Origin of the sequence: Solimonas soli DSM 21787 (assembly GCF_000474945.1) — a bacterium.
In the GTDB taxonomy this organism is placed as follows: domain Bacteria; phylum Pseudomonadota; class Gammaproteobacteria; order Nevskiales; family Nevskiaceae; genus Solimonas; species Solimonas soli.
This window is the reverse complement of record NZ_AXDW01000004.1, coordinates 229,484-285,775: the sequence shown is the minus strand read 5'-3', so window position 1 is coordinate 285,775 and position 56,292 is coordinate 229,484. Positions and strand designations below refer to the sequence as shown.

Below are 56,292 nucleotides of genomic sequence, written 5' to 3'. Positions count from 1 at the left end.
GCGGTCGCCACCAATACGCTCATCGCCGGCCGCTGCGCGCGGATGCCGGCGAGCAGTTCCCAGAACTGGCGCCGCGAGAGCGGATCGACGCCGGTGGTCGGCTCGTCGAGGATCAGCAGGTCCGGATCGTGGATCAGCGCGCAGCACAGACCGAGCTTCTGCTTCATGCCGCCGGACAGCTGGCCGACCGGCCGGTCGGCGAACGCGGCGAGCCCCGTCGCCTGCAACAGCGCGGCGCTGCGCGCTTCACGCGTCGCGCGATCGTGGCCGAACAGGCGGCCGAAGAAGTCGAGATTCTCGAACACCGACAGGGTCGCGTAGAGATTGCGGCCGAGGCCCTGCGGCATGTAGGCGATGCGCGGGCACACGCGGCGGCGATGGCGCGCCGACCTCAGATCGCCGCCAAGCACGTCGAGCCGGCCCTGCTGCAGGCGCGTGGCGCCGGCGACCAGACCGAGCAGCGTCGACTTGCCGACGCCGTCGGGGCCGATCAGGCCGAGCAGTTCGCCGCCGCGCAGTTCGAGGTCGACGCGATCGAGCGCCTGCACCGTGCCATAGCGCTGCGTGACGCCCGACAGCCTCGCCGCCGGCGGCAAGGCGTTCACCGCGCGCCGGTCTGCAGCTGCGCCGGCCATTCGCGCTGCGTCACGCGCACGTAGGCGATGCCCGGCGCGCCGCTGCGCAGACGATCGGCGCCGCGCGCCAGCGCCGCGGCGTCGACGCGAACCTTGACGCGGAACATCAGCTTGGCGCGCTCATCGGCGGTTTCCACCGACTTCGGCGTGAATTGCGCGACGTCGGAAATGAAGGCGATGTGCGCGGCGATCGGTGCGTCGGGCGCGACATCGAGCACGATGCGCCCCTCGTCGCCGACGGCGAGGCGGTCGGCGTCGCGCTGCTGCAGGAAGATGTTCATGTACAGGTCGCTGGTGTCGACCAGGCTCAGCACCTTGCCGCCGGCGGCGACCACTTCGCCGGCCTGCGCGACGCGATACTGGATGCGGCCGGCGCGCGGCGCGCGCAGCGTGCCGTCGTCGATCTGCACCTGCAGGCGTTCGACCTGCGCCGCCGCCGCCTCGACTGCGGCATCGGCTTCGAGCCGCTGCGCCTCGGCCGCGCGCACGCCGGCCTGCGCCTCGGCGCGCTGCGCCTGCGCCGCGTCGAGCGCCGCCCGTGCCGTATCGAGGCGCGACCGGTCTTCCTCGGCGCGCTGCACCGACACCGCGCCGGATGCCGCGAGCGCCGTCGAGCGGCGCGCGTTGCGCTCGGCGAGATCGAGTTCGCTGCGCCGTTGCGCGAGCAGCGCTTCGCTGCTCGCCGCGGCGCTGTGCCGCTGCGCGACCGCGGCCTCCATCGACTCGCGCGCGCGCAGCGCCTGCCGGCCCTGCGCCTCGGCCTCGCGCTGCTGCGCACGTTCGGCGCGCACATCCATGCGCGCCAGGATCTGGCCGGCGGCCACCGCATCGCCTTCGTCGACCAGCAGTTCGGCGATGCGGCCGCCGTTCTTGGCGGTGACATCGACCGGCTGCGCTTCGAGACGGCCGTTGCTGCCGACCACGCCATCGGCCTGCGCCGGCGCGAAGGCGCGCGGCACCAGCACGACGGCGATGATCAGGATCGCGACGCAGGCGGCGAGCAGCGGGCACCAGCGCGTCCGCAGCAGCTCGCGCAGGCGGCCGCGCCGGTCCGGGGTCTGGCTCGCCGCCGATGCGCCGTCGGTGGAATCCGCCACGGCGCGCAGCGCCACGATTGTCTGATCCATGCTCGTTGCCTGGGTTCGATACCGGACGCACGAAGAGCGCCGCACGCCGTCAAGCATGGCGATCCGGGGCGACGCCTCGCCATGACCTGCGTCAAGGCGTGATGCGCGGTCGCCCAGCATCCTGCATGGGTCGGCATGCGCACGTGCGGCGCGCTCACCAAAGGCAAGGAAGGCTCGTATGCAGGATCCCATCGAAAGTGCGCCACCGAGCCGGCTGCCGTGCCCGGAATGCGCCGAAGAAGTGCCGATCGAAGCGGCGCACGCTGTCGATGGTGCGGCAGCGCACTGTCCGTACTGCGGCGCCGACCTCATCCTGCAGTGCGAACGGGTCGACCATGGTCGGCATGTGCGCTGGGAACTGATCGAAGACGGCGACGACGAACCGTGAGTCGACGCATCGCTCGCGCGCCGTCGCGGAGGTAGCCATGTCCATGCCCGCCGAATTCAATCCTCGCCACCTGCGCCTCGAGCAGCTCGCCTCGACGCTCAACCGCAGCCTCGCCTGCACGAGCGGCGAGGCGCCGTGCGTGACGCCGGCCTGCGACGGCCTGCTGGGCCGTCTGGTGCATGAGGACGCCGGCGAGCTGCGGGCGCGGCTGCAGTCGATCTACCACGCGCTCGCCCGGCTCAACTGCGGCGTCGGCGACGAGTGCGAGATCTGCGGGCGCCCCATCGAAGCGGAGCGTCTGCAGGAAGCGCCGCAGTCGACGCGATGTCGTTCCTGCGGCTGAACAGAAACGCCGCGCGTCCTGGTGCACGCCCGGCGGCGGACAAGGGCGTGCCGGCCGCCTGGTGGTCGCTGCCGGCGGCGCGCCTGTTCACCCTGCTCGACAGCACGCCCGAGGGCCTCGGCGGCGAGGCGGCGACGCGCCGCCGGGCGGACCCGTCGCGGCAGGCCCGCCACGCACCGGGCTACGCCGGCGCGCTCGTCGCGCAATTCCGCAGTCCGCTGCAACTGATCCTCGTGCTCGGCGCCGCCTCGGCGCTGCTCGGCCGCGACTGGCTCAACGCCGCGATCGTGCTCGCCATCGTCGTGCTCAGCAGCGCGCTGAGCGCCGCCGACGAACTGCGCGCCTCGCGCGCCGTCGAACGCCTGCGCGCACGCGTCGCGGCGCGCGCCACGGTACTGCGCGACGGCGTCGCCCGCGAAATGGCCGCTGACGCCGTGGTCGCCGGCGACGTCGTGCTGCTGTCGGCCGGCAGTCTCGTGCCCGGCGACGGCATCGTGCTCGAGGCCCGCGACTTCTTCGTCAGCCAGGCCCTGCTCACCGGCGAGACCTTTCCGGTCGAGAAGCGGCCCGGCCCCTGCGCGGCGACGGCGACGCTCGCGCAGCGGCTCAACTGCGTGTTTCGCGGCACCTCGGTGCGCAGCGGCACGGCGCGCGTGCTGATCGTGGCCAGCGGCGAGCACACGGCGATCGGCGAGATCGCGCAGCGGCTCACGCTGCGGCCGCCGGAGACCAGTTTCGAGCGCGGCCTGCGCCAGCTCGGGCGGCTCCTGCTGCAGATCATGGTCGTGGTGCTGGTCGCGGTGATCGCCGCCAACCTGCTGATGCACCGGCATGGCACCGAGACCCTGCTGTTCGCGGTGGCGCTCGCGGTCGGCATCTCGCCGGAGCTGCTGCCGGCCATCGTCGCCATCACGCTGTCGCGCGGCGCGCAGCGCATGGCCAGGCGCGGCGTCATCGTGCGCCATCCCAACGCGATCGAGAATCTCGGCGCCATGGACGTGCTGTGCGTCGACAAGACCGGCACGCTGACGCGCGGCGTGATCGAACTCGACGGCGCCCTCGACACGCAGGGCCGCGCGGATCCCGAGGTGCTGCGGCTCGCGCACCTCAATGCCGCGCTGCAGACCGGCCTGCGCAATCCGATTGACGAGGCGCTGGTGAACAGCGCGCGCCAGGCCGGCCAGACGGTCGACGCCCAGCTCAAGCTCGACGAGATTCCCTACGACTTCGTGCGCAAGCGCCTCGGCGTCGTGGTGCGCGACGGCGCCCAGGCGCTGCTCGTCGTCAAAGGCGCGGTCGCCGAGGTCCTCGAGGTCTGCACGCAGTATGCGGCGGCGGGCGGCGATGGCGTGGCGCTCGATGCCGCGGCGCGCGCCGCGCTCGATGCGCGCTTCACCGACTGGAGCGCGCAGGGCTACCGCGTGCTGGCGCTGGCGCGCCGCGCGCTGCCGCTGCGCGAGCACTACGGCCACGACGACGAAGCGGCGCTGACGCTGTGCGGCTTCCTGCTGTTCTTCGATCCGCCCGATCCCGCCGTGGTGGCGACGCTGGCGCGCCTGCGCGCGCTCGGCGTGCGGACCAAGATCATCAGCGGCGACAACCGCCACGTCGCCGCGCACGTCGCGCGCGAAGTCGGCATCGGTGGCGACGCGCTCGTCACCGGCGCCGAGCTGGCGGCGATGACCGACGAGGCGCTGTGGCAGCGCGCGCCCGCGACGACGCTGTTCGCCGAGGTCGATCCCAACCAGAAGGAACGCATCATCCGCGCCCTGCAGAAGCGCGGCCACACCGTCGGCTTCCTCGGCGACGGCATCAACGACGCACCCGCGCTCTACGCCGCCGACGCCGGCATCTCGGTCGATTCGGCGACCGACGTCGCCAAGGAGGCCGCCGACTTCGTGATGCTCGAACACGGCCTCGACGCGGTCTGCGAGGGCATCGAGGAAGGGCGCCACACCTTCGCCAACACACTCAAGTACGTGTTCGTCACCACCAGCGCCAACTTCGGCAACATGGTGAGCATGGCGCTGGCGAGCCTGTACCTGCCGTTCCTGCCGCTGCTCGCCAAGCAGATCCTGCTCAACAATCTGCTGTCCGACATTCCCTCGATGAGCATCGCCCGCGACCGCGTCGACCGCGCCTGGGAGGACACGCCGCACCGCTGGAACATCGCCCTGGTGCGCCGCGTGATGGTCGTGCTCGGCCTGGTCAGCACCGCCTTCGACATGCTGACCTTCGCCGTGCTGCTGCATTTCAGCGAGACCCCGGAACGCTTCCGCAGCGCCTGGTTCGTCGAGTCGCTGCTGACCGAGTTGCTGGTGATCTTCGTGGTGCGCAGCTACCGGCCGTTCTGGCGCGGCCGGCCGTCGCGCGCGGTACTCGGCAGCGCGCTGGCGGTCGCCGCGATCGCGCTGCTGCTGCCCTACGCCGTGCCGGGCCGCTGGTTCGGCCTGGTCCCGCTGCCCTGGCCGCTGCTCGCCACGGTGCTCGCCATCTCCGTCCTCTACGCGCTGGTTTCCGAACTGGTGAAGCGGCCGCTGTATGCGCACCACGGCCTCGGCGCGCCGGGCGCGGCGGCGATGCCTGCGCTCGCCGACGCGCGGCACGCCGTCCAGTCCTGAACCCGCATCGACGCCGACACGAGGAGCGAACATGGACATCCTGCAGGCGATCCAGCAGCGGCGCGCCGTACGTGCCTACACCGGCGAGGCGCTCGATCGCGAATGCATCGCACGCCTCGTCGCCGCCGCCGTGCGCGCACCGAGCGCCCACAACGCGCAGCCCTGGGCCTTCAGCGCCACCATCGACCGGCCGCTGCTCAAACACATCGCGCACGAGACGCGCGATCACCTCTTGCGCCACCTGCCGCCGGATTCGCCGCTGCCGCGCCTGATGCCGAGCCTGCTCGACGAGCAGTGCGACATCTTCTACGGCGCGCCGGCGCTGGTCGTGATCAGCGCGACCTCGGACGAGCCCTGGGCCCGCGAAGCCTGCGGCATGGCGGCGCAGAACCTGATGCTCGCCGCCTGCGCCGAAGGCCTCGGCAGCTGCTGCATCGGCCTCGCCGTCCCCTGGTTCGATCTGCCCGAAAGCAAGGCCCTGCTCGGCATCGCGCGCACGCACCGGCCGCTGCTGCCGATCGTGCTCGGACATGCGGCGGCGGCGGCCGCGCCTTCGTCGCGGCGCGCCGCCGACATCCACTGGATGGAGGACCGGCTCGTCGCGCTCGAATAGCGCCGGCGGCGCGGCACAGGCCGCGCCGATACCCCTCGACGGCCGCGCCGCGCGCCGGCGGCCATGACCTGCGTCAAGGCCGATCGCGCGGACCGCGTCCTAGGATCGACCATCACCGGAACACCGTTCATGTCCGTCAGCAGCCTCGCCGCCGCCCGTCACAGCCGTGCACTCCCGGAGCGCGAGCCGATCCGCCTGTTGTTCGTCGCGGCCGAGATCCAGCCGCTGGCCAAGACCGGCGGTCTCGCCGACGTCTGCGGCGCGCTGCCGCAGGCGCTGCACGAAGCCGGCGAAGACGTGCGCCTGCTCATGCCGGCCTACCCGGGCGCGCTCGCCCAGCTCGCCGACGCGCAGACGGACATCGCGCTTCCCGGACTGCTGCCCGGCGTCGATGCGCGCCTGCTGCGCGGCCGCCTGCCGGGCACGGCAATCCCGGTCTGGCTGCTCGACTGCCCGGCGCTGTACGCGCGCGACGGCTCCCTCTACGCGGATGCCGGCGGCACGGAATGGTCCGACAACGCCCAGCGCTTCGCGGCGCTGTCGCATGCCGCGGTGCGCCTGGCGATGGGCGACAACGCCGAGCAATGGCGTCCGCAGGTCGTGCACGCACACGACTGGCATACCGGCCTCGTGCCGCTGCTCCTGCACTTCGCGCCGGAACCCCGTCCGGCGACCATCTTCACCATTCACAACGCCGCCTTTCACGGCTGCATCGCCTTGCCGACCGCGCGCGAACTCGGCGTGCCGGAGGCCGCGCTCGGCTGCGACGGCGCGGAATTCTACGGACGCTGCTCGCTGCTCAAGGCCGGCGCCCGCTACGCCGATCGCCTGACCACGGTGAGCCCGACCTACGCGCGCGAAATCCAGACGCCGGCGTTCGGCGCCGGACTGCACGGCCTCTACGCGGCACGCGGCGCGGCGCTGGTCGGCATCATGAACGGCATCGACGAACGCGTCTGGAATCCGGCCGTCGATCCGCATCTGGCGGCGCCGTACTCGGCGGCGGACCGCGAGGGCAAGCGCGCCTGCAAGCGCCAGCTGCAGGCGGAGCTGGGCCTGCGCCAGGACGCCGACGCGCCGCTCGCCGCCTTCGCCAGCCGGCTGACGACGCAGAAGATGGCCGACACCCTGCTGCACGAGCTGCCGGCGCTGCTCGAACGCCATCCGCGTCTGCAGTTCGCTCTGCTCGGGCGCGGCGACGCCGAGCTCGAACGCGGCTTCCGCGCGCTGGCCGCCGAACATCCGCGGCGTCTCGCCGTCTGCATCGGCTACCGCGAGGCGCAGGCCCATCGCCTGCACGCCGGTGCCGATCTGCTGCTGCACGGTTCGCGCTTCGAACCCTGCGGCCTCGTGCAGCTCTATGCGATGCGCTACGGCGCGATCCCCGTCGTCAGCCGCGTCGGCGGGCTCGCCGACAGCGTCGTCGATCATCACGGCGCCAGCGCCGCGCAGGGCACCGGCTTCGTGTTCGACCGGGCGCACGGCGCCGATTTCGCCGCCGCCGTGCATCGCGGGCTCGGCGTCTACGCGGCGCGCTGCGGCGCCTGGGACGCGCTGCAGGAGCGCGCCATGCGCCGCGATTCCGGCTGGCGCAATTCCGCACGGCAGTACCAGACCCTGTACCGCGAGGCCCGCGCGCCGGTGCGCGTGGCCTGAACCCATGGAGACGTCATGAATACCACCCCCGTGCCGGTCTACGCGGTCGCGCTCGAAGAAGCGACCGACGTCCGCCATTTCGGCGGCAAGAATGCCGCGCTCGGCGAGTTGCTGCGCACGCTCGCCGCGCAAGGCGTGCGCGTGCCGGGCGGCTTCGCGACGACCGCCGACGCCTATCGCCTGTTCGTGCGCGCCAACGCGCTCGAGCCGCTGATCCGGCGCAGCCTCGACGCCTGGACGGCCGGCGCCGCGACGCTGGCGGCGACCGGCGAAACCGTACGCGCCGCCTTCCTCGCCGCGCGCTGGCCGGCGGAGCTGGAAGCGGCGATCCGCTCCGCCTACCAGCGGCTCGGCGACGCGAGCGGCGGCGAGCCGGCCGTGGCGGTGCGCTCCAGCGCCACCGCCGAGGATCTGCCCGACGCGAGCTTCGCCGGGCAGCAGGAGACCTTCCTCAACGTGCGCGGCGCCGACGCCGTGCTCGACGCCTGCCGCCGCTGTTACGCCTCGCTGTTCACCGACCGCGCGATCGCCTACCGGCGGCAAGGCGGCTTCGACGATCTGCAGCTCGCCCTGTCGATCGGGGTGCAGCGCATGGTGCGCGCCGACGTCGGCAGCTCCGGCGTGATGTTCACCCTCGACACCGAGACCGGCTTCGATCGCGTGGTGCGCATCAACGCCGCCTGGGGGCTCGGCGAGCCGGTCGTGCAGGGCCAGGTCGATCCGGACGAATACATGGTGTTCAAGCCGCTGCTCGACGAGCCCGGCTGCCTGCCCATCCTCGAACGCCGGCGCGGCGCCAAGGCGATCAAGATGGTGCTGGCCGAAGGCAGCGGCGGCGCGACGCGGACCGAGCCGACCAGTGCCGAGGAGCGCAGCCGCTTCGCGCTCGACGAAGCGGAGATCCTGCAGCTGGCGCGCTGGGCCTGCGCCATCGAGCGGCACTACGGCCGGCCGATGGACATCGAATGGGCCAAGGACGGCATCAGCAGCGCGCTCTACATCGTGCAGGCGCGTCCCGAGACGGTGCAGTCGCGGCACAGCGGGCGCACGCAGAAGTCGTATCGCGTCGAGAAGAAGGGTGCGCTGCTCGCGCAGGGCGTCGCCGTCGGCGAGTCGGCGGTGAACGGCACGATCTGCATCGTGCGCGATCCGCACGCCGTCGAGAAATTTCCGGACGGCGCGATTCTCGTCGCCGAGAACACCGATCCGGACTGGGTGCCGATCATGCGCAAGGCGGCGGCCATCGTCACCAATCACGGCGGGCGCACCTCGCACGCGGCCATCGTCAGCCGCGAGCTGGGCGTGCCGGCGGTGATCGGCACCGGCGACGCGACGCTACGCCTGCGCGGCGACCAGCGGGTGACGGTGTCCTGCGCCGAAGGCGACATCGGCCACGTCTACGAGGGCAGCGCGCAGATCGTCGCCGAGGAAGTGCCGCTGCAGCGCCTGCCGGCGACCCGCACGCACGTGATGTTCAATCTCGCCGATCCGGCCGCAGCCTTTCGCTGGTGGCGGCTGCCGGCCGACGGCGTCGGCCTCGCGCGCATGGAATTCGTCATCAGCAACGCGATCAAGATCCACCCGATGGCGCTGCTGCATCCCGAGCGCGTCGGCGACGAGGCGGCGCGCCGCGAGATCGACGCGCTGACGCAGGGCTACGCGGACCGCGCGGAGTATTTCGTCGAACGCCTGGCGAGCGGCCTCGCGCGGCTCGCCGCGGTCTACCATCCGCAGCCGGCCATCGTGCGGCTGTCCGACTTCAAGACCAACGAGTACGCCAATCTCATCGGCGGCGCGAGCTTCGAGCCGCGCGAGGAGAATCCGATGATCGGCTTTCGCGGCGCCTCGCGCTACTACTCGCCGCGCTATCGCGAAGCCTTCGCGCTCGAATGCCGCGCGCTGAAACGGCTGCGCGACACGATCGGCCTGCGCAACGTGATGGTGATGGTGCCGTTCTGCCGGACGCCCGAGGAGGCCGACCGCGTGCTCGCCGAAATGGCCAAGTACGGCCTGCAGCGCGGCGTCGACGGGCTGAAGATCTACGTGATGTGCGAGATTCCGGCGAACGTCATCCTTGCCGAGGACTTCGCGCGGCGCTTCGACGGCTTTTCCATCGGCAGCAACGATCTCACGCAGCTGACGCTCGGCATCGACCGCGATTCGGCGGAATTGGCGCCGCTGTTCGACGAGAGCAACCCCGCCGTCCTCGAGCTCATCCGCAGCGTGGTCACGCGCGCCCATGCCGCCGGCGTCACGGTCGGCTTCTGCGGCGAGGCGCCGAGCGCGCATCCGACTTTCGCGCAGTTTCTCGTGCAGGCCGGCATCGATTCGATCTCGATCAACCCGTCGAGCTTCCTCGCCGTGAAGTGCAACATCGCCGCCACCGAGGTGCAGACGCCGCGCGAGCGCGGTGCGCCGGGCGTCCGTCTCGCCGTCGCCGCCGGCGGCGGCGGCTGAGACGGCGCCGGCCTCAGGCCGCCGGCGATGCGGCGCCGCGCGGAACGGCCAGCGAGATACCGAGGCGGTGCGCCTGATCGATGCGCGGATCGTCGGACGCCAGGGCGCGCGGGCCGGATGCGGCGAGCGAGATCGGCACGTCGCTCAGGCGGCCGTCCTGCCAGGCGGCCATGCGGCCGTAACGTCCCTCCTCCACCAGCCTGACGGCGTGTGCCGCCAGCGCCGTGGCGACCAGGCGATCCTGCGCGCAGGGCGCACCGCCGCGCTGCAGATGCCCGAGCACCGTGGCGCGCGCCGTGCAGTCGCAGGCGCCTTCGATCATGCGCGCCAGCCAGGCGCCGGTGCCCTCGCCTTCGCGGCGCGCGGCGCGCACCGTTGCCGCCAGGCCCTCGGCGACCACCACCAGTGCGTAGCGGCGCGGACTGGCAAGGCAGCGGCGCAGATCGGCGGCGACGCATTGGAGATCGAGGCCCAGCTCCGGCACGGCAATGAGATCCGCGCCGCCGGCGATGCCGCCATGCAGGGCGAGATGGCCGGCCTCGCGGCCCATGACCTCGAGCACGAGCACGCGATGATGGCTGGCGGCCGTCGACTGCAGGCGGTCCAGCGCGTCGCTGACGCACTGCACGGCGGTGGCGAAGCCGATCGTGGTCTCGGTGCCGCGCACGTCGTTGTCGATGGTCTTCGGCACGCCGACCATGGGCAGCGCCGCGCGCTCGCACAGTGCCGAGACGATGCGCATCGAGCCGTCGCCGCCGATGGCGATGAGGACATCGAGCCGCAGCGCGCGCACGCCGGCGATGAATTCCTCGCTGCGGTCGCGCCAGCTGCCGTCGGCGAGCGGGAAATGCAGGGGATCGCCCGTGCTCACCGTGCCCAGGCAGCTGCCGCCGCGGCGCAGCATCTGCGTATCCAGCGCCGCGCCGTCGAGCTCGACGCACCGCGGCGGTTGGGCGAGCAGGCCCAGCGTGCCGTCCTCGATGCCGAACAGCCGCCAGCCGCGTGCGCCGGCGCCGCGCGCGACGGTGAGCAGCGCGGCATCGAGACCGGCGCAATCGCCGCCGCTGGTCAACACACCCACCCGCAAGCCGGCGCCGTTTGCCATCGCATCGCTCCCTGTTTCGGCCAAGAGGCAGGCCGCTCTGGCGGCACCGTAGCATCACCGATCGGCGGCGTGCGCACCTTGATGCGCGTCAGGCGGACGCCGGCGTGCGGGCCACGCGCGCCTGCCGATCCGCGCCGCCGGCCCGGCGGTTCACACCCGCTTCAGCGATCGCTGGGCATTGTCGTCGCGCGCGGCAGTGATGCCGGACGTGTCGCCGCCACACGGAACGTGGCGGCCCTGCGATGGTGATTGCGAAGATGCGAGAGATTCTGACGCTGCCGCACGGCCGCCGCCGTGCGGCCGCCTGCGAGGCGGTCGAGGCGCCGCCCGCGGTGCAGGATGAGCAGGCCGCCCGGCCGCGCCACCACCGCCTCGCCGCCGACGCCTGCGCCGATTGCTGCGATCTCGCCTGGACCACGACCGCGGCCTTCCGGCACCCGGCCCTGCGCAAGCTCGGCGTGCGCAATGCGGAGGCGCGCTCGGGCGACGATTCGATTCATGAGTTCAGTTGCGAGCACTGCGGCCAGTGCTGGGCGTGGAGCGCGCGGACGCAGTGGAGCGTCGCCGAGCCACGGCCGCGCGGCGCGGCGCGGTGGGATTGAGCGCAGCGGCAATGCCTCGAATCCCGCCGCAATCGCCACGTGGAGATCGCCCGGGCCGCCGCCCGTCCACGCGCAGGAGGGTGCGTCATGCCCGCGGCCCGGTCATCGTCTAGCGCCGGCGACGGCGACGTCGCGTCGACGCTCCCCATGGCGACCGTCGACGTGCGCAGCATGTCGCTGGCGGTGCTGGCCGTGCTCGGCGTCGTCGCCGCACTCAAGCTGGCGGCCGAGGTGCTGATTCCGATCACGCTGTCCATTTCGCTGAGCTATGCGCTGATGCCGCTGGTCAGCGCGATGAAACGACGCCTGCGCATCCCCGAGGCAATCGGTGCGGCGCTGTCGCTCGCCTTTCTCGTCGCGCTCATCGCCTTCACCGTGGCCATGCTGCAGACCCGCGCCACCGGACTGCTCGACACGATCCCGCAGGCCACGCAGCGGATCGGCCGCCTCCTGCACAACACCGCGCTCGATCGCACCAGCGCGATCCGCAAGCTCACCGCGGCGGCCGAGGCGCTGGAGCGCGCCGCCGGCTCGGCCCTGCCCGCCGCGCCCGCCGCCAACGCGCCGCCGCCGCCCAATCTGCGCTCGCACGTGCTCTCGGCGACCGGCGCGACCCTGAAGGCGCTGGGCGAGACGACGGTCGTGCTGGCGCTGAGCTACTTCCTGCTCATCTCCGGCCATTCGTTCAAGCGCAAGCTCGTGCGCATCAGCGGCACGTCGCTGCGCGAGAAGAAACTGACGGTGCAGATTCTCGACGAGATCGATCAGCAGATTCAGCGCTACCTGCTGATCCAGCTCGGCACCAGCGCCCTCGTCGGCGTCGCGACCGGGCTCATCTTCGCCATCGTCGGCCTCGACAACGCCGTGCTGTGGGGCGTCGCCGCCGGCATCCTGCATCTCGTGCCTTACATCGGCTCGACTTTCGTCGTCCTGCTCTCGGCGATGTTCGCCTACCTGCAATTCAACAGCGCGCAGCTCGCCGCCGTGGTCGGCGGCAGCGCGCTCGCCGTCGCCGGGCTGGTCGGGCTCGGCATGGTGCCGTGGCTGACCGAGCGCGTCGGCCGCATCAACGCCGTGGCGACCTTCATCACCCTGCTGTTCTGGAACTGGCTGTGGGGCATTCCCGGCCTGCTGCTCGGCATTCCGGTGATGATGGCGATCATGGCCATCTGCGAGCGCGTGTCCGGCCTCGAATCGCTCGCCGAGCTGCTCGGCGCCGATTCGCGGACGGCGCGCACGCGAGCGTAAGCGCCCCTCGCCGTATGACGCGCGCACGGGCGCGGTCGGGCAAGCTGTCGGCCTGAAGCGCGGGCCCATCGCTTCGGCGCGGCGCCCTCGAGACAGCCTTGCCACGACGGCGTACAGGGCGCCGGCGTCCTCGCCGCCGCGTGCGGCGCGCGGTTCCCCCGCAGGGGCGCCATGGCCGCCGGCGAAGTCCTCTGCGCGTCCGGCGGGCGCCGATGGCGGAGGCGTTCGCGATCATGCGAACGTCCCCAGGCACGCCGGACGCCGATGACATGACGATTCCAATAGCGTTGCAGTTGCACTTCTCCTAGGATATGGCCACCCATATCGGGTTTTTGAGGAGAGTGTTGGGATGGCGACCGCGAAGAAGAAGTCTGCGTCGAAGAAGGCTCCGGCCAAGAAGGCCGCTGCCACGAAGGCTCCGGCCAAGAAGGCCGCTGCCAAGAAAGCACCCGCCAAGAAGGTGGCGAAGAAGGCTGCACCGAAGAAGGTGAAGGCCAAGCGCAAGCCGAGCGCCGCACTGATGAAGGCGATGACGCCGAGCCCCGTGCTCGCGGAGATCGTCGGCGCGAAGGCTCAGCCGCGCGGCCAGATCACCAAGAACCTCTGGGCCTACATCAAGAAGAACGGCCTGCAGGACAAGACCAACAAGCGTCAGATCAATGCCGACGAGAAGCTGAAGAAAGTCTTCGGCGGCAAGTCGAGCGTCAACATGTTCGAGATGACCGCACTGGTCAGCAAGCACATCAGCGGCTGAACGCTGGTCCGGAGTGGCGACGCAGGCAGCGGGCTTGTGTCGCACTCTCGCTCGCCCGTGGGCGGGACTCGTCTCCTGCCCCGGCTTTTCAAAGCCGGATACGCAGTCCGCCGGCGAACGACATCGCCGGCGCCGATGTCCGTGCGCGACGTTCGGGGATGCGGGCAGAGCACGGACCAGGCTGGTGCCCGAGGCCGGGATCGAACCGGCACGACCGCGAGGTCGAGGGATTTTAAGTCCCTTGCGTCTACCAGTTTCGCCACTCGGGCACAGAGGAATCGCAGCACACTCTACCAGCCCCCCCGGGTCAGGGGCGACGAAGCGCACGGCGCTTCGCGGGGGTCTGGAAAACCAGGCGAGGCTGAAGTCTCCATTTTTCGCTTTGCGAAAAATGGAGGCTGGGGTCGGAATTGAACCGGCGTACGCGGATTTGCAGTCCGCTGCATGACCACTCTGCCACCCAGCCCCGTGGTCGAAACAGCCGCGCGTGCCAGCGACGGCTCAGACTAAAAAACCCCGTGGTCTACACCGCCGGGGTTTGCGATCTGGAGCGGGAAACGAGGCTCGAACTCGCGACCTCAACCTTGGCAAGGTTGCGCTCTACCAACTGAGCTATTCCCGCATCGAGGACGCGCATTTTACTGGGAGGTGACGCTAAGTCAAGCAATTCATTAGGTCATTTTTTCAGCAAGGGCTCAGACGTCGGATTCGCGCATCATCGGCCAGGCGGCGCGCAGGTAGATGACCATGCTCCAGATGGTGAGCGCCGCCGCGACGAAAAGCAGCCAGTAACCGAGGTCGTACCAGGGCAGGCCGAAGGTCGGGATCTGCCAGATCATCATGCCGATCGCCGTCATCTGCACCGCGGTCTTCCACTTGCCCACCCAGCTCACCGCCACGCTGGTGCGCGCGCCGAGCTCGGCCATCCATTCGCGCAGCGCCGAGATGGTGATCTCGCGACCGATGATGATGGCGACCAGCACGCCGAGCAGGTCGGCCGGCGCGTTCTGCACGTAGGCGTCGCGCAGCAGCATCACCAGGCACACGGCGACCAGCAGCTTGTCGGCGACCGGATCGAGGAAGGCGCCGAACCGCGTCGTCTGCTTCCAGCGCCGCGCCAGGTAGCCGTCGAGCCAGTCGGTGATCGCGGCGGCGGCGTAGAGCACGCAGGCGATCTGCCGGGCGTGCGGCCACGAGACGTAGAACAGGCCGAGGACGACGGGGATCACCGCGACGCGCAGCAGCGTGAGGACCAGCGGCAGGTTGAGTCGCACCGTTTACGTTCCTTCGCGGGTGGCGATGCCGCGATAGTACCGAATCAATGGAAGTGCGCGTAGACGCGCTCGGCGAGCGTGCGCGACACGCCTTCGACGCGCGCCAGGTCGTCGACCGCGGCGCGCTTGAGCTGCGCGAGCCCGCCGAAGGCCTTGAGCAGCGCGCGGCGGCGCGCCGGCCCGAGCCCCTCGATCGCTTCCAGACCGGAGCTGAGGCGCGCCTTGTCGCGCCGCCCGCGATGGCCGGTGATGGCGAAGCGGTGCGCCTCGTCGCGGATGCGCTGGATCAGGTGCAGGGCCGACGAATCGGGCGGCAGCTGCAGCGGCAACTCGCGCTCCGGCAGGATCAGCTCCTCGAGTCCCGGCCGGCGCGTCGGCCCCTTGGCGATGGCGACCACGCGCTGGTCGTGAATTTCCAGCTCGTCGAGCGCTTCGAGCGCGGCGTTCAGCTGGCCCTGCCCGCCGTCGATGAACAGCACGTCGGGAGCCTGCACCTCGGCGCTCTTGACGCGCGCGAAGCGCCGCGACACGGCCTGCTTGATCGCCGCGTAGTCGTCGCCGGGCGTGACGCCCTCGATGTTGAACTTGCGGTAGGCGCTCTTCAGCGGCCCTTCCTCGTTGAACACCACGCAGGAGGCGACCGCCTTCTCGCCCATGGTGTGCGAGATGTCGAAGCATTCGAGGCGCCGCGGCGGCTGCTCGAGATCGAGCGCGCGCTGCAGCTCGATCAGGCGCTCGTCCATGCTCGCCGCCTCGACCAGGCGCGTCGACAGCGCCTGGGTCGCGGTGTTGAGCGCCATGTCGAGCAGCCTGCGCTTGATGCCGCGCTGCGGCTGGCCGATCGTGATCCTGCGGCCGGCACGCTGGCCGAGCGCCTCCTCGAGCAGCTCCTGCTCGTCGACCGCGTGGCTGACGAGGATTTCCGCCGGCGCCGGCTGCTCGAGGTAATGCTGGCTGATGAAGCTCTCCAGCAGTTCCTCCGGCGGCGTGTGGGGGGCGTGGCGCGGGAAATGGCTGCGATGGCCGAGGTTGACGCCGTCGCGCACGCTCATCACCACCACGCAGCTGGTCGAGGCGTGCGGCGCGACGACCACGAGGTCGAGATCGTTGGCACCGCCGCTGATCACGCGGCTCTCGCGCACGCGCTTGAGCGCGGCGATCTGGTCGCGGACGCGCGCCGCCAATTCGAAGTCGAGGCGATCGGCGGCGGCCTGCATCGACACGCCGAGTTCGTCGGCGAGTTCGTCGGCCTTGCCTTCGAGCAGGCGCGCGGCGTTGCGCAGCTCGCGGGCATAGTCCTCCTCGCTGACCAGGCCGACGCAGGGCCCCGAGCAGCGCTTGATCTGGTGCTGCAGGCAGGGCCGGTCGCGGTGCGCGAAGAAGCTGTCGCGGCAGGGCCGCAGCTGGAACAGCTTCTGCAGGGTGTTGAGCGTCTCGCGCACGGCGCCGGCCGACGGGAACGGCCCGAAGTAGCGCTCGCCGGCCTGCTTGGCGCCGCGGTAATAACTGATGCGCGGATAGCGGTGCGCCGAGAAGCGCACGTAGGGATAGCTCTTGTCGTCGCGGTACATGACGTTGTACCGCGGCCCGAACTCCTTGATGAGGTTGGCTTCGAGCAGCAGCGCCTCGTCCTCGGTGCGCGTCACCGTCACTTCGACGCGGCGGATCTGCGAGACCATCGATTCGATGCGCGGATTGCCGCTGGCGCGCAGGAAATACGAACCGACGCGCTTCTTGAGATTGCGCGCCTTGCCGACGTACAGCAGCTCGTCGCCGGCGCCGAACATGCGATAGACGCCGGGCTGCGTGGTCAGCTGCTGCAGGAAGCTGCGGTGGTCGAAGGATTCGGACATCAATGAAAACGGCGCCACGCGGCGCCGTCACAGGCCTAAGCAAAAGACCAGCACAGATTACACAGATTTCACCGATCTTTTGTGCGGCTCCGCATCCTGCTTCGGTGGAATCGGTGCAATCTGTGGTTAAGCGCTTTTCAGGCCGGCGGTTCGGCCTTGTCCTCGAGCAGGCCGTAGCGCATGGCCATGCGCGTCAGCTCGACGTCGTTGGAGACGTTGAGCTTCTCGAACAGGCGGTAGCGATAGGTGCTGACCGTTTTCGGCGATAGATGCAGGCGGTCGGAGATTTCCTGCGTCGAATAGCCCTTGGTCACCATCAGCATGACCTGCGTCTCGCGCTGCGAGAGCTGGTCGAACGGCGACGCGCCGCCCGGCCCCTTGACCAGACTGGCGGCGAGATTGCCGGCGACGTCGGCCGCCACGTAATGGCCGCCGCTGTGCACGCGGCGGATCGCGGCGACGACCTCGTCGGCCGCCGAGTCCTTGCTGATGTAGCCGGCCGCGCCGGCGGCGAGCATGCGGCTTGGATACGGCTCCTCCAGGTGCATCGACACGACGATGACCTTGATCGCCGCGTTGCGCTGGATCATGCGGCGCGTCGCCTCGAGGCCGCCGATGCCGGGCATGTTGATGTCCATCAGCACCACGTCGGGAGCCTGGTTGCGCACGAGCTCCAGCGCTTCCTCGCCGCTGCTCGCCTCGGCCACCACTTCCATGTCGGCTGTTTCCTGCAGCACGCGGCGCAGGCCGGCACGGACCAGACGGTGGTCGTCCACCAGCATGATTCGAATCATCACTCCCTCCCGGATATTCCCAATGATAGAGCGTATCGCCCCTGCGTCGGCAAACTTTCCGAGACCGCCTGTCCAGGCATGCCAGGCGCTTGTCCGGGCAAACCAGTACCATGCCGACGCCTCAGTGCACGAACTGCAGGACTCCCGTCGGCGTGGCGCGGATCGGCTCGCCGTCCCTGTCGAGCCCGGCGACGGTGGCGAAGGCCGCGAGTGCGGCGGCCGCCGACTCGGCGCGCGCGCCCTCCTCCGGGCGGATGCGCAGCGCATACGCGCCGCCGGCGGTCGGCTCCGCGAATTCGATGCGCGCCAGCGGGTCGTCGCCGAGATCGGCCAGCGGCTCGACCATCGCGCGCAGGTTCGCGAGACCCTGCTCGTAGTCCTTGCCGACCCAGTCGTCGAGCTTGAGCGCGAAGAAGCGGCCGAGCAGATTGCCGTGGAACGTCGCGTCGTAGGCCCAGCTCACCACGCTGCCCTCGCCGTCGGCGCGGATCGTCAGCGTCGAATAGTTCTCGCTGTCGAAACCGCTGAAGACGAGGCGGCTGCGGATTCGCGCATAGGGCACGGCCTCGACGATCTCCTGGCTGCCGTGACCGACGCTCGGCTGATCGCTGCTCCACGTCATCTTCGCGCCGACGCCCCAGGGCGGGCCGTCATGGCGGTACTGCGTGTCCGGATCGAGCCGCGTCCACGGCGCCCATTGCGTGAAGCGCTTGAAGCCGTCGAGCGCGACGTAGACCGTCGCCGGCTTGGCGCGGACCGTGATCGAGCGCTCGACGTGCGCGCGGTCCGGCAGCAGCAGGCCGATGCCGACGACGAGCGCCGCGACCACCACCGTGAGGATGATCAGACCCTTGAGAAGACGCATGCGTTCCAGTCCTGAATTGCGCGGCTCGCGATGCTAGCACCCGGCGCTGCCGCTTCATGGCGCGCAAAACAGAAAAGGGCCGCGCGAGGCGGCCCTTCCCGGGTTTCAACACGAAGACTCGCGACGCTAGGATCCCGCGCTGCGCGCGGGGCCCTCCACGCTGCTCGCTTCGTTAGTGAAACTGCTCCTCTTCCGTCGAGCCGGTGAGGGCCTTGACGCTGGACGAGCCGCCCTGGATCACGGTGGTGACGTCGTCGAAGTAGCCGGCGCCGACTTCCTGCTGGTGCGAGACGAAGGTGTAGCCCTTCTCGCGCGCCGCGAATTCCGGCTCCTGCACCATGTTGGTGTAGTGCTTCATGCCTTCGCCACGGGCGTAGGCGTGCGCGAACTGGAAGGTGTTGTACCAGTTGATGTGGATGCCGGCCAGGGTGATGAACTGGTACTTGTAGCCCAGCGCCGAGAGATCGTCCTGGAACTTGGCGATCTGCGCATCATTGAGGTTCTTCTTCCAGTTGAACGATGGCGAGCAGTTGTAGCTGAGCAGCTTGCCCGGGTTCTTGGCGAGCACGGCCTGCGCGAACTCGCGAGCGAAGCCGATGTCCGGCACGCCCGTCTCGCACCACACCAGGTCGGCATATGGCGCGTAGGCGACGCCACGCGAGATCGCCTGCTCGAGGCCGTTCTTGACGCGGTAGAAACCTTCCTGCGTGCGCTCGCCGGTGAGGAACGGCTTGTCGTTCGGATCGTGATCCGAGGTCAGCAGGTTGGCGGCTTCGGCGTCGGTACGGGCCAGCACGATGGTCGGCACGCCCATGACGTCGGCGGCGAAGCGCGCGGCGACCAGCTTCTCGATCGCTTCCTGCGTCGGGACGAGCACCTTGCCGCCCATGTGGCCGCACTTCTTGACGGCGGCGAGCTGGTCCTCGAAGTGCACGCCCGCGGCGCCCGCGGCGATCATGTTCTTCATCAGCTCGAAGGCGTTCAGCACGCCGCCGAAACCGGCTTCGGCATCGGCCACGATCGGCAGGAAGTAGTCGATGAATTCCTTGGAGCCCGGCTCGATGCCGCGCGACCACTGGATTTCATCGGCGCGCTTGAAGGTGTTGTTGATGCGGCGAACCATGGTCGGCACGGAATCGTATGCGTACAGCGACTGGTCCGGGTACATGGTTTCGCTGGTGTTGCCGTCGGCGGCGACCTGCCAGCCCGACAGATAGACCGCTTCGAGGCCAGCCTTGGCCTGCTGCATCGCCTGACCGGCGGTGATCGCGCCGAAGGCGTTGACGTAGCCCTTCTTGGCTTCGCCGTTGACGAGCTTCCAGAGCTTCTCGGCACCGCGCTTGGCGAGCGTGTACTCGACGTTCAGCGAGCCGCGCAGACGGACCACGTCGGCGGCGCTGTAGTTGCGCTTGACGTTCTTCCAGCGGGGGTTGGTGGCCCAGTCCTTCTCGAGGGCCTTGATCTGCTCGTCGCGTGACAGTGTCATCTGGAACACTCCTGGAGATGTGAATTTCGCGACCCGCCGGCGAGCGCTGCGTCGCCGCGGATCCAGCCCGATTTTTGGGCGCGGAATTATAAGCGCGCGCTATTTTGCGACGCAGCATCCCACGCATCAGGGGGTGGCTGTCTCTCCGGCCACTGTATTCGGTCGGATCGCCGCGTCGATCTGCCGCTGCTCGAGCGCCTGCAATTCTTCCGGGCTCAGCCTGCCGTCGTGATCGGTGTCGATGTCGTCGAAGCGGCGCAGCAGGACGCGCGGCAGATCGCTGGCCGCGAGCTCCTCGCGTGACAGGGCGCGGTCGCCGTTGCGGTCGGCGGCGCGGAACTGCTGCTCGCGCTTCTGCGCAAGGCGCGCGCGATGGGCGTCGAGGGCCGTTGCCGTCGCGCTTTCGCCGGCGGTCGCGCGCGTGGCGGACGACGCCAGCGCGAGCGCGAGAACTGGCAGAATGCGGGACCAGCGTCGGAGCATGGCCGTGACCGGCGGAACTGAAGAAGACGTCGCCATTGTCCACGGCGCCCGGCCGCTCCGCCATTCCAACCGCCGAATCCGCTCACCTTGATCCGCGCCCGAGGCCTGCTCAAACGCTATCGCGGCGCCGCGTCCGCGGCGCTGCACGGCATCGACTTCGACGTCGCCGCCGGCAGCGTGTTCGGCCTGCTCGGCCCGAACGGCGCCGGCAAGACCACGCTGATGTCTCTGCTGACCGGCGTGCTGCGGCCGGACGGCGGCGCGCTGACGGTCGCCGGCTGCGAACTGCCGGCGCAGGCCGACGCGCTGCGTCCGCAGCTCGGCTTCGCACCGCAGGAGCTGGCCTTCTATCCGGCATTGAGCGTCGCCGAGAACCTGCGCCTGTTCATGCAGCTCACGCCGGGCGCCGACGCGGCGTCGCTGGCGCAGGCGATCGAGGTCGCCGATCTCGGCGCGCAGCTGCGCAAGCCGGCACAGGCCCTGTCCGGCGGTCTCCGGCGGCGCCTGAATTTCGCGATCGCCCTGCTCGGCCGCCCGCGCCTGCTGCTGCTCGACGAGCCGACCGCCGGCGTCGATCCGCAGTCGCGCAACTTCCTGCTGGAGCGCGTGCGCGCCCTGCGCGACGAAGGCGTGACCGTGCTGTACAGCACGCACTACTTCGAGGAGATCGAACGCATCTGCGACCGCGCCCTGGTGCTCGACCGCGGCCGCGTCGTCGCCGGGGGCACGCTCGCCGAGCTGCGCGGCACGCACGCGCGGCTCGAAGACGCCTTCCTTCAGCTCACCGACCGGGCGCTGCGCGACGCATGAGCACGCCTTCCTCGCGGGCCCTGCCCGCCCTGTGCGCAAAGGAACTGCGCCTGCTGTCACGCGATCCGCACGGTCTCGCCGTGCTGTTCGCGGTGCCGCTCGTCTTCATCCTGCTGATGTCGCTGGCGCTGCGCGATGCCTTCGATCCGGCGGCGGTCGCCAGGGTGCAGCTGCAGCTGGTCGACGAGGACGGCGGCGCGCTGGCGCGCGCCTTCGCCGAGGCGCTGCGCGGCGAGCCCGGCGTCGGCATCGCTGCGCAGGCGACGACGCGCGTGACGATCCCGCCCGGCTTCTCGGAATGGCTGGCGACACGCCATGAGCTCGCTGCCGACTATCTCGGCGGCGAGACCGAGCCGACGCTGCTGCGCATCGACTACGCCGCCAGCACGCTGCCGCAGACACGCGGCGTGATCGCGCTGCTGGTGCGCGGCGCATTGCTGCGGGTGCAGAACGACTACCTGTTCCGCGAGGTGCTCGGCGAGTCGGACGCGCAGCTCGCGCAGATGCGCTATCTCGGCGACCCGCGCCACCTGCCGGTCGCCGAGGCGTTCCGCACGGCCGCCGGCGCCGCCGTGCATGCGCCGACCGCGGTCCAGCAGAACGTGCCGGGCTGGCTGATCTTCGCCATGTTCTTCGCTGTCATTCCGCTTGCCGGCAGCTTCGTCGTCGAACGCAGCCAGGGCAGCCTGCTGCGCCTGCGCGTGCTCGGCGTGCGGCCGGCGACGCTGCTGCTGTCGAAGGCGCTGCCCTACTACGCCGTCAATCTGCTGCAGATGCTGGTGATGCTCGCGGTCGGCGTCTGGCTGGTACCGCTGCTCGGCGGCGACCGGCTCGATCCCGGCCACAGCGTCGCCGGCCTGTGGCTGATCGGCAGCGCCACCAGTCTGGCGGCGATCGCGCTGGCGCTGTGCGTCGCCGTCGCCGTGCGCACCAGCTTGCAGGCGACGATCGCCGGCGGCGCCATCAGCCTGCTGTTCGCCGCGCTCGGCGGCATCATGGTGCCGAAGCTGGTCATGCCGCCGGCGATGCAGACGCTGACCCAGCTGTCGCCGATGGCCTGGGCGCTCGACGGCTATACGCAATTGCTGGTCGCCGGCGGCGGCGTGCGCGAGGTGCTGCCGCAGAGCGCCGCGCTGCTCGCCTTCGCCGCCGTCGCGCTCCTGCTCGCGGCGCTGATTTACCGCCATACTTCGCATTCACACCCTGGTTGATGCCATGAAAGGTTCGCAGGACGCCGCGCTGAAGCTGCGGCTCAAGGAGTTGATCGTTCGCGAGACGGACAAGCCGGTCGACGCCGCTGGCGTGCCGGACGACCAGCCGCTGTTCGGGCCGAAGTCGGCGCTCGAGCTCGACTCGGTCGACGGCCTGCAGATCTCGATGGCCCTGCAGCTGGAATTCGGCCTGCGCGTCGAGGACCCGAAGCAGATGCGACGCATCCTCGCCGACCTCAACACGCTCGCCGACTTCGTGCAGCCGCAGTGAGGCGGTCGCCGTGAAGCGCCCCGTCTATCTGCGCGGCATGGCCGCCGCCTGCGCGGCGGGCGACGATCGCGCGACGATCGCCGACGCCTGCATCGCCGCCCTGCCGGCGCCCGCCGAGGTGTGCTTCCGCAGCCTCGGCGGCGACGTCGTGCTGCCGTACTTTCGCGCCGGCGGCATCGGCACGGCGACGCCGCGCGTCGCCGAGCAGGCGCTCGACGACGCGGTCCGGCGCGACGCGCTGGCCCTCTATTTCGGCAGCTCGTCGGCCGGCATCACCCTGCACGAGCGCGCCTATGTCGCCGCCCTGGCCGCCGGCAGCGACGGCGACGCGCCCCACGGCGGACCGCTGTTCCCGATTCACGCGCCGGACCAGAGCCGTGCGGCACGCGAGCTGCGGACCGCGCTCGGCGCGCGCGGCCCGTACTACACGCTCAACACCGCCTGTTCGAGCGCGGCCAATGCCCTGCTCTACGCCGCCTTCGCGCTGCGCGACGGCCTCGTCGACGCGGCGCTGGCGGTCGGCATCGAGGAGGAAAACCGTCTCTCGCAGCAGGGCTTCTTCAGCCTGATGCTGGCGACGCGCGAGCGCAGCCGGCCTTTCGACGTGGCCCGCGACGGCATCGTGCTCGGCGAAGGCGCCGCGGCCCTGCATCTGTCCGCCGACCGCGGCGGCGCGCGCTGGCAGCTGCTCGGCGGCGCCAGCCTCTGCGATGCCTCGCACCCGACCAATCCTTCGGCCGAACGCATTGCCGACACCATCCACGCCGCGCTCGACGATGCCGGCGTCGCCGCCGCCGAGGTCAGCGCCGTGAAGGCGCACGGCACCGGCACGCGCGCCAACGATCAGGCCGAGGCGCTCGGCCTGCGCCGCGTGTTCGGCGACGCGATGCCGCCGCTCACCTCGATCAAGCCGGTGCTCGGCCACACGCTCGGCGCCTGCGGCGCGCTGGAGACCGTCGCCTTCACGGCCTGCCTCGAACGCGGCCGCGTGCCGCCGACCGCCGGCTTCGCCGATGCCGACCCGGAGCTGGGCGTCGCGCCGCTGCGCGCCGCGGCGCCGTGGCGCGGCGGTGTCGCGCTGCTCAACTACTTCGGCTTCGGCGGCAACAATTGCGCGCTGCTGCTGCGCGAGCTGGCGTGATGCTGAAGATCGCCGCCGCCAGCCGCCACGTCGCCCGGCTCGCCGACACGCCGGACGACCTGCGCGCGCGCCTGCAGGGGCTCGGCGTCAGCGTGCGCCGCGTCAACCGTTTCATCGAACTGGCGCTGCTCGGCGCCGTGCAGTGCCGCGACGATCTCGGCGCGCCGCTCGCCGCCGACGCCGCGCTGTATCTCGCCGCCGAGACGCCGATGCTCGCCGATTGCGTGAAGGCGCTGCGCGCGACGCTGGCCGAGCAACGGCCGCCGACGCCGTTCGAGTTCATGAACATCTCCGGCAACATGGCCGGCTTCTACATCGCCCAGCAGCTCGGCGTCGGCGGCCCGCAGCTGGCGGTGTCGCGGCGCGGCGATGGCCTGGCCGCCGCCTTCGAGCTGCTGCTGCCGCAGCACCGGCGGCACCGGCGCGCACTGGTCGGCGGCGTCGAGGAAGGCGTGTGGCCGCTGCACGAACAGCGCGCGCGCCTCGGCCTCGCCGCCGACGCGGTGCTGCATGAATCGAGCCACTGGTTCTACGTCGACGCCGATTGCGCGAGGCCGCGCGTCATCGTCGAAGCGCCGCGCCGCCACGCGGACCGGGCCGCGGTCCACGCCGCGCTGTCGGCCCTGCCGGATGACGCGCTGCTGGCCCTGCATCCGGACCTCGATGCCGACGCGCTCGACCTGCCGCGCAAGCTGCGCCTCGCCCCGCGCGCGGCGCTGCCCGGCCAGGGCGCCGCCGCCGAGGCGCTGCACGGCTATCTCGCGGCGCCGGCGCAAGGACCCTGGTTCCATCTGAGCCGCGACGGCGATGGCAGCTGGCACGTGCTCGCGGCCCGCAAGCCGCGCTGAGCCGCGCGCCGCTCAGGCGGCGGCCTTCGTCCAGCGTTTCAGGGCTTCGTAGACGGCGCGCTCCTGCGCCGCGCACTCGCGCAGCCGCGCGCCGAGCAGGGCCGGCGTGACGTCCGGCTTCTTGCGCGCGAACAGCGCGCCCTGCAGCGCGAACTGCCGCCAGGCGTCGCCGCAGGCGGTCATCTGCCGCGAGACCTCGGGCAGCGTCGCGTCGCGCAGCTTCTCGCCGGCTTCCTGCAGGAAGGCGGCGTACATGAAGCGGAAGCCGCCGCCGCCGGTGCCGATCTCTTCCTGCATGCGGATGATGTTGCCGACATACAGGCGCTGCCAGCGCACATCGGGCTTGCGGCGGTCGAGCGTCTCCAGCTCGCGCGCCAGTCGCTCGATCGCGCGCACGCCGACATAGGGCACCGGCGTGTGCAGCATCATCTTCCAGGTCTTGCCGATCGCCGCCTTGAGCGCCGCGCGCAGGTCGAAGTCGCGCGCGAAGTCCTGCGGCTGGTAGAGCAGACCCCTCGGCGCGAAGGTACCGCGCGCGAAGCGTGCCTTGCGCAGATCGGCGGACGGACAGCGCTGCGGCGCGTCGAAGACCGGATCACTGATCAGGTAGTCGTCGCCGTCCTTGCCGTAGACGATGAGGTTGTGCGCGTTGAAGTGGAAGCGCATCTCCGGCGGGAAGTACGGCAGCCAGTACACCGAGGTCTGCAGGCCGACGGGGCGGCCGGCGGCGAGTTCGGCGTCGAGCGCCGCCATCGCCGCGTCGGGATCGCCGAAGCGCCGCTTCTTCATCGCCAGGCGCAGGGCCTTGCGCAGGCCGCCGTAGACGCTGCCCGGCGGCATGCGGTAGGCGGTGATCGGAAAACCGCCGACTTTCACGAACGGAAAATGAAAGAAGGTCAGCGCTGCCGACAGGCCGAGCGCCATCGGCTCGCTGATGTCGAGCCCGTAGTGGCGCAGCAGGCTGCTGGTGACGCCGGTCTCGCAGTGACCGGCGTGACGATGCTGGAAGTTTTCGACGATCACGGCGATCCCGGCGGCGCTTCCGGCGGCGGCGTCTGCAGCACCTCGACGCCGATGCCGAGCGCGTCGGCGTAGCGCCGCAGGCGGGCGGGCCGCAGGCGCGCGAAGGCGTCCGGCCGCAGGTCGCGCCGCACGCTGCAGCGCCAGAAACCGGTGCTCTGCGCCAGCGTCGGCAGGTCCATGCGCCGCGCGTACATGTGGAATTCCAGTGGCGAGCTTTCGCCGCGCGCGACGCGCACGCGCGCCGCCGCGGCCCGGCGCTCGAACTCGGCGATCGCATCGCCGGTGACGGTGGCCTCGACGGCCCAGCCGCTCGAGGCCACGGTCTCGTAATGGCCTTGCCGGTCGACGGCGTACAGCGCCTTGCGGGCGCCGCCGTAGTAGGCCACCTCGTCCTGCGGGACTTCGTCCTCCCTCACGCCGCGACCACCGTCAGGTAGACGAAGGCGATCGAGAAACGCCCGCTTTCCGGCACGTAGCAGAGGATCTTCTGGCCGGCATCGAGACGGCCGCTGGCGAACAGTTCTTCCAGCATCAGGTACATCGATGCCGAACCGACGTTGCCCTTGTAGTGCAGATTGGTGAACCAGCGCTCCTGCGGAATCTTCCAGTCGTCCGGCATCACCTCCCACATCACCGGACGGAAGTGCTCCGAGGAGTAATGCGGCAGATACCAGTCGACGTCGTCGGGCGTCAGCCGGCGCCGCGCGCGCATGGCGTCGAAGGCCTTGCGCGAGCTGTGCCGGATGCCGTCCTCGAGCAGGCGCACGTCCTGCTTGACCGCCATCACCGAACGCTCGGCGATTTCCTTCGCCGAGCCGAACTCGCGCCAGCCCTGCAGGCGGCCGTCGTCGCGCTTCTCGGCGCCGGCGTACATGCACGGCGGCAGCTCGCTGGCGTAGGAGTACTGGTCGATCCACTCGATCTTCAGCGACAGGCCGCGCGCGTTCGGCCGGTCCTGCAGCAGCAGCGCGCCGGCGCCGTCGGACAGCATCCAGCGCAGGAAGTCCTTCTCGAAGGCGATCGCCGGCCGTTTCTCCAGCGCCGCGACCGCCGCTTCGTTCTCGGCCGCGAAGTTGCCGGCGCGCATGAAGGTCGACGCCAGTTCCGAGCCGGTGACGACGGCGTTGCGCGCCTGTCCGGCGAGCACCGAGAGATAGCCGTACTTCATCGCCGTGACGCCCGACACGCAGATGCCCGCGGTGGCAACCACCTCGCAGGGCGTCGAGCCGAGCTCGCCGTGCACCATGACCGCGTGATTCGGCATCAGCTGGTCCGGCGAGCTGGTGCCGCAGGCGAGCACGTCGATGTCGGCCAGCGAGAAATCGTCGCCGGTCAGGCCGCGCACCGCCTCGGCGGTCAGCTGCGCGTTGCTGTGCGTGAGCTCGCCGCTTTCGGTCAGCGCGTAGTGCCGCGACTTGATGCCGTTGCTGCGCAGGACCAGCGCGCGGGCGCGCGACGGCCGGTCGCCGATCTGGCCGAGCACGGCCTCCATGCGCTCGTTGGCGACCGGCGTGTTCGGCAGCGCCGACGCCATGCGGGTGATGAAGACGGCCGGCAGCGCCGGCCGCCGCGAAAGATCGGTCATGGACCCCTCGCCGCCAGCCGTTCGGTGCCGGAGCCCGACGGTTGCTCGAAGTAGTCCTTCTGCGCCCGCAGGCGCCGCGCGGCCAGCGGTCGCAGCGCCGCGCGCAGCAGCATGGTCAGCGGCACGACGGTGAGAATCATCGTCACCAGGAAGGCGGCGTAGACGAGCAGCGCCGGCTTGCGGGCGGCGCTGCCCTGCGGGCCGAGCGCGCGGATCAGGCGGCCCCAGATCTGGAAGCTGCGCCGGCCGATCTTCTCGCTCGGCAGAAGGCGCATGTCGGCCTGCGCCGCGCCGAGACCGCGCAGCACCGGCGCGCGGCCGTCGAGACGACCGTCGCGCAGCGCCGCGGCCAGGGCGACGCCGAAGCGTGCGGCGCCGGCGATCTGCGTGTCGCCGAGCCCCGCGGCCGGCAGGCCCCAGAAGGCGTCGCGCCGGCCGGTCAGCAGCCAGCGCGGCGTGGTGATGAAGGTCGTGAGGCTCGCGCCGCTGTCGGCCAGCACGATGTTGTCGGACAGCCGCGCGCCGGCCTCGGCGAGCTTGCCTTTGACGATCTCCTGCGCCAGCAGCCACATGTTGCGGCAGCCGATCAGGGTCACGACCGGCGTGTCGCGCAGCAGCTGCCGTCCCGCCGCCGACTGCAGGAAGGCATTGACCGGCGGCGACGGCGACAGGAACCAGACGGTGTACGCGAGGATGACGAGGTCATGGCGCGCATCGGCCGGCACCGCGAGCGGCTCGAGCGCCGGCGGATCGAGATGCACGGCTTCCGGGAACTGGTCGAAGAAACGCAGGAACGGCCACGGGAACGGATACGGCCGCAGCGGCCGCAGCTCGCACCAGTCGACGGCGACGCCGGCGGCCTCGAGCGGCGCGCACAGCGCGCGGGCAAGCCGCTGCAGCTGGCCGGTTTGCGAGTAGTACACCACCAAGACGCGCTTCATTGCCTGATCCCGCCCCAAACGACAAGGGCGCGATCACGCGCCCTGTCCCGTAGCCGCCAATGTAAGCGGAGCCCCGAATCGCAGACAGCCCCGCAAGCCCCCGCTGGCGAACTGCAGCACGGGCCGGATTGCGACTATAGCCAAACGCTTTCGGCGGCGGCAACGCGCCGGCCGGCGCGCGTCAGGCATGTGTCGCATTCAGGCCGCGAGCGGCGCCGGCGCGCCGAGCTTGCGGCGCAGCTCGCGACGCAGCAGCACGACGTTGAACGCAAGCTGCAGCAAAGTGCCGGCGACCGACAGTGCCCACAGCCAGTGCGGCACGAAGCGCGCGTCGCGCGCCAGGACCAGGGCCGCGACGACGATGAAGCCGATGCGCGTCGCCGAGCCGAGCAGCGACGGCAAAGTGTTGCCGAAGCCGGAGAACACGCCGCCGCATGCGAAGACGACGCCGATCGCCAGCAGGTTCCAGGAGATCCAGCGCAGGAACTCGGCGCCGTAGGCGATCACCTCCGCATCGTTCGAGAACGGCCGGATCAGCCATTCCGGCGCGAGATGGAACGCCAGGCAGAACACGCCCACCGACACCAGGTTCAGGCGCAGCGCCTGATCGAAGGCCTGCCGCACGCGCCGCGGCTGGCGCGCGCCGAAGTTCTGGCCGACGATCGCCGCCGTCGCGAAGGTCACCGCCATCGCCGGCATCATGCCCAGCTGCAGCACGCGCATGCCGACGCCGAAGGCCGCCTGCGGCGCCGAGCCGAAGCGCTGCAGCAGGGCCATGATGAAGGCGAAGTAGAACGCCATCAGCGCGAACTCGACGCCCGAGGGCAGGCCGATGCGCGTCATGCGCAGCCAGGCGTTCCACTGTGGCCGCCACGCGGCGCGGCCGCTTGCCAGATAGCGTCCGCTGCGCAGCACGTAGGCGAACAGGCCGAGCATGCCGACGCCCACGGAAATCAGCGTGGCCAGTGCCGCGCCGGCGACGCCGAGCGGCCGTCCGCTGCCCCAGCCGAAGATCAGCACCGGCGCCAGGACGATGTTGAGGATCACGGTGACGAGCTGGGCGATCGACGAAGTGCGCACGTCGCCGAGCCCGCGCAGCGCGGCGGAAATGACGAACATGGGGATCTGCAGGCCCATCGCGACGATGAAGGGCACCAGGAATTCGCGCGCCAGGCGCGCCGTCTGCGCGTTGCCCGACAGGCCGTCAGCGTAGCGTCCGTGCAGCAGGCCGGCGACCGCCACGAAGGCGACACCGACGATCAACGACAACAGCTGCGACTGCGTGAACAGCTGGCGAGCCTCGTCGTGATCGCGGCGGCCGGCGGCCTGCGCGATCAGCGCCGCGGTGCCGACCGCCAGGGTCTGCGCGACCGCCATGAGCATGACCATGAGATTGCTGCCGAGCGCAACCGCGGCGACCGCGTCGCGGCCGAGCCGGCCGACCCAGAAGATGTCGATCAGCGAGTAGGCCGTCTGAACGAGCATCGTCAGCAACATGAACGCGCTCATCTTCAGCAGATGAGCGCGGATGGAACCGCTGGTGAGATCGCGCGCCGCCATGACCGTCCGCCAAAAAGGCGGCGTAGGGTGGCGGTTTCGCGGGCTCCGGGCAAGCCCGGCGCGGCGTCAGTCGTCGCCGGCGGCGAGTTTCAGCAGATCGTAGCCTTGCAGCGTCGCATCGAAGTTCGCCGTGTGCGCGCCGAACAGGATGGTGCCGAGGTTGACGCTCTTGTCGAGCCCCGGCCAGTTGTGGCCACCGCCGTCGACGGTCACCAGGAAGTTGCGATACGCGCAGCGGTCGGCCGGCGTGTAGCTGATCGTCACGCCGAGCGAATCGAAGTACTGCGGCACGCTGACCGACGCATCCGCCGTGTTGCAGCCGTCGAGCGAATTGAAGTAGGCGTGGATGCCGGGAATCGACATCGTGAACAGCAGCGGCACGCCGTCGTACGGTGTGACCAGGTCATTCGTGCCGTGCACGATGACCGTGCCCAGCGGATGGCTCGCCGAGCAACTGGTGTCGAGCGAGGTCGTGCTGCTGTCGCTCGATACCGCGAGCACCGCCCGCACGTCCGGGTTCTTGCACCCGAACAGGTAGCTCATCACCGCGCCATTCGACAGGCCGGCGACGTAGACGGGCACCGAATCGTCGACGCCGTAGCGATCGCGGGCGTCCTCGACCACCGCCGTGAGCCACTCGATGGTCGGCTCGACCTGCGAGGAATCGAGCAGGGTGCCGGTCGGCCAGCGCGAGCTGCTGACCAGCGGCGTCAGCGAGGGCGCCTGCGGCGCCAGCACCAGCACCTTGCGCGCCTTGGCCAGTTCCTGCAGGCGCACGATGTTGATGAACGCGGACTTGTCGGCGAACAGGTAATGCAGGCCGACGTAGATCGCGTCGTACCGGCGGTTGCTCGTCGTCAGCGCGTAATAGGTCGAGGTGAACGAACTGGTCTGCACCGTGTACTCGCTGGCACTGACGCCATCGCAGGCGATCGGCGTGTGCTGGATCAGGGTGGTGCTGTCGGCGACCGGGCAGACCGTGCCGGCCTGCGGCTTGCACCCGTCCGGTTCGCTGCCGACCTTTTCCGGCGTATAGGCGTCGGCACAGCTCAGCGTGGTTCCGCCGGTGGTTTCGCCGCCGGTGGTCGTGCCACCCGTCGTCGTACCACCCGTGGTGGTTCCGGTGGTCTCGCCGCCGGTCGTGCCGCCATCGTCGTGATGCCCGCCGCCACCGCCACAACCCGCCATCAGCGCGCCGACCAGCGCGGCCACCCACACCAGCTGGCCGATACGCCCAACAACCTTGATCCCCATGACCGCTTTTTCCTTCTCGCCGAATGGCGTTGCCGTCCGGCACAAGCAAAAGCCTGGCCGCCGGCGGACGCGGCGACTGGCCCGGCGTCCTTGCCCTGCCTTACTTCTTGTCGTGAATGGGGCTGTCGGAAACTACGATGCCGTCGGCATCGGCGTACAACCACTGCCCGGATTTAAACGTAACGCCGGCGAATGTGACAGTGCGGTTGCGATGACCGGTATGTAAGCCTTTTTCCGATTTGCGCGGATGCGTGCCGAGCGCCTTGATGCCGATTTCCTGCTCGGCGAGCTCGGCCGAATCACGGACGAAGCCGTTGACGACGATGCCGGCCCAGCCGTTGTCCACGCCGAGCTGCCCGAGGTTGCCGCCGACCAGCGCGCAGCGCGCCGAACCACCGCCGTCGACGACCAGCACCTGGCCGTTGCCGCGCTCCTCGAGCAGCGCGCGCACCATGCTGTTGTCCTCGAAAACCTTGACCGTGACCACCTGGCCATAGAACTCCGACTTGCCGCCGAAATCGCCGAACAGCGGGTCCGCGACCTGGGCTTCGGGATGGGCGTCCGACAGGTCGGTCGTGGCAAAACTCATGCGTCTCTCCTTTCCTTGGATGCAGCAGCGGGAATCAACAAAGCCAACAGGCCGAAGCCGATGAAGCCGATCAGGCTCCAGGCCGGCAGCGTCAGGCCGAGCCATTGCGCGTCGATCTTCGCGCAGTTGCCGTCGCCCTTGAGGATCGTCATCACGACCTCGGTGACCGGCATGAAGCTCAGCAGATAGTCCAGCGTGGGGCCACAGGCCGGCACCTGATCGGGCGGCAGCGACTGCAGCCAGACGTGGCGGCCGGCGATGAACGCGCCGATCGCCGCAGCGAGCACCGTCAGACCGCTGTACACCCAGCGGCCCCTGCCCTTCGGGCCGTGGATCGCGGCGAGCAGGAAGGCGAGGCCGACGCCGGCCAGCGCGATGCGCTGGAAGATGCACATCGGACACGGCTCGTAGCCGCGCATCTGCTGCAGGTAGACGATCACGAACAGCTCGCCGGCCACGCAGCCGAGGAAGCCCAGCAGATTGAGCGGGCGGTAGTTCGACAGCATGGCGATGGGGTTCCTCGGGCCGCGGCTCAGGCGATGGCGACCGGGATATTACCGATCTTTGCGGCGATCCTCGATTGCCAGAGCTTCGGTCCGCTCTCGTGCACCGACTCGCCGCCCGCGTCGACGGCGACCGTCACCGGCATGTCGGTGACATCGAACTCGTAGATCGCTTCCATGCCGAGATCCTCGAAGCCGACCACCTTGGCCGCCTTGATCGCCTTGGCGACCAGATACGCGGCGCCGCCGACCGCCATCAGGTAGGCGCTCTTGTGCTTTCTGATGGATTCGATGGCGACCGGGCCGCGCTCGGACTTGCCGATCATCGCGATCAGGCCGGTCTGCGCGAGCATCATCTCGGTGAACTTGTCCATGCGCGTCGCCGTCGTCGGGCCGGCCGGGCCGACCACTTCATCGCGCACCGGATCGACCGGGCCGACGTAGTAGATGACGCGGTTGCTGAAATCGACCGGCAGCTTCTCGCCCTTCGCCAGCATGTCCTGGATGCGCTTGTGCGCGGCATCGCGGCCGGTGAGCATCCTGCCGTTCAGCAGCAGGATCTGGCCCGGCTTCCAGCTGGCGACTTCTTCCTTTGTCAGCTTGTTGAGATCGACGCGCGTCGCGGTGCGCGTGTCGGCCTGCCAGGTGACCTTCGGCCAGTCCTCGAGCGTCGGCGTTTCGAGCACGGCCGGACCGGAGCCGTCGAGCTCGAAGTGCACGTGCCGAGTCGCCGCGCAGTTCGGGATCATGGCGACCGGCAGGTTGGCGGCGTGCGTCGGGTAGTCGAGCACCTTGACGTCGACCACCGTCGTCAGGCCGCCGAGGCCCTGCGCGCCGATGCCGAGGTTGTTGACCTTCTCGTACAGCTCGAGGCGCAGCTCTTCGGCCTTGTTCTTCGGCCCGCGCGCCTTCAGTTCGTGGATGTCGACCGGCGCCATCAGCGATTCCTTGGCGAGCAGCATCGCCTTCTCCGGCGTGCCGCCGATGCCGATGCCGAGGATGCCCGGCGGGCACCAGCCAGCGCCCATGGTCGGCACCGTCTTCAGCACCCAGTCGACGATCGAGTCGCTCGGGTTGAGCATCGCCATCTTTGATTTCGCTTCCGAGCCGCCGCCCTTGGCGGCGCAGATCACTTCGACGTGATCGCCCGGCACGATCTCGTAATGAATCACCGCCGGCGTGTTGTCCTTGGTGTTCGTGCGCCTGCCGGCCGGATCGGCGAGCACGGAGGCACGCAGCTTGTTGTCCGGGTGGTTGTAGGCGCGACGCACGCCCTCGTTGATCATGTCGGTGACCGACAGCGTCGCGTCCCAGCGCACGTTCATGCCGACTTTCAGGAAGACCGTGGCGATGCCGGTGTCCTGGCAGATCGGACGATGGCCTTCGGCGCTCATCCGCGAGTTGGTCAGGATCTGCGCGATCGCGTCCTTCGCCGCCGGATTCTCCTCGCGCTCCCAGGCTTCGCCGAGGGCCTTCACGTAGTCGAGCGGATGGTAGTAGCTGATGTACTGGAAGGCGTCGGCGATCGACTGAATGAAGTCTTCCTGGCGAATCGTGGTCATGAGACGGGCTCGGAACTTTGCGGATACGAAGGCGCTTGCGCGGATAAGAAGAATTTCCGGGCGCGAATGCTAGCGGAAAACGCCGATCGATGACCGCGCGCCAGCGTATTGCTGACGCTCGGGTCATCGAAACGTCATTGTCAGGCCGTAGTTTGCGTGCGGCACGGCCCTGCTCGCCGGCATCCCCCTCTCCAGCCCGAAAGCAATATGTCCAGAAAAATCAAAGGCGCGGCCCTCGCGACCGCCGTGGCCCTCGGCCTGTGCGCCGGTCTTGGCGCGCTCGTCGCCTGCAGCGACGACAACCACGACGACGCGATCCGGACGCAGCAGGACATCAAGCATGTCTTCGTCATCACGCTGGAGAACAAAGACTTCGAGGAGTCGTTCGGCACCGACAAGCCGGCCAGCGGTCAGGATACTTTCCTCAAGCAGCTGGCGACGCAGGGCGCCCTGCTGACGGAGTACTTCGGCACCGGCCATGTCAGCCTCGACAACTACATCGCGATGATGAGTGGCCAGCCGTCGACGGTCGATACCGAGACCGACTGCTTCGGCCTGTGGTCCGACATCGTCGACGACGGCAACGACGAAACCAATGCCAAGGTCCTCAAGGCCGGCACCGACGCCAATGGCCACGCCGGCGGCGGCTGCGTCTATCCGGCGCGCGTCAAGACCTTCGCGCACCAGCTCGACGCCCAGGGCTACAGCTGGAAGGGCTACATGGGCGACATGGGCAACGATCTGAATCGCGACGGCACGATGACCTGCAGCTTCCCGACCCGCACCGATCTGCTGGCGCACAAGGACATCAGCAAGACCAAGGATCTGACGCAGAACGCGCAGGCGGCGGCGGCGTCCAGCGACGTCAAGGAAGACCAGTACGCGACGCGCCACAACCCGTTCGTCTATTTCCACTCGATCATCGACGACACCGACTACTGCGACGCGCACGTCGTGCCGCTCACCTATCCCGACGCTTCCGGCAAGGGACTCGAAGCCGACCTGAAGTCGATCGACACCACGCCGAACTTCGTGTTCGTCACGCCGAACCTCTGCGACGACGGCCACGACGGCGACGGCACCGGCGCCGCCGGCAAGGGCTGCAAGAACGGCGCGCCGGGCGGCCTGGCCTCGATCGATGCGTTCCTGCAGAAGTGGATTCCGCTGATCATGGCCTCGCCGGCCTATCAGAAGGACGGCCTGATCATCATCAACTTCGACGAATCGAACGCGTCCAGTTCGCCGATGACCACGACCTTCAATTCCGACTACTCGCAGATGAACCTGACGATCAATCTGCAGGGCGACTCGTGCTGCAAGCAGCAGGCCGGCCCGAACGTGAAGCGCCCCGACGACCAGGTGCTGACCACGCTGCCGGTGGCCTTCGCCAGCACGCTCGGCATTGACACCTCCAAGCTGCCGCCGTCGGTCAAGGTCATCCAGATCGGCATGCACTACGTCGGCGTCGGCGGCGACCGCACGGGTGCGGTGCTGCTGTCGAAGGCGATCAAGCCTGGCACGGTCAGCTACACCGGCTACAACCACTACTCGCTGCTGAAGAGTCTTGAGGACATCTTCGAAACCGGCGAATACCTCGGCTACGCCGATGACGAAGCGCTGCTGCCGTTCGGCGACGACGTGTTTACCAATCTGAAAAAGTAAACGCGCAGTGATCCCGCGTTTTGTCGCGAGCGCCGCCGGTGCGGCGCTCGTTCTTTGGCTGGCGGCCTGCGGACGCCAGGAACCGGCCGCCGCCGCTTCGTCCGCAGCGCCGCCGAGTCCGGCGATGCTGGCCGAACTCGGCCGGCTGGCCTTCTTTGATCCGTCGCTGTCGGCATCGGGCCGGCAATCATGCGCGAGCTGCCATGACCCGGCACACGCCTACGGTCCGCCGAATGCGCTCGCCGTGCAGCCCGGCGGCCCCGATCTCGGGCGCTACGGCGGCCGTGCCGTACCGGCTCTGCGCTATCTGCGGCGCGTGCCGATCTGGACGCACACGCAGCCCGGCACGTTCAAGGAACGTGTCGAGATCGGCGACAACATGCCGTCCGGCGGTTACACCTGGGACGGCCGTTTCGACCGGCCGGCGACGCAGGCGGCATTTCCGCTGCTCAATGCCGACGAGATGGCCAATGCCGATGCGGCGGCCGTCGCCGCCAGGCTCGCGCGGAGCCGGTACGCGGCGCGCTTTCGCGAAGCGTTCGGCACCGACATCCTGTCGCGGCCCGATGATGCGCTCGCGGCGTTGGGCCAGGCACTGGAACGCTTCCAGTTCGACGATCCGAGTTTCCAGCCGTTCGACAGCAAGTTCGATCGCGTGCTCGATGGCAAGGCCGGCTTCAGCGAGCAGGAGGCGCGTGGCTATGCGCTGTTCGTCGACGAGCAACGCGGCAATTGCGCGTCCTGTCATCCGGTCGACAAGGGTGCGAACGGTGCCCGTCCGGTCTTCACCGACTACAATTTCCAGACGCTGGGCGTGCCGCGCAACGCGGAGATCCCGGCCAACGCCGATCCGCATTACTACGATCTGGGTCTGTGCGGCCCGCTGCGCCGCGACAAGCGCGACGAGAAATCGTATTGCGGCATGTTCAGGACGCCGACCTTGCGCAACGTCGCGATCCGCGGCGCGTTCTTCCACAACGGGCGCTTTCACACGCTGACCGACGCGCTGCGCTTCTACGTGCAGCGTGATACGAATCCGGAGAAGTGGTACCCGCATCCCGATGGCCCGCAGCCGTTCGACGATCTGCCAGTCGAGTATCAAGGCAATGTCGATCGACGCAATGCGCCGATGACCAACCATCGTGGCGGCAAGCCGGTGTGGAATGACGCCGAGATCGCCGACGTCGCTGCCTTCCTCGGCACGCTGACGGATGCCGACGCCCGGCCGGTGCCGCGCGCGCCTTGAGCGTGCGATGGCAAGCAAAAATGCCGTCGACGCGTGCCGACGGCATCGGTGATTCGCGCTGCGGCCGGTAACGGCGGCCGCCCGCCCGCCTCAGGCCACCGCGTAAATCTGGTGGCTGTGATGCGTCGCCGGTTCCCAGAGCTTGATGCCGGCCTCGATCTCTTCGCCCTGGATCAACGTGTCGCCGCCGCGCACGCCGTAGTCGACGAAGGCGGATTCGAGCACGCGCACCAGCGCGCGGATGTTGCCGTGCCAGCGGCAGGTGCGGACGCGCTGCCAGGCGTCCTCGGACAGGCCCTTGGGCTGCGCCCAGGTCGTGCACTTCTCGGCGAACCTGGCGAGCGTGGTGGCGACCACGGCGATCATGTCTTCCTCGCGCTTGTACAGCTCGGGCACCGACAGCGTCGCCGCGCCGATGCGGGTGAACTCGTCGATGTTGACCGAGTTCTGCAGCGTCTCCCAGCTGCGGTTGGTGGCAAAGACGATCGCGCATTCGAGCGGCTGCTTGGCGCTGGCGCCGAACGGCAGGTACTGGCCGGCGTCGAAGGCTTCCATCAGCACTTCCATGACCGGGCCGGTGATGCCGTGTGACTCGTCGATGAAGCAGACACCGTCGCGCGCGTGCGAGAAGGCGCCGGTGCGCGAGCCCGCGCCGGGAAACGCGCCGGAGACGTGACCGCAGAGCAGCGATTTCACCGCCGCCTTGTCGCCGGTGTTCTCGGCGGCGAGGTTCACCGACACGAAGCGGCCACGATTGCGCACGAGGTAATAGAGATACGACAGCGAGGTCTTTCCCGAGCCCGGCCCGCCGAGCAGATAGGTGCGGTGGATACCGTTCTCGGCGTAGGCGCGGATGCGCCTGACCAGCGCGTGCAGCTCGGGGCTGAACACGTAGAAATTGCGCATCGGCGAGTTCTCGACTTCGGTCGACAGCGGCATGCGGATCAGGTTGCTGTCGCCGGGGTTCGAGAGACGCATCGGCAGCTGGCGGATCGCGCTTTCGGCATTCGGCGCCAGGATCAGGCGCAGACCGGCGAGACGGTCGGCATTGGCGCGCTGGTGCAGCCACTGGCCGAGCGCGGTCAGCTGCGCATGCGTCACGGCGATGATCAGCGTGGTCGGCTGACCGGCGGCGCGCGCGGCGAGCACCGCGTCGGCGAGGCCGTCGAGCAGATTCGGCGCGAGCAGCAGGCTGAGCACGAACTCGCTGTTCGGCGGCGGCATCTGCGCCGCCAGCTCGGCGGCGCTGCACATCTGGCAGGAGCGGCCTTCCGGGATCAGCTGCGACAGATCGCGCGCCAGCTCGGCGTCGCGCGAATGGAACTCGGACGCGTAGATGCGCAGGAACGGCTGCGGCTGGCGCTCCATGGTCGGCGTCGCGGCGCCCGATTTGCGATGGCTGATTCCGAACATGTTCCCCAACTCCTTCGCCCCACATCCGTGGTGTGGCATCACGATAGGAGGAGCTCGTCGGCTACGGCGGCGATCACCGACGAACAGGGCACCGCCGCCGACCGGCGGCGCGGCCATCGGGCCCGGGACTTGCAAGGCGCGCGTTCGTCGCCTTCGCGCTGCCGTTCGTCCCCGCCGCGCGCCATCGCGCGACGGCGGCGCGGCTCAGCCGCCGTCGCGCGGCGTGCGCATCGTCACGAATTCTTCCGCGGTCGTCGGATGGATGCCGAGTGTCTGGTCGAAGATTTTCTTGGTGGCACCGGCCTTCAGCGCCACGGCGAGCCCCTGGATCACTTCGCCGGCATCGGGGCCGACCATGTGCGCACCGAGCACGCGGTCGCTGTCCGCATCGACGACGAGCTTGAGGAAAGTCGTCTCGCGCGATTCGGTCAGGGTCAGCTTGAGCGGCTTGAAGCGGCTCTCGAAGATGCGCAGCGCATGCCCCCGCGCGCGGGCTTTCGCCTCGCTGAGCCCGACGGTGCCGATGTTGGGCAGGCTGAACACCGCGGTCGGGACCAGGTCGTAGTCGACCGGCACGTAGTCCTCGCGCCGGAACAGCCAGCGCGCGACAGCCATGCCTTCGGCGAGCGCGACCGGCGTCAGCTGGGCGCGGCCGATGACGTCACCCGTCGCATGGATCGACGGCTCGGCGGTGCGGTAGTGCTCGTCGACCTCGACGTAGCCGCGCGCGTCGCGCCGCACTGCCGTGTTGCCGAGACCGATGCCGTCCAGCTTCGGGCCGCGTCCGGTCGCCATCAGCACGCAGTCGGTGTCGATCGCGCCGCGGCCGTCCTTGAGATGGACGCGCAGGCTGCCGTCGCCGCGGCGCTCGATGCGCTCGAGGTCGGTCTGGAAACGCAGATCCAGGCCCTTGAGGCGCAGCTGGTCGCGCAGATGGCCGCGGAGGCCGTCATCGAAACCGCGCAGGAACAGCTCGCCGCGATAGATCTGCGTGGTCTCGACGCCGAGCCCGCGGAATACCGAGGCCAGTTCGACGGCGATGTAGCCGCCGCCGACCACCACGGCGCGGCGCGGCAGCGCCGGCAGATGAAAGACGTCATCGGAGACGATGGCGTGCTCGATGCCCGGCAGCGCGGGCCGCAAGGGCGCGCCGCCGGTGGCGATGAGGATATGCGCCGCGCGGATGCGCTCGCCGTCCACCTCGACGCTGTGCGCATCGAGGAGCCGCGCGCGGCCGCGGATCAGACGCGCGCCGGCGTTCAGCAGCAGGCTCTCGTACAGCGTATTGAGACGCGCGATCTCGCGGTCCTTGTTGCCGCGCAGCGTGCGCCAGTCGAAGACCGGCGCGCCGCCCTGGCCCGCGATGTTCCAGCCGTAGCTCGGCGCCTGCGCGAAATCGTCGGCGTAGGAAGCGCCGTAGACCAGCATCTTCTTCGGCACGCAGCCGAGATTGACGCAGGTGCCGCCCAGATCACGGTCTTCGGCGATCACCACGCGTGCGCCGTAGCCGGCCGCGAAGCGCGCGGCGCGCACGCCGGCCGAGCCGGCACCGATCACGAACAGATCGCAGTCGTAGGCCATGCGGCGTGTCGCGGCTCAGGCGCGGTACTTGCTGACTTCGATGAGGTTGCCGTCCGGATCGCGGAAGTAAACCGAGTCCATGACGCCGAGCGCGCCGACGCGCTCGACCGGGCCGGCCTCGATGGCGACACCGTGGCGTTCGAGCTGGCTGACGATCTCGCGCACCGGCGTCGAACTGACGAAGCACAGGTCGGCCGAACCGGAGGTCGGATGCGCCGCGCGCGGCGCGAACGGCCCGTCGGCGCGGTGCAGGTTGATCTTCTGCTGGCCGAAGGCCAGCGCGTGGCGGCCCTCGCCGAAGGTCTGCGGCTGCATGCCGAGCACGTCGCGATAGAAGGCGATCGTCGCGTCGATGTCGCGCACGGTCAGCACCAGGTGATCGAGTCGTTCGATGTACATGCGTCTTTCCTAAACTTCCACGCCGCCATGGGTCAGTTGCCGTGGATCGAGCAGCGTCGCCAGCTCGGTTCGCGACAGGCCGGTCGCCTCGGCCGCGACCTCGAGGATCGGCCGGCCTTCCTTGTAGGCCTGCTTGGCGATCGCCGCGCCCTTCTCGTAGCCGATGCGCGCGTTGAGCGCGGTGATCAGGATCGGATTCTTGGCCAGCGCCTGCTCGATGTGTTCGCGGCGCACGCGAAAGCCCGCGATCGCGCGCTCGGCGAGCAGCCGCGACACGTTGGCCTCCAGCTCGATGCTCTGCAGCAGATTGTGGGCGATCACCGGCAGCATGACGTTGAGCTGGAAATTGCCGGCCTGCGCGGCGACCGTGATCGTCGCATCGTTGCCGATCACCTGGGCGGCGACCATGCAGGTCGCCTCCGGAATCACCGGGTTGACCTTGCCGGGCATGATCGACGAGCCCGGCTGCAGCGTCGGCAGCTCGATCTCGCCGAGGCCGGCCAGCGGCCCCGAGTTCATCCAGCGCAGGTCGTTGGCGATTTTCATCAGCGACACCGCGATGGTCTTCAGCTGGCCGGACAGCTCGGCCGCCGTGTCCTGCGCCGACAGTGCCTCGAAGTAATTCGTCGCGGCGACGAACCTGAGGCCGGTGCGCGCGGCGAGCGCGCGCGCGAAGCGCTTGCCGAAGCGCGGATCGGCGTTGATGCCGGTGCCGACCGCGGTGCCACCGAGCGCGAGCTGCAGCAGGCGCGGCTGCACGGCGTCGAGCCGTTCGAGGCCGTGGCGGATCTGCGTCGCCCAGCCGGACAGCTCCTGGTCGAAGCGCACCGGCATCGCGTCCATCAGGTGTGTACGGCCGGTCTTGGTGATGCCCTTGAGCTGGCGGGCGCGCTTGTCGATCGTCGCCGCCAGCAGCTTCAGCGCCGGCGCCAGGCGGTCGTGCACCAGCAGCGCGGCGGCGACGTGGATCGTCGTCGGAATCACGTCGTTGGAGCTCTGTCCGTAATTGACGTGATCGTTCGGGTGCACCTTCTGGCGCAGGCGCCTGCTGGCGAGATGCGCGATGACCTCGTTGGCGTTCATGTTGGTCGAGGTGCCCGAGCCGGTCTGGAAGACATCGATCGGGAACTGCGCGTCGTGCCGGCCGTCCGCCACTTCGAGCGCCGCCGAGGCGATCGCCTCGGCGCGCGCCGCGTCGAGCAGCTTGAGTTCCGCGTTGACCTGGGCGGCCGTCGCCTTGACGAGGCCGAGCGCGCGGATGAAGGCGCGCGGCATGGTCAGGCCGGAGACCGGGAAGTTGTCGACCGCACGCTGGGTCTGCGCGCCCCACAAGGCGTCGGCGGGCACTTTCAACTCGCCGAGACTGTCCCGTTCGATTCGTGTACCGACGCGCCCTGCCGCTTTTGCCATCTTCCGCTCCTTTCCTCCAAGGGGGTTCACCGCGGACGGCGCTGCGCAACAGCGCGGCCCGGGTGTCGGATAAAATGCGCGCCCAGCCTACACCGGGGCTGTCGCGTCTGCCGACCGGCCGGCGCCTTTCCCGCCTGCCGAGCCCTTGCATCCATGAACCTGACCTCCCTGTCCGCCATTTCGCCGATCGACGGCCGCTACGCTGAGAAGACGGTCAAGCTGCGCGCGATCTTCAGCGAGTATGGCCTGATGCGCTACCGCATCCTTGCCGAGATCCGCTGGCTCGAGGCGCTGGCCGCGCACGCCGGCGTGCCCGAAGTGCCGGCGCTGTCGGCCTCGGCGCGCGAGAAGCTGGAAAAGATCGTCACCGGCTTCACGCTGGACGAGGCGCAGCGCGTCAAGTCCATCGAGGACACCACCAACCACGACGTCAAGGCGGTGGAGTATTACCTCAAGGAAAAGGTCGGCTCGCATCCGGAGCTGTCGGGCATCAAGGAGTTCATCCACTTCGCCTGCACCTCCGAGGACATCAACAATCTCTCGCATGCGCTGATGCTCAAGGACGCGCGCGAGCAGGTGCTGCTGCCGGCGCTCGACAAGCTGATCGGCGCCATCGCCAGCCTCGCCCGCGCCTACGCCGAGCAGCCGATGCTGTCGCGCACGCACGGCCAGCCGGCCTCGCCGACCACGCTCGGCAAGGAGATGGCGGTGTTCGTGCAGCGCCTGCGCCGCCAGCGCGAGCAGTTCGCGGCCGTCGCCATCCTCGGCAAGATGAACGGCGCGGTCGGCAACTGGAACGCGCACTACGCCGCCTACCCGGACGTCGACTGGCCGGCCGTCGCGGCCGCCTTCATCGGCGAGCTCGGCATCGCGCAGAGCCCGGCGACCACGCAGATCGAGCCGCACGACTACATCGCCGAATACTTCCACGCGCTGTCGCGCTTCAACACCGTCCTCATCGGTTTCTGCCGCGACGTCTGGGGCTACGTCAGCCTCGGCTACTTCAAGCAGAAGACGGTGGCCGGCGAAGTCGGCAGCTCGACCATGCCGCACAAGGTCAATCCGATCGACTTCGAGAACGCCGAAGGCAATCTCGGCATCGCCAACGCCATCCTGCAGCACCTCGCCGAGAAGCTGCCAATCTCGCGCTGGCAGCGCGACCTCACCGACTCCACCGTGCTGCGCAATCTCGGCACCGGCGTCGCGCACGCGCTGATCGCCTACCAGTCGACGCTCAAGGGCATCGGCAAGCTCGAAGCCGACGCCTGGAAGATGGGCCAGGATCTCGACCATAACTGGGAGGTGCTCGGCGAGGCGATCCAGACCGTCATGCGCCGCTACGGCCTGCCGGAACCATACGAGCAGCTCAAGCGTCTCACGCGCGGCCAGAAGATCGGCCGCGACGCGATCCGCGAATTCGTCTCCAGCCTCGACCTGCCGGACGGCGAGAAGCAGCGCCTGCTGCAGATGACGCCGGGCAGCTACACCGGCAACGCGCTGCAGCAGGCCAAGGCCGTCTGACAAAACTTTCAGGCGCGACGTCGGTGCGGAGGGCGCGCCTGAAACGGCGCGCGCCTTGCGCAGATGTCACGCCGCCACGCTAAGCTGCGTGGCATGAGCGATGGCGACCAGCCGCAATGCGAATCCGACGCGGGCCCCGCGGGCGCCAGCGTCCTCGCCGGCAGCGCGGCGACCACGCAGGCCCTGCTCAACCTGATCACCCGCGCGCACCTGCAGCTGCGCGTGCTCAGCTACGAGCTCGATCGCCGTCTCTGGAACGATCCCGGCATCGTCGAACTGCTGCGCAGCTTCGTGCTGCGCTCGCCGCGCGCCGAGCTGCGCATCCTCGTCAATCGTCCGCAGCTGGCCGCGCAGCGCGGCCACCGCCTCGTCGAGCTGGCGCGACGCCTGTCGAGCCGCATCCACATCCGCGAACTGGGCGAGGAGCGCCGCAACCTCGTCGAGGAATTCGCCATTGCCGACGAATACGCCCTTCTGCACAAGAAGCGCCACGACGACCTCGAAACCTGGTGGTACCCGCACGCTCCGCTCGACGCGCGCCAGCAGCGGCGGCGCTTCGACGCCTGGTGGGAGGAATCGGGACCGGCGCGGGAGCTGGGCGAGCTGCGGCTGTAGGCGCGGCGGCCCTCGCGATCTTCCGCCATTGCCGGCCTTCAGTCATGGCCGGTCAGCGTCGCGCCAGCCGTCCGGCGTTCAAACCTCCTCCGGCGCCAGCCGCTCCTTGCCGCGGATATACGCGCGCGCGTAGTCCGGCACCGGCACCGGCTTGTTGTCGCGGTAGTTGAACCACAGCAGCACGCCGCGCGTGACGGCGATCAGGCGCTCGCCGACGAACAGTGCGCCTTCGGTATTCATGCTGCTGCGGCCGATGCGGCGGATGCGGAAGCCGAAGCGGATGGTCGAGGGGTGATGCAGCTGTTCGATGAAGTCGCAGGCGAGATGCGCGAGGATGAAACCCTGCTCGCCCCAGAAGCCGGGCCGGCCGGCAATCATCTCGCCGAAGTAATCGAGCCGCGCCGATTCGTCGAAGCTGTAGTAGCGCGCGTTGTTGACGTGGCCGAGCATGTCGCAGTCGGACCAGCGCGTCGCCAGTTCGTGAAAATGACCGAAATCGTCGCGGCCGGGTCGCGCCGGGCGCTCGCTCACGGCTCGTGCTCCTGGTGGTCGGGATGCTCGCGCAGGCGCGCTGCCGCGCGTTCGCGGATCGCCAGCTTCAGGGCGCGGCCGGCGCGCGGCCAGGCGACGATCTCGTCGAGATCGCGGCCGCAGCCGACGCAATGGCCCTGCGCGCCGATGCGGCAGATGCGCGTGCAGGGCGATTCGACATCGGCGCTGACGGGTGTGGCTTGCATGATCGGCGACGCTAGCATGAGCCGTGCGGGGTACGGAACCGGGCGCCGGCGATTCGGGGCCGCGCACGGCCCCGAATCGTCCTTGCGGCGCGCTCCCGCCGCTCGCGCAACGGAGGCGAGAACGCCCGGCGCCTACTGGATGATCAGCTTGAACTCGACGCGGCGGTTCCTGGCGCGGCCCGCTTCGGTCGTGTTCGGCGCGACCGGATAGAAGGCGCCGTGGCCGGTGGCGACGAGACGGCCGCCGTCGACGCCGCGCGCGATCAGGTACTGGCGTACCGACTCGGCGCGCTCCTGCGAGAGCATCAGGTTGTACGCGCTGCTGCCGACGTTGTCGGTGTTGCCGATGATCTGCACGTTGACGTCGTTCTGGTTCTTCAGCGTCGCCGCCACTTCGTCGAGCTGCCGGCGCGCGTCGGCGGTCAGCACCGCGGTGTTGTTGTCGAACTGCACGCCGCTCAGCGACAGCGACTGGCCGACCATGCAGCCGGTCGCATCGACGGCGAGACCGCGGCGCGTCGCCGGGCAGTGGTCGGCGGCGTCGGCCACGCCGTCGCCGTCCTCGTCGCCGGGCGTCGGTTCGCCGGCCGCGCCGTCGAGCGGACAGCCGTGCGCGTCGACGGCGACGCCGGTCGGCGTGCCCGGACACAGATCACTGTCGTCATTGACGCCGTCGCGGTCCGAATCGACCGCGCAGTCGCTGCGGCCGGTGACCGGATCGACGACCGCCAGCTCGCAATCGGCCGGCTTGCTGACCTCGTGCTTGTGCTCGGGATAGAGGAAGAACAGCGGCAGCTGCAGGCCGGCGCTGATCCGGTAGTCGAGCAGGAAGTCTTCGTTGGTGCTCCTGCTGTCGAACTGGCCGAGCGCGCGCGCCTCGACGCGCGCCGCCAGTCCGTTCCAGCCGAGCGAACCGAGCGGCAGCAGCACGCCGCCGCCGAGATCGAAGGCGACATGTTCATGGCTGTCGCCGAGCACGTCGTTCTGCACGACGCCGACGCCGCCGAGCAGGAAGGGCTTGAAGCGATAGCCGCCGCCGAAGTTGCCGAGGCCCTGTTCGCCGAAGTCGTAGACGAGGTCGAACATCAGGCCGGTCTGGTAGTCGCTCTTGCCGTCGATGTCGCGATCGCGCTCCAGGCGATGCAGCGTGGCCTCCGCCGACCAGTTCGGATAGCCCTGGCTGCCGAGCGGAAAGCCGAACTGCAGCTGCCCGCCCTGGCCGTCATCGGAATGACGCGCCGAGTCGGGGAATTCATAGAGATAGCCGGCACCGACGTAGGGAATGTCGTAAGCCCCGGTGTTCACCGCACCCGCCACGCCGGCCCAGCCCGCCCCCGCCGACGCCAACAGCCATGCCACGCCCGCAACAGCTCCCTTGAAGCGCATGATGAACTCCCAAAAGTTGTGAGACGTGGGAACGCGTGCTTGCCCCGTTCCCTTCTTGTTTCAGCCCTGCCGCGACAGCCGAGCGATGTCAGCTTGTCGAAACCCCGCCCGCTGATCGAAGGGGACTCTAAGCGTTGCCTGCGCGAGCGGCAACCGTCGCGGTCGGCGTCGCGTCAGCGGCTCGGCGGCAGGCGACGCAGCGCGTCGGCGCAATCGCGGACCAGGGCCGGGCCGCGATAGATGAAGCCGCTGTAGATCTGCACGAGATCGGCGCCGGCCGTGCGCTTGTCGCAGGCGTCCTGTGCGCAGGTGATGCCGCCGACGCCGATCAGCACGAAGTCCGCGCCAACGCGCTTGCGCAGCGCGGCGAGCGTGCGGTCGGCGAGCGGCTTGAGCGGCGCGCCGGACAGACCGCCGGTCTCGCCTGCGAGCGCATGGCCGGCGACGGCATCGCGCGTGATCGTGGTGTTGGTCGCGATCAGGCCGTCGATGCCGGTCTCGCGCGCGACGCGCGCGATGGCGTCGAGCTGCTCGTCGTCGACGTCGGGCGCGATCTTGACCAGCAGCGGCGTGCGCTTGCCGTGCATCTGCGCGAGCCTGTCGCCCTCGCCCTTCAGCTGCGCGAGCAACGCCCGCAGCCTGGCCTCGCTCTGCAGCTCGCGCAGGTTCTTGGTGTTCGGCGAGGAGATGTTGACGGTGACGTAGCTCGCCGCGCGCCAGACCTTGCGCAGGCAGACCAGGTAATCCTCGGCGGCGCGTTCGATCGGCGTGTCGAAATTCTTGCCGATGTTGATGCCGAGCACGCCGCGATAATCGCTCCCGGCCACGCGTTCGAGCAGGTAGTCGACGCCCCGGTTGTTGAAGCCCAGGCGATTGATGATCGCCGTGTGCTCCGGCAGCCGGAACATGCGTGGCTTCGGATTGCCCGGCTGCGCGCGCGGCGTCACCGTGCCGACCTCGACGAAGCCGAAACCGAGCCGGCCCCAGGCGTCGAGGCATTCGCCATTCTTGTCGAGACCGGCGGCGAGGCCGACGCGGTTCGCGAAGCGCAGGCCGAGCAGCTCGACCGGATCATTCACCGCGCCATGCGCGAACGGCCATGTCGCCAGCTTCGGGAAATGCCGGAAGGTTTCCAGCGTCAGCTCGTGCGCGCGTTCGGCGTCGAGCTTGAAGAGGAGCGAGCGGGCGGCGGCGTACATGGGCGTCGTATCGTTCTGGTTTCGCCGGAACATCATCCGTCATTGCCGCGCGGGCGGGCATCCAGTGATCAGGCTCCGGCACGGGCCGACCTGGATTCCCGCATGCGCGGGAATGACAACACCGATTCAGTGCGGCGTGAACAGATGGCCGAGCTTGGCGGCCTTGGCATCGAGATACTTCTCGTTGTGCGGATTGCGGCCGCTTTCGATCGGCACGCGCTCGACGATCTCGATGCCGTCCTTCTTCAGCGCATCGAGCTTGCGCGGATTGTTGGTCATCAGACGGATGTGGCACAGGCCGAGCTGGCGCAGCAGCTCGACGGCCAGGCCGTACTCGCGCGCGTCGGCCGGAAAGCCGAGCTGGTGATTGGCCTCCACCGTGTCGGCGCCGTGATCCTGCAGCTCGTAGGCGCGGATCTTGTTGCCGAGGCCGATGCCGCGGCCTTCCTGGCGCAGATACAGCACCGCACCGCGGCCCTCGCCGGCGATTTTCTGCAGCGCCGAACGCAGCTGCGCGCCGCAGTCGCAGCGCAGCGAGAACAGCGCGTCGCCGGTCAGGCACTCCGAATGAATGCGCACCAGCGGCGGCTCGCCGGCCAGCTCGCCGAGCGCGACGACCACGTGCTCCTTGCCGTCGACGGCACGGAACACGGTGACGCGGAACTCGGCGAACGGCGTCGGCAGCTTCGACTCGGCGATGCGTTCGAGGGTGTGACTGGAGGACTTCAATGCGGACTCGGACTACGAGGGGCGCAAATGATACCCGAAACGACCGAGGCCCCGGACGCGGCAGCTGCGTCCGGGGCCCCGCGGTCCCCATACGCGGCGACTACATGCCGAAGAAGTTCTGGCCGCAGACGCGCAGCGTGCGGCCGTTGACGGCATTGGCCGCCGGCGACGCCAGGAAGGTCACGGTCTCGGCGACGTCCTGCGGCAGGCCGCCCTGCGACAGCGAGTTGATGCGGCGGCCGACTTCGCGCGGACCGAAAGGCATCGCCGCCGTCATCGTCGTCTCGATGAAGCCCGGCGCCACCGCGTTGATCGCGCCGCCGCGCTTGGCGAAGGTCGCCGCCATGCCGTCGACGTAGCCGATCACACCGGCCTTGGTCGCGCCGTAGTTGGTCTGGCCGGCATTGCCGCCGATGCCGCCGATCGACGAGATGCAGACCACGCGCGCGCCGTCGTTGAAGCCCTGCTTGAGCAGGCCCTCGTTGATCTTGAGGATGGCGCCGAGATTGATGTTGACGACCATGTCCCAGAAGTGCGGCGGCATGTTGCGCAGCATCTTGTCGCGCGTGATGCCGGCGTTGTGCACGACGACGTCGAGTCCGCCGAAGCTCTTGCCGACTTCCTCGGCGATGCGCGCCGCCGCGTCGGGCGCGGTGACGTCGAGGGCGAGCCCCACCCCGCCGATCTTCGCCATGGTCTCGCCGAGACCGCCTTCGGCCGAGGGATGATCCATGCCGATGACCTTGGCGCCTTCACGCGCCAGCGTCTCGGCGATCGACGCGCCGATGCCGCGCGCGGCGCCGGTGACCAGCGCGATCCTGCCTTCGAGGCTGCCCGGCAGCGCGACGTTCGCCGTCTGCGGCAGCGCCAGCGGCAGCACCTGGCCGTCGACGAAGGCCGAGTGTTCGGAGAGGAAGAAGCGCAGCACCGGGTCGATCGCCGTGTCGGCGCCGGTCGGCACCTCGACGAGGTTCGCGGTCGTGCCGTTCTTGCCGACTTCCTTGGCCAGCGAGCGGATGAAGCCGCGCAGCGCGGTCGAAGCGGTCCTCGCCTGGATGTCGGCCGCCGATTCCGGCGCGCGCGAGATCAGCAGGATGCGGCCGTTCGAGGCGATGCCGCGCAGCACCGGCTGCATGAAGTCGTACAGCTCGCGCAGCTGCCACGGCGAGGACAGCCCGGAGGCGTCGAAGACGAGGGCGTGATTGCGCGCCTCGCCGACGCCTTCGGCCGGATTGCCGTGCAGCGACAGCTTCAGCTCGGCGGCCGCAGCCTTCAGCGGCGGCAGGCCGGCGTGCTCGGGAATGATGCGCAGCGCCGCGCCGGCCGCGCTCAAGGCGCGCAGCAGCGGCGCCGCCAGGGTCGCGCCGCTGCTGCTGCCGACCAGCACGTACTTGCCTTCCAGCGGTTGCGCCGCCCAGGGCGCGCTGGCGCGCTTGAGGCGCGGCGGCGTCGGCAGGCCGATCATGCCGGCCAGGGTCTTGCCGAAGGAGGAATTGGTGAAGTCGAGGTAACGGTCGCTCATCGTCGTGTCCGGGCCGCGAGAATGGAAGGAAAATGGATGGTCAAAGTTTGAACGTCGATTATGGCAAGCGTTCGCCGCGCGGCGACAGCGCAGCGCCACCACAGCACCGCGACGCAAACGCCATTGACGCCTGTGCATAGTCCTACGATAGTTGAACGCGAACAGCCGGCCGGCCTCGGCAACGAGGGCACGACGAGGTCACGGGAGCGGTCGGACGAGGAATGCAAGGCCCGGACGCGGGACGCGTCGCCGGCCAACGCGGCGGACCATGGATCCGCGCATCACATCAACAACTTCTGTGGTTGGGGTCATCACATGACGAATGGCTGGAAGATCGGCGCGATCGCCGTTGTCGTTGGCGTCGGCACGTATGTCGGACTGAAGCTGCTGCTGCCGCATCACAAGGTCGAGGTGCTGATGGAGGGCCTGGTGCCGGCCGATTCGGTGTTCGGCGACAAGCTGAAATCGCCGACCGAAGTCGCAGCGGCCGCGCAGACGCCGGGCGCCGCCGATGCGGGCGCCGCGGCGACCACGCCGAGCGGACCGGCCGTCAATACCGACGACGCCACCGCCGCCCCGGCCGCCGCGCCGGCCGAGACCGCCGCGGCGGACAGCGCGGCCGAGGCGCCCCCGCCGCCGCCCGCCGAACCGGCGCCGGCAGCCGCTGCCGCGGAGCCGGCGGCACCGGCCGCCGCCAGCGAGCCGCCGGCGCCGCAGGCGAAGCCGGCCGCCAGGCCCGCGGCGCCGAAACCGCCGCGCGGCGACAGCGGCAAGGCGCCGAAGGCGGCGAGCGCCGCGAGCGGCGAGGCGCAGGCCGCGGCGTCGAGCCCGTGGTGGCAGACCGCCGGCGGCGACGGCCTGCACATCGTCTATGTCGGCTCGGCCGCCTACAAGCGCGCCATCGTGGTGATGGGCAGCGCGCCGTTCGCCGACGCCGCCGCGGCCGGCAAGAACATCCAGGTCGTCGATCGCGTCGGCAAGCGCGTCGGCGGCGCCTGGGAGATCAACCGCAACAATCCGACGATGCTGGTGCTGCCGGTCGACGCCAACGGCCGCTACCAGCTCACGATCGGCGCCGCGCTCGCCGACGCCAAGGGCCACGAGCTCGGCCAGTCGCTGAAGGGCGCGGTGCTCGTCGAATAAGCCGCCGGCAGCGCGCGGCCCGGCTGCGAACTCCGGGCGCGCGCGCCACTCCAAGCCCTGCCGCGCCACGCGGCCTGACGGAGCATGCGGTGAGCCACGACGAACCGGAAACGCGCGAGGAGCGCGTGATCGAGCGCCTGCTGACGACTTCGGCGTCGATGACCGGCGTCTGCGTCGCCCTGCTCTCCGTCGTGCAGATCATCGCCGACTCGCGCAAGGTGCAGACCCTCGCCGACGACGCGCTGGCGATCGATTCGCTGTTTTCCTGCTCTGCTGCTATCTCGCGATCTGGGCGCTGCGCACGCATCGCCACCGTCGCGCGCACCTGCTCGCCATGGTGATCGATTACCTGTTCCTGATCGGCATGACGGGGCTGGTCTTGATCGGCTTCATGATCGTCTACACGATCTTCTGAACGCCGCGTGGTGCGCGGCGGCGCGGCGCGGCTGCGTAGAATCGCGGCACTGTCCTCATTCGAGTTCCAGGAGCAGCCGCATGCCCACCACCCTGTTCGATCTGGCCGGTCGCGTCGCCGTCGTCACCGGCGCCTCGCGTGGCATCGGCGCCGCCACCGCGCAGCTGCTCGCCGCGCAGGGCGCGCATGTCGTGCTCGCCTCGCGCAAGGCCGCCGATCTGGAAAAGGTGCGCGAGGAGATCGCCGCCGCGGGCGGCAAGGCCAGCGTGATCGCCGCGCATGCGGGCGTCAGCGCCGATCTGCGGCGGCTGGTCGCCGAAACCGTGAAGACGCAGGGCCGTCTCGACATCCTCGTCAACAACGCGGCGACCAATCCGCACTTCGGCCACATCGCCGATACGCCGATGGAGATGGTCGACAAGACCGTGCAGGTGAATCTGCGCGGCTGCTTCGAGCTGTCCGGCCTCGCCGCCAGGCAGATGAAGGCGCACGGCGGCGGCGCGATCGTCAACATTGCCAGCGTCAACGGCCTCAAGCCCGGCACCGGCCAGGGCATCTACTCGATCACCAAGGCCGCCGTCATCAACATGACGCAGGCCTTCGCCAAGGAATGCGCGGCCTGGAAGGTGCGCGTCAACGCCGTGCTGCCGGGCCTGACCGAAACCAGGTTCGCTTCGGCGCTGACGCAGAACGAGGCGATCCTCAAGCCGGCGCTGAAGCAGATTCCGCTCGGCCGTGTCGCGCAGCCGGCGGAAATCGCCCCGGCCGTGCTGTTCCTCGCCTCGGACGCGGCGAGCTACGTGACCGGCACGACGCTGGTCGTCGACGGCGGCCTGATCGGCTGCGGCGGACTCTGAGGGCTGGTTCCGGGCCTGGAACGACGCGCGGCGTGACAGCGGCCGGCGTCGTTCTCTACCATGGCGGCCCCAAGGTCCCGAATCCGACGGTCCGTTCCCTTGTCCCTGATGCGACGCCCGCGTGGTCTTGCGCTGTGGCTGGCCCTGCTGGCGGTGTTCGCCCGCGGCCTGCTGCCGGGCGGCGTCATGCTCGCGCACGACGGCGGCAGCGGCTTCGGCCTCACCGTCGCGCTGTGCTCGGGCGGCCAGGTTCGCATTCATTCGATCGCCGATACGGCCAGCCCCGCCGCGCAGGCCGGCGGCGAATGCGTCTATGCCGCCGCCGCGCTGCCCGCGCTGCCGCCGACCCTGGCGCTCACGCCATCCGCCGCCGATCGCAGTTCAGAGCCCGCACCGGCATCGCCGCTGCGCGTCGCGCAGTCGCCACGACCGGCGCCGCCGCCGGCCCGAGGTCCACCGCAGTACTCCTGAAGTCGCGCTGATTCGCAGCCCGCCGCCCGGCGGCCGCGCTGCCCCTTCACGTTCTTCATGGAGTGTTCCGCAATGTCCGCTTTGCGTACCGCGCTCGCCGCGTCATCGGCGATGTGCCTGACCGTCGCCGTCCACGTACCCCTCGCCCATGCCCAGGGCGCGGCCCCCGTCACCGCCGATGTCGATGCCGACACCGCCGCGCGTCGTGCCGAGCTGCTGCGCCGCCGCGCCGACATCGATGCCGAGCTGCAGAAACTCGAGGCGCCGGCCGCCGCCGAGGCGGTCGCGCCGCCGGCAGCCGAGGCGGCGGCGGCGCGACGCGACGGCGTCGAGACCGTCGTCGTCACCGGCCATTCCGGGCGCGACGACCGCCTGCCGATCGCGCAGAGCGCGAGCGGCATCACCCGCGAGCAGTTCGCCTACATGCCCGCCGCATCGATCGCCGAGGTGCTGGCGATGAGCCCCGGCGTCACCTTCGTGCAGGGCAACGGCCCGCGCGACGTGTCGATCTCGGTGCGCGGCTCGAACAATCGCCAGACCTACGGCGTGCGCAACATCAAGGTTTTCGAGGACGGCTTCGACGTCACCCAGCCGGACGGCCTGGCGCGCACCGATCTCACCGATCCGCATGCCTACGGTGCCATCGGCGTGGTGCGCGGTCCCTCGTCGGCCTGGTACGGCAACTACGCGACCGGCGGCGCCGTCGAGTTCCATCTGCGCCCGGGTGCCGACATCCGGGGCGTCGAAGCCGGCCTCGACGCCGGCAGCTACGGCTATCTCAACGCCTACGTCGCCGCCGGCGCCGGCAACGAGCGCTACGACGTCAGCGCCTTCCTCAGCAACGTGCGCGGCGGCGGCGCGACCGACCACACCGACTACCTGACGACCACCGCGAACCTGCTGACCAGCGTGCAGCTGACGCCGCAGGACCGCCTCGTCTTCAAGCTGATCGACAACGAGCTCGACACCGACCTGTCGCTGCGCCTGTCGCTGAACCAGTTCCGCAGCAATCCCTACCAGCACGGCTGCGACGACGGCCAGCATCCGGGCGCCGGCTGCGCGACGCTGTCGCTGAAGAACAATGGCTTCAATGGCGACGCCGGCACGACCACCGTCAGCCCGGCGCAGGCCGGCATCGGCCGCCACGACCGCCGCACCATCGTCGGCCTGCGCTGGGAGCACGCGCTCGACGACGCCACGCAGTGGCAGACGCAGCTCGTCTTCGACAACCGCGACATCAAGCAGCCGACCAGCAGCAGCGGCTTCGACGGCACCTATCCGTCCTGGAACCTGCGCAGCGACCTGCGCCACGAGGGCACGCTGCTCGGCCTGCCCTCGCTCGCCGCCGCCGGGGTCTTCTATAACGACGAGGAAATCAATTCCTCGCAGTACAACCTCACGCCCGAAGGCCATGCCAGCCATGGCGGCGTCACCGTGCAGACCGCCGGCCGCACGCAGAACGCCGGCCTGCGCCTGCGCGAGGAGCTGCAGCTCGCGCCGCGCTGGACCGCCGTGCTCGGCCTCGGCGGCGAGTACACGCAGATGGACGGCCGCAACACGGCCTTCGCCTACCCGCCGGCCAGCACGCCGACGCGGGCGCCGATCGACGCCGCGCGCGAGTTCTACAACGTCGCTCCGGAGCTGGCCGTGCAGTTCGCGGCCAGCGCGCAGTGGACGCTGCATGCCCGGGTCGCCAGTGCCTACGGCACGCCGCAGCTGACCAATCTGTTCGTCAATGCCGACGGCGACCCGGGCCGCAACACGCAGCTCGACCCGCAGCGCAACCTCGGCTTCGACCTCGGCAGCGACTGGCACTACGGCGAGGTCCTCAGCCTCAGCCTCAGCGGCTTCTACGAATTCTTCCGCGACGAGCTGGTCTCGCAGGTCGCCGGCGTCGGCAAGCAGAGCTACACCTTCAACGCGCCGAAATCCGAGCATCGCGGCGTCGAGGCCGGCCTCGCGCTGAGGCCGCTGCCGACCGCCCTGCCCGGCGCAAAGCTCACGCTCGCCTACCTGTACGACGACCAGATCTATCGCGACTACACCGAAGTGCTGGTCGCCGGCAGCGACGTCGTCCGCCTGGCGCGCGACGGCAACACGATTCCCGGCGTGCAGCCGCAGACCCTCAACGCCCGCCTCGCCTACGATCAGCCGGCCGGCGCGCTGCAGGGCCTGGGCGCCTACATCGAGCTCAACGCGCGCGACGGCTTCGAACTCGACAACGCCAACACGCTGCAGGCGCCGGGCTACGGCGTGGTCAATCTCAACGTGCACTACGCGCCGGACGCGGCGCCGGGCTGGCTGTCGCGCTGCGATTTCTATTTCACCGTGCAGAACCTGTTCGACCGCACTTATGTCTCGTCGGCGTCGAACCTGACGGACAAGCTGGACGCGGCGAGCAAGCCGGTCGCGCTCGACAACACGACCGGCTCGATCTATGCCGGCACGCCGCGCGTCTACACCGGCGGCCTGCGCTATCGCTTCTGATGCCGACATGAACACGACAAGACCCGACACGCCCGAGCCCGGCCGCCGCGCGCTGTACCGCACGATCTGGCGCTGGCATTTCTACGCCGGCCTGTTCTGCGTTCCCTTCGTGCTGTGGCTGGCGACCACCGGCGCGATCTACCTGTTCAAGCCGCAGATCGACGCCTTCGCCGAGCGCGCCTACGACGGCCTGCCGCTCGACGGGCCGGCGGCGACGCCGCAGGCGCAGGTGCGCGCGGCGCTGGCCGCCGTGCCGGGCGCGACGCTCTATGCCTACGAGCTGCCGCGCACGCCGCAATCGGCGGCGCGTGTGCTGGTCGCGCGCGAGGGCGTCGTCACGCGCGTCTATGTGCATCCGCAGAACCTGCTCGTGCTCGGCCGCGTTGCCGAAGACGACCGCTTCACCCGCCTGATCTTCCGCCTGCACGGCGAGCTGCTGCTCGGCGACCGCGGCTCGATGCTGGTCGAACTCGCCGCGTCGTGGGCGATCGTCATGATCGTCAGCGGCCTGTACCTGTGGTGGCCGCGCGCGGCGGGCGGCCTCGGCGGCGTGGTCTGGCCGCGCCTGCATCGCGGCGGCCGCGTGTTCTGGCGCGATCTGCACGCGGTGGTCGGCCTGTGGGTTTCGGTCTTCGCGCTGTTCCTGCTGCTCAGCGGCCTGCCGTGGACGCACTTCTGGGGCGGCAATCTGAAGACGCTGCGCCAGTTCATTGCCGCCGCGAGCGTGCAGCAGGACTGGAGCACCGGACGCGGCGACGAGCGGCAGCAGATCCGCGCGCGGACCGCGCCGCCGGACGAGCATGCCGGCCATCACATGGGCGGCGGCCACGCGATGCATCACGAGGCGCTCAGCGAGGCCGACAAGGCCTATCTCATGGGCATGCCGGTGCCCGACGTCGCCGCGCCGTATGCGCCGCTCGACCGCCTCGTGCCCGTGGTCGCCGCGCTGCGGCTGCCGCCGCCGGTGCTGATCGCGCCGCCGTCGAAGGCGTCGCCGGACTGGAGCGCGCGGTCCGACACGCAGAACCGGCCGCAGCGCGTGAATCTCACGCTCGATGCCGAGCGCGCCGTCGTGCGCGGGCGCAGCGGCTTCGGCGACAAGCCGCTGCTCGACCGCATCATCGGCACCGGCGTCGCCGCGCACGAGGGCCAGCTGTTCGGCTGGTTCAACCAGCTGCTCGGCCTGTTCACGGCGATCGGCCTCGTCACGCTCAGCGTCAGCGGCCTCGTCATGTGGTGGAAGCGCCGGCTGCCGGGCCGTTCGCCGGCCACGCTCGGCGCGCCGGCCGCCGGCGACGCGCGCGTGCCGGGCCGCGTGATCGCCCTCGCCCTCGCCTTCGGCCTGTTCCTGCCGCTGCTCGGCGCGTCGATGCTCGGCGTGCTGCTCGCCGAGCGTCTCGTGCTGCGGCGCCTGCCGCGGGCGCGCGTGTTTCTCGGTCTCGGCGCGTAGCGCGCCTACGCCTTGCCGTCCGCCTCCTGCCGCCGGCGCAGCAGGAGGCAGACGGCGAAGCCGGTCGCCACGCCCGGCACGATGCCGAGCACGGGCGCGATCCAGCCGTGGCGGATGCGTTTGGCCTTCGCCTCGTAAATGACCCACACCGTCAGCACGCACCAGCAGAAGATCGCATCGAGCGCGTAGCCCGACGAAAACGGATTGACGAAGCCGGCCAGCGCCGCGCCGACGAGGTCGGGATCGCGCAGCAGCGGCGGCCCGCGCAGCGCCGCGAAGGCGAGCGCGAAACCGGCGCCGAGCACGATCAGCAAGGCGCGGAAGAGTGAAGAACCCCTGTGTGCCGCTTCCCGTGGGAAAAGCCGACGCGCGCGTCTGACGAGGCCGCCAGCAGGGCGACGGTCCGGCATCAGAAATGCAGCGCAAGCCGCTGATCTTCATCACGAA

53 protein-coding genes and 3 tRNA genes (1 of these 56 running past the window's edge) are annotated in these 56,292 nt (G+C 69.8%); 24 read left to right on the top strand and 32 right to left on the bottom strand.

From position 1 onward, the window contains the following. Together rbbA and K344_RS0103960 are read right to left on the bottom strand one after the other, a co-directional pair. On the bottom strand, positions 1 to 605 hold the start of the coding sequence (rbbA, locus tag K344_RS0103965; RefSeq protein WP_028079581.1) for a ribosome-associated ATPase/putative transporter RbbA. Its footprint begins 2,098 nt before the window's first position; the window shows 605 of its 2,703 coding nt (coding positions 1-605); its start codon is at positions 603 to 605; its stop codon lies beyond the left edge, outside the window. Then, positions 602 to 1,762: an HlyD family secretion protein gene (locus tag K344_RS0103960; RefSeq protein ID WP_169729231.1), complete on the bottom strand. Its 1,161-nt coding sequence runs from the start codon at positions 1,760 to 1,762 to the stop codon at positions 602 to 604. The genes rbbA and K344_RS0103960 overlap by 4 nt, the downstream gene beginning before the upstream one ends. 178 nt (positions 1,763 to 1,940) lie before the next feature. Between K344_RS0103960 and K344_RS24265 the strand changes: the two genes are divergently transcribed. The 6 genes from K344_RS24265 (at position 1,941) to ppsA (ending at position 9,840) form a co-directional block, all read left to right on the top strand. Next, a complete protein-coding gene (locus K344_RS24265; RefSeq protein WP_169729230.1) occupies positions 1,941 to 2,150 on the top strand; it encodes a hypothetical protein in 210 nt (69 codons plus the stop codon). A gap of 37 nt (positions 2,151 to 2,187) precedes the next feature. After that, complete coding sequence (locus K344_RS22800) at positions 2,188 to 2,493, top strand: TraR/DksA C4-type zinc finger protein (RefSeq protein ID WP_157622742.1); 306 nt, start codon at positions 2,188 to 2,190, stop codon at positions 2,491 to 2,493. A gap of 47 nt (positions 2,494 to 2,540) precedes the next feature. Next, positions 2,541 to 5,114: a magnesium-translocating P-type ATPase gene (mgtA, locus tag K344_RS20075; protein ID WP_245586101.1), complete on the top strand. Its 2,574-nt coding sequence runs from the start codon at positions 2,541 to 2,543 to the stop codon at positions 5,112 to 5,114. A gap of 31 nt (positions 5,115 to 5,145) precedes the next feature. After that, the gene (locus tag K344_RS0103940; protein WP_028079578.1) at positions 5,146 to 5,727 is read left to right on the top strand and encodes a nitroreductase family protein; all 582 of its coding nucleotides are present in this window, start codon (positions 5,146 to 5,148) and stop codon (positions 5,725 to 5,727) included. A gap of 129 nt (positions 5,728 to 5,856) precedes the next feature. After that, positions 5,857 to 7,383 carry a glycogen synthase GlgA gene (gene glgA / locus K344_RS20070; RefSeq protein WP_051361855.1) on the top strand — a complete coding sequence of 509 codons (1,527 nt, stop codon included), beginning with the start codon at positions 5,857 to 5,859 and terminating at the stop codon, positions 7,381 to 7,383. Positions 7,384 to 7,398: 15 nt separating this feature from the next. Continuing rightward, complete coding sequence (ppsA, locus tag K344_RS20065; protein WP_051361854.1) at positions 7,399 to 9,840, top strand: phosphoenolpyruvate synthase; 2,442 nt, start codon at positions 7,399 to 7,401, stop codon at positions 9,838 to 9,840. Between the two features lie 13 nt (positions 9,841 to 9,853). On the opposite strand, the gene K344_RS0103925 is transcribed toward ppsA, so the two are convergent. Next, on the bottom strand, positions 9,854 to 10,945 hold the full coding sequence (locus tag K344_RS0103925) for an ATP-dependent 6-phosphofructokinase (RefSeq protein WP_028079577.1): 1,092 nt from the start codon (positions 10,943 to 10,945) through the stop codon (positions 9,854 to 9,856). Positions 10,946 to 11,202: 257 nt separating this feature from the next. Here K344_RS0103925 and K344_RS0103920 point away from each other — a divergent pair, with 257 nt between their 5' ends. From K344_RS0103920 to K344_RS0103905, 3 genes are all read left to right on the top strand, one after another. Continuing rightward, a complete protein-coding gene (locus tag K344_RS0103920; RefSeq protein ID WP_157622741.1) occupies positions 11,203 to 11,547 on the top strand; it encodes a hypothetical protein in 345 nt (114 codons plus the stop codon). Positions 11,548 to 11,694: 147 nt separating this feature from the next. Next, positions 11,695 to 12,795 (top strand): AI-2E family transporter, encoded by a 1,101-nt coding sequence (locus K344_RS20060; protein ID WP_043113691.1) that lies wholly within the window; start codon positions 11,695 to 11,697, stop codon positions 12,793 to 12,795. Between the two features lie 349 nt (positions 12,796 to 13,144). Beyond that, positions 13,145 to 13,549 (top strand): SWIB/MDM2 domain-containing protein, encoded by a 405-nt coding sequence (locus K344_RS0103905; protein ID WP_028079575.1) that lies wholly within the window; start codon positions 13,145 to 13,147, stop codon positions 13,547 to 13,549. A gap of 182 nt (positions 13,550 to 13,731) precedes the next feature. On the opposite strand, the gene K344_RS0103900 is transcribed toward K344_RS0103905, so the two are convergent. From K344_RS0103900 to K344_RS22795, 9 genes are all read right to left on the bottom strand, one after another. Then, positions 13,732 to 13,818, bottom strand: a tRNA-Leu gene (locus K344_RS0103900). A 123-nt stretch (positions 13,819 to 13,941) separates the two neighbouring features. Next, positions 13,942 to 14,015: transfer RNA gene (locus K344_RS0103895), tRNA-Cys, on the bottom strand. 80 nt (positions 14,016 to 14,095) lie between these two features. Then, positions 14,096 to 14,171: transfer RNA gene (locus K344_RS0103890), tRNA-Gly, on the bottom strand. 73 nt (positions 14,172 to 14,244) lie between these two features. Beyond that, on the bottom strand, positions 14,245 to 14,823 hold the full coding sequence (pgsA, locus tag K344_RS0103885) for a CDP-diacylglycerol--glycerol-3-phosphate 3-phosphatidyltransferase (protein WP_028079574.1): 579 nt from the start codon (positions 14,821 to 14,823) through the stop codon (positions 14,245 to 14,247). Positions 14,824 to 14,867: 44 nt separating this feature from the next. Then, on the bottom strand, positions 14,868 to 16,676 hold the full coding sequence (uvrC, locus tag K344_RS0103880; protein WP_028079573.1) for an excinuclease ABC subunit UvrC: 1,809 nt from the start codon (positions 16,674 to 16,676) through the stop codon (positions 14,868 to 14,870). Positions 16,677 to 16,813: 137 nt separating this feature from the next. Beyond that, positions 16,814 to 17,470 carry a UvrY/SirA/GacA family response regulator transcription factor gene (uvrY, locus tag K344_RS0103875; protein ID WP_028079572.1) on the bottom strand — a complete coding sequence of 219 codons (657 nt, stop codon included), beginning with the start codon at positions 17,468 to 17,470 and terminating at the stop codon, positions 16,814 to 16,816. A gap of 121 nt (positions 17,471 to 17,591) precedes the next feature. Then, on the bottom strand, positions 17,592 to 18,335 hold the full coding sequence (locus K344_RS20055; RefSeq protein WP_051361853.1) for an SRPBCC family protein: 744 nt from the start codon (positions 18,333 to 18,335) through the stop codon (positions 17,592 to 17,594). A gap of 172 nt (positions 18,336 to 18,507) precedes the next feature. Continuing rightward, positions 18,508 to 19,821 (bottom strand): isocitrate lyase, encoded by a 1,314-nt coding sequence (gene aceA, locus K344_RS0103865; RefSeq protein ID WP_028079571.1) that lies wholly within the window; start codon positions 19,819 to 19,821, stop codon positions 18,508 to 18,510. Between the two features lie 126 nt (positions 19,822 to 19,947). Continuing rightward, a complete protein-coding gene (locus K344_RS22795) occupies positions 19,948 to 20,304 on the bottom strand; it encodes a hypothetical protein (RefSeq protein ID WP_028079570.1) in 357 nt (118 codons plus the stop codon). A gap of 87 nt (positions 20,305 to 20,391) precedes the next feature. Here K344_RS22795 and K344_RS0103855 point away from each other — a divergent pair, with 87 nt between their 5' ends. Genes K344_RS0103855 through K344_RS22785 form a run of 5 tightly spaced genes read left to right on the top strand, consistent with a single transcriptional unit; the run spans position 20,392 to position 24,585 of the window. Next, positions 20,392 to 21,114, top strand: a complete 723-nt coding sequence (locus K344_RS0103855; protein ID WP_028079569.1) for an ABC transporter ATP-binding protein — start codon at positions 20,392 to 20,394, stop codon at positions 21,112 to 21,114. Next, positions 21,111 to 22,325 carry an ABC transporter permease gene (locus K344_RS0103850; protein WP_028079568.1) on the top strand — a complete coding sequence of 405 codons (1,215 nt, stop codon included), beginning with the start codon at positions 21,111 to 21,113 and terminating at the stop codon, positions 22,323 to 22,325. Before K344_RS0103855 ends, K344_RS0103850 begins: the two co-directional genes overlap by 4 nt. A gap of 4 nt (positions 22,326 to 22,329) precedes the next feature. Continuing rightward, positions 22,330 to 22,596 carry an acyl carrier protein gene (locus tag K344_RS0103845; protein WP_028079567.1) on the top strand — a complete coding sequence of 89 codons (267 nt, stop codon included), beginning with the start codon at positions 22,330 to 22,332 and terminating at the stop codon, positions 22,594 to 22,596. Positions 22,597 to 22,606: 10 nt separating this feature from the next. Then, entirely contained in the window at positions 22,607 to 23,737 is a 1,131-nt protein-coding gene (locus tag K344_RS22790; protein ID WP_051361852.1) for a beta-ketoacyl synthase N-terminal-like domain-containing protein, read from the top strand. Beyond that, positions 23,737 to 24,585, top strand: coding sequence for a hypothetical protein (locus K344_RS22785; protein ID WP_051361851.1), 849 nt, complete (start codon positions 23,737 to 23,739; stop codon positions 24,583 to 24,585). Before K344_RS22790 ends, K344_RS22785 begins: the two co-directional genes overlap by 1 nt. Before the next feature lie 12 nt (positions 24,586 to 24,597). Here the strand turns inward: K344_RS22785 and darH are convergent, their stop codons facing one another. From darH to K344_RS0103790, 9 genes are all read right to left on the bottom strand, one after another. Beyond that, positions 24,598 to 25,608: a BtrH-related acyltransferase DarH gene (gene darH / locus K344_RS0103830; RefSeq protein ID WP_028079566.1), complete on the bottom strand. Its 1,011-nt coding sequence runs from the start codon at positions 25,606 to 25,608 to the stop codon at positions 24,598 to 24,600. Beyond that, complete coding sequence (locus K344_RS0103825; protein ID WP_028079565.1) at positions 25,605 to 26,024, bottom strand: DarG family dialkylresorcinol biosynthesis protein; 420 nt, start codon at positions 26,022 to 26,024, stop codon at positions 25,605 to 25,607. The genes darH and K344_RS0103825 overlap by 4 nt, the downstream gene beginning before the upstream one ends. Further along, positions 26,021 to 27,193 (bottom strand): beta-ketoacyl-ACP synthase III, encoded by a 1,173-nt coding sequence (locus K344_RS0103820; protein ID WP_051361850.1) that lies wholly within the window; start codon positions 27,191 to 27,193, stop codon positions 26,021 to 26,023. Before K344_RS0103820 ends, K344_RS0103825 begins: the two co-directional genes overlap by 4 nt. Then, the gene (locus tag K344_RS0103815; RefSeq protein ID WP_028079563.1) at positions 27,190 to 28,134 is read right to left on the bottom strand and encodes a hypothetical protein; all 945 of its coding nucleotides are present in this window, start codon (positions 28,132 to 28,134) and stop codon (positions 27,190 to 27,192) included. Before K344_RS0103815 ends, K344_RS0103820 begins: the two co-directional genes overlap by 4 nt. A gap of 198 nt (positions 28,135 to 28,332) precedes the next feature. After that, positions 28,333 to 29,694, bottom strand: a complete 1,362-nt coding sequence (locus K344_RS0103810; RefSeq protein ID WP_028079562.1) for an MATE family efflux transporter — start codon at positions 29,692 to 29,694, stop codon at positions 28,333 to 28,335. Between the two features lie 66 nt (positions 29,695 to 29,760). Beyond that, positions 29,761 to 30,948: a CE1 family esterase gene (locus K344_RS0103805; protein ID WP_157622740.1), complete on the bottom strand. Its 1,188-nt coding sequence runs from the start codon at positions 30,946 to 30,948 to the stop codon at positions 29,761 to 29,763. 100 nt (positions 30,949 to 31,048) lie between these two features. Then, positions 31,049 to 31,537 carry a ribonuclease E activity regulator RraA gene (rraA, locus tag K344_RS0103800; RefSeq protein WP_028079560.1) on the bottom strand — a complete coding sequence of 163 codons (489 nt, stop codon included), beginning with the start codon at positions 31,535 to 31,537 and terminating at the stop codon, positions 31,049 to 31,051. Further along, a complete protein-coding gene (locus tag K344_RS20035; protein WP_043113690.1) occupies positions 31,534 to 32,043 on the bottom strand; it encodes a disulfide bond formation protein B in 510 nt (169 codons plus the stop codon). The genes rraA and K344_RS20035 overlap by 4 nt, the downstream gene beginning before the upstream one ends. Positions 32,044 to 32,069: 26 nt before the next feature. Continuing rightward, positions 32,070 to 33,602: a fumarate hydratase gene (locus K344_RS0103790; protein WP_028079559.1), complete on the bottom strand. Its 1,533-nt coding sequence runs from the start codon at positions 33,600 to 33,602 to the stop codon at positions 32,070 to 32,072. Between the two features lie 207 nt (positions 33,603 to 33,809). On the opposite strand from K344_RS0103790, the gene K344_RS0103785 reads away from it, so the two are divergent. Further along, on the top strand, positions 33,810 to 35,264 hold the full coding sequence (locus K344_RS0103785; protein ID WP_028079558.1) for an alkaline phosphatase family protein: 1,455 nt from the start codon (positions 33,810 to 33,812) through the stop codon (positions 35,262 to 35,264). 127 nt (positions 35,265 to 35,391) lie between these two features. Then, positions 35,392 to 36,510 carry a cytochrome-c peroxidase gene (locus K344_RS0103780; protein ID WP_043113754.1) on the top strand — a complete coding sequence of 373 codons (1,119 nt, stop codon included), beginning with the start codon at positions 35,392 to 35,394 and terminating at the stop codon, positions 36,508 to 36,510. Positions 36,511 to 36,600: 90 nt separating this feature from the next. On the opposite strand, the gene K344_RS0103775 is transcribed toward K344_RS0103780, so the two are convergent. The 4 genes from K344_RS0103775 to K344_RS0103760 form a co-directional block, all read right to left on the bottom strand. After that, positions 36,601 to 37,923, bottom strand: a complete 1,323-nt coding sequence (locus K344_RS0103775) for a sigma 54-interacting transcriptional regulator (RefSeq protein WP_028079556.1) — start codon at positions 37,921 to 37,923, stop codon at positions 36,601 to 36,603. 204 nt (positions 37,924 to 38,127) lie between these two features. Then, complete coding sequence (gene gorA, locus K344_RS0103770) at positions 38,128 to 39,504, bottom strand: glutathione-disulfide reductase (RefSeq protein ID WP_028079555.1); 1,377 nt, start codon at positions 39,502 to 39,504, stop codon at positions 38,128 to 38,130. 15 nt (positions 39,505 to 39,519) lie between these two features. Continuing rightward, entirely contained in the window at positions 39,520 to 39,903 is a 384-nt protein-coding gene (locus K344_RS0103765; RefSeq protein WP_028079554.1) for a VOC family protein, read from the bottom strand. 9 nt (positions 39,904 to 39,912) lie between these two features. Beyond that, positions 39,913 to 41,313 carry a class II fumarate hydratase gene (locus K344_RS0103760; protein WP_028079553.1) on the bottom strand — a complete coding sequence of 467 codons (1,401 nt, stop codon included), beginning with the start codon at positions 41,311 to 41,313 and terminating at the stop codon, positions 39,913 to 39,915. A 153-nt stretch (positions 41,314 to 41,466) separates the two neighbouring features. Here K344_RS0103760 and purB point away from each other — a divergent pair, with 153 nt between their 5' ends. Beyond that, positions 41,467 to 42,834, top strand: a complete 1,368-nt coding sequence (gene purB / locus K344_RS0103755; protein WP_028079552.1) for an adenylosuccinate lyase — start codon at positions 41,467 to 41,469, stop codon at positions 42,832 to 42,834. Between the two features lie 93 nt (positions 42,835 to 42,927). Then, positions 42,928 to 43,449, top strand: a complete 522-nt coding sequence (locus K344_RS22780) for a DUF7931 domain-containing protein (protein WP_028079551.1) — start codon at positions 42,928 to 42,930, stop codon at positions 43,447 to 43,449. A gap of 78 nt (positions 43,450 to 43,527) precedes the next feature. Here K344_RS22780 and K344_RS20025 read toward each other — a convergent pair whose 3' ends face one another. The 6 genes from K344_RS20025 to K344_RS0103720 all read right to left on the bottom strand — a co-directional run bounded on the left by K344_RS20025 (position 43,528) and on the right by K344_RS0103720 (position 49,022). Then, on the bottom strand, positions 43,528 to 43,980 hold the full coding sequence (locus K344_RS20025) for an acyl-CoA thioesterase (protein WP_051361849.1): 453 nt from the start codon (positions 43,978 to 43,980) through the stop codon (positions 43,528 to 43,530). Then, complete coding sequence (locus tag K344_RS20020) at positions 43,977 to 44,186, bottom strand: DUF1289 domain-containing protein (RefSeq protein ID WP_051361889.1); 210 nt, start codon at positions 44,184 to 44,186, stop codon at positions 43,977 to 43,979. The genes K344_RS20025 and K344_RS20020 overlap by 4 nt, the downstream gene beginning before the upstream one ends. A 132-nt stretch (positions 44,187 to 44,318) precedes the next feature. Then, positions 44,319 to 45,545, bottom strand: coding sequence for an OmpA family protein (locus tag K344_RS22775; protein WP_157622739.1), 1,227 nt, complete (start codon positions 45,543 to 45,545; stop codon positions 44,319 to 44,321). Between the two features lie 200 nt (positions 45,546 to 45,745). Then, complete coding sequence (locus K344_RS0103730; RefSeq protein ID WP_028079549.1) at positions 45,746 to 46,771, bottom strand: quinone-dependent dihydroorotate dehydrogenase; 1,026 nt, start codon at positions 46,769 to 46,771, stop codon at positions 45,746 to 45,748. Positions 46,772 to 46,897: 126 nt separating this feature from the next. Continuing rightward, a complete protein-coding gene (gene ribA / locus K344_RS0103725; protein WP_028079548.1) occupies positions 46,898 to 47,500 on the bottom strand; it encodes a GTP cyclohydrolase II in 603 nt (200 codons plus the stop codon). 100 nt (positions 47,501 to 47,600) lie between these two features. After that, a complete protein-coding gene (locus K344_RS0103720; protein ID WP_028079547.1) occupies positions 47,601 to 49,022 on the bottom strand; it encodes a 3-oxoacyl-ACP reductase in 1,422 nt (473 codons plus the stop codon). 315 nt (positions 49,023 to 49,337) lie between these two features. Here K344_RS0103720 and K344_RS22770 point away from each other — a divergent pair, with 315 nt between their 5' ends. From K344_RS22770 to K344_RS0103685, 6 genes are all read left to right on the top strand, one after another. Beyond that, complete coding sequence (locus K344_RS22770; RefSeq protein WP_028079546.1) at positions 49,338 to 50,165, top strand: hypothetical protein; 828 nt, start codon at positions 49,338 to 49,340, stop codon at positions 50,163 to 50,165. An 89-nt stretch (positions 50,166 to 50,254) separates the two neighbouring features. Continuing rightward, positions 50,255 to 50,506, top strand: a complete 252-nt coding sequence (locus tag K344_RS0103710; RefSeq protein ID WP_028079545.1) for a hypothetical protein — start codon at positions 50,255 to 50,257, stop codon at positions 50,504 to 50,506. 154 nt (positions 50,507 to 50,660) lie between these two features. Then, complete coding sequence (locus tag K344_RS0103700; protein WP_028079544.1) at positions 50,661 to 51,437, top strand: glucose 1-dehydrogenase; 777 nt, start codon at positions 50,661 to 50,663, stop codon at positions 51,435 to 51,437. 99 nt (positions 51,438 to 51,536) lie between these two features. After that, positions 51,537 to 51,908 (top strand): DUF2946 family protein, encoded by a 372-nt coding sequence (locus tag K344_RS0103695; protein WP_157622738.1) that lies wholly within the window; start codon positions 51,537 to 51,539, stop codon positions 51,906 to 51,908. Between the two features lie 72 nt (positions 51,909 to 51,980). Beyond that, positions 51,981 to 54,395: a TonB-dependent receptor family protein gene (locus K344_RS0103690; RefSeq protein WP_028079542.1), complete on the top strand. Its 2,415-nt coding sequence runs from the start codon at positions 51,981 to 51,983 to the stop codon at positions 54,393 to 54,395. 7 nt (positions 54,396 to 54,402) lie between these two features. Then, complete coding sequence (locus K344_RS0103685; protein ID WP_051361847.1) at positions 54,403 to 55,845, top strand: PepSY-associated TM helix domain-containing protein; 1,443 nt, start codon at positions 54,403 to 54,405, stop codon at positions 55,843 to 55,845. A gap of 5 nt (positions 55,846 to 55,850) precedes the next feature. Here K344_RS0103685 and K344_RS0103680 read toward each other — a convergent pair whose 3' ends face one another. Continuing rightward, complete coding sequence (locus tag K344_RS0103680; RefSeq protein WP_084196930.1) at positions 55,851 to 56,255, bottom strand: DUF2834 domain-containing protein; 405 nt, start codon at positions 56,253 to 56,255, stop codon at positions 55,851 to 55,853. Between the last annotated feature and the right edge of the window lie 37 nt (positions 56,256 to 56,292).

Bases quoted from the DNA above. Each gene is read 5' to 3' on its own strand.
- K344_RS0103685 (WP_051361847.1), top strand. From the start codon at position 54,403: ATGAACACGACAAGACCCGACACGCCCGAGCCCGGCCGCCGCGCGCTG.
- K344_RS0103845 (WP_028079567.1), top strand. From the start codon at position 22,330: ATGAAAGGTTCGCAGGACGCCGCGCTGAAGCTGCGGCTCAAGGAGTTG.
- K344_RS0103905 (WP_028079575.1), top strand. From the start codon at position 13,145: ATGGCGACCGCGAAGAAGAAGTCTGCGTCGAAGAAGGCTCCGGCCAAG.
- K344_RS0103940 (WP_028079578.1), top strand. From the start codon at position 5,146: ATGGACATCCTGCAGGCGATCCAGCAGCGGCGCGCCGTACGTGCCTAC.
- K344_RS0103810 (WP_028079562.1), bottom strand. From the start codon at position 29,694: ATGGCGGCGCGCGATCTCACCAGCGGTTCCATCCGCGCTCATCTGCTG.
- K344_RS22795 (WP_028079570.1), bottom strand. From the start codon at position 20,304: ATGCTCCGACGCTGGTCCCGCATTCTGCCAGTTCTCGCGCTCGCGCTG.
- K344_RS0103760 (WP_028079553.1), bottom strand. From the start codon at position 41,313: ATGGCAAAAGCGGCAGGGCGCGTCGGTACACGAATCGAACGGGACAGT.
- uvrY (WP_028079572.1), bottom strand. From the start codon at position 17,470: ATGATTCGAATCATGCTGGTGGACGACCACCGTCTGGTCCGTGCCGGC.
- K344_RS0103805 (WP_157622740.1), bottom strand. From the start codon at position 30,948: ATGGGGATCAAGGTTGTTGGGCGTATCGGCCAGCTGGTGTGGGTGGCC.
- gorA (WP_028079555.1), bottom strand. From the start codon at position 39,504: ATGGCCTACGACTGCGATCTGTTCGTGATCGGTGCCGGCTCGGCCGGC.
- purB (WP_028079552.1), top strand. From the start codon at position 41,467: ATGAACCTGACCTCCCTGTCCGCCATTTCGCCGATCGACGGCCGCTAC.
- K344_RS0103925 (WP_028079577.1), bottom strand. From the start codon at position 10,945: ATGGCAAACGGCGCCGGCTTGCGGGTGGGTGTGTTGACCAGCGGCGGC.
- K344_RS0103920 (WP_157622741.1), top strand. From the start codon at position 11,203: ATGCGAGAGATTCTGACGCTGCCGCACGGCCGCCGCCGTGCGGCCGCC.
- K344_RS22770 (WP_028079546.1), top strand. From the start codon at position 49,338: ATGACGAATGGCTGGAAGATCGGCGCGATCGCCGTTGTCGTTGGCGTC.
- K344_RS0103690 (WP_028079542.1), top strand. From the start codon at position 51,981: ATGTCCGCTTTGCGTACCGCGCTCGCCGCGTCATCGGCGATGTGCCTG.
- K344_RS0103680 (WP_084196930.1), bottom strand. From the start codon at position 56,255: ATGCCGGACCGTCGCCCTGCTGGCGGCCTCGTCAGACGCGCGCGTCGG.
- K344_RS22785 (WP_051361851.1), top strand. From the start codon at position 23,737: ATGCTGAAGATCGCCGCCGCCAGCCGCCACGTCGCCCGGCTCGCCGAC.
- K344_RS0103730 (WP_028079549.1), bottom strand. From the start codon at position 46,771: ATGTACGCCGCCGCCCGCTCGCTCCTCTTCAAGCTCGACGCCGAACGC.
- K344_RS20020 (WP_051361889.1), bottom strand. From the start codon at position 44,186: ATGCAAGCCACACCCGTCAGCGCCGATGTCGAATCGCCCTGCACGCGC.
- K344_RS0103815 (WP_028079563.1), bottom strand. From the start codon at position 28,134: ATGAAGCGCGTCTTGGTGGTGTACTACTCGCAAACCGGCCAGCTGCAG.
- K344_RS0103820 (WP_051361850.1), bottom strand. From the start codon at position 27,193: ATGACCGATCTTTCGCGGCGGCCGGCGCTGCCGGCCGTCTTCATCACC.
- uvrC (WP_028079573.1), bottom strand. From the start codon at position 16,676: ATGTCCGAATCCTTCGACCACCGCAGCTTCCTGCAGCAGCTGACCACG.
- K344_RS24265 (WP_169729230.1), top strand. From the start codon at position 1,941: ATGCAGGATCCCATCGAAAGTGCGCCACCGAGCCGGCTGCCGTGCCCG.
- rraA (WP_028079560.1), bottom strand. From the start codon at position 31,537: ATGAGTTTTGCCACGACCGACCTGTCGGACGCCCATCCCGAAGCCCAG.
- K344_RS0103850 (WP_028079568.1), top strand. From the start codon at position 21,111: ATGAGCACGCCTTCCTCGCGGGCCCTGCCCGCCCTGTGCGCAAAGGAA.
- K344_RS22800 (WP_157622742.1), top strand. From the start codon at position 2,188: ATGTCCATGCCCGCCGAATTCAATCCTCGCCACCTGCGCCTCGAGCAG.
- K344_RS0103765 (WP_028079554.1), bottom strand. From the start codon at position 39,903: ATGTACATCGAACGACTCGATCACCTGGTGCTGACCGTGCGCGACATC.
- K344_RS0103700 (WP_028079544.1), top strand. From the start codon at position 50,661: ATGCCCACCACCCTGTTCGATCTGGCCGGTCGCGTCGCCGTCGTCACC.
- K344_RS22780 (WP_028079551.1), top strand. From the start codon at position 42,928: ATGAGCGATGGCGACCAGCCGCAATGCGAATCCGACGCGGGCCCCGCG.
- K344_RS0103720 (WP_028079547.1), bottom strand. From the start codon at position 49,022: ATGAGCGACCGTTACCTCGACTTCACCAATTCCTCCTTCGGCAAGACC.
- aceA (WP_028079571.1), bottom strand. From the start codon at position 19,821: ATGACACTGTCACGCGACGAGCAGATCAAGGCCCTCGAGAAGGACTGG.
- K344_RS0103785 (WP_028079558.1), top strand. From the start codon at position 33,810: ATGTCCAGAAAAATCAAAGGCGCGGCCCTCGCGACCGCCGTGGCCCTC.
- K344_RS20035 (WP_043113690.1), bottom strand. From the start codon at position 32,043: ATGCTGTCGAACTACCGCCCGCTCAATCTGCTGGGCTTCCTCGGCTGC.
- K344_RS0103775 (WP_028079556.1), bottom strand. From the start codon at position 37,923: ATGTTCGGAATCAGCCATCGCAAATCGGGCGCCGCGACGCCGACCATG.
- K344_RS20060 (WP_043113691.1), top strand. From the start codon at position 11,695: ATGGCGACCGTCGACGTGCGCAGCATGTCGCTGGCGGTGCTGGCCGTG.
- K344_RS20055 (WP_051361853.1), bottom strand. From the start codon at position 18,335: ATGCGTCTTCTCAAGGGTCTGATCATCCTCACGGTGGTGGTCGCGGCG.
- K344_RS0103960 (WP_169729231.1), bottom strand. From the start codon at position 1,762: ATGGATCAGACAATCGTGGCGCTGCGCGCCGTGGCGGATTCCACCGAC.
- ppsA (WP_051361854.1), top strand. From the start codon at position 7,399: ATGAATACCACCCCCGTGCCGGTCTACGCGGTCGCGCTCGAAGAAGCG.
- glgA (WP_051361855.1), top strand. From the start codon at position 5,857: ATGTCCGTCAGCAGCCTCGCCGCCGCCCGTCACAGCCGTGCACTCCCG.
- K344_RS0103790 (WP_028079559.1), bottom strand. From the start codon at position 33,602: ATGACCACGATTCGCCAGGAAGACTTCATTCAGTCGATCGCCGACGCC.